A 56,494-nucleotide genomic window follows, 5' to 3' on the forward strand; every position below is an offset into this window, starting at 1 on the left:
CGTGCTCAGCCCCATGGCATCCGCATTGGGCGATGCTCCTTGCCCGGCGGGGGCCGCCGGTCGCAGCCGGGCGTGGGGCGTACCCGTCGTGAGGGGGCGCGGGGAACTGCGTGCTCAGCCCCATGGCATCCGCATTGGGCGATGCTCCTTGCCCGGCGGGGGCCGCCGGTCGCAGCCGGGCGTGGGGCGTACCCGTCGTGAGGGGCACGGGGAACTGCGCGCTCAACCCCGTGGCACCCGCACCGTACGACGCTCCCCGCCCGGCAGGGCTACCGCTCGCGGCCAAGGGCGCCCCGCACCCGCCCGGAAGCGGCGCGGGGAACCGCGCACCAAGCCCCACCCCACCCGCGCCCGCCACCGAACCCCCCTCCACAACGGCCCACCTCCGCCAACCCCCCGGAGGGCATGGCAGGCTTGGCCCCATGCCCGCCCAGATCAGCCCCAGCATCCTGTCCGCCGACTTCGCCCGCCTCGCCGACGAGGCCAGGGCCGTCGAGGGAGCCGACTGGCTCCACGTGGACGTCATGGACAACCACTTCGTCCCGAACCTCACCCTCGGCGTCCCCGTCGTGGAGTCCCTGGCCCGCGCGACGGACACGCCGCTCGACTGCCACCTCATGATCGAGGCCCCCGACCGCTGGGCGCCGCAGTACGTGGAGGCCGGCGCCGGCTCCGTCACCTTCCACGTCGAGGCGGCCGCCGCCCCCGTCCGGCTCGCCCGGGAGATCCGCGCCAAGGGCGCCCGCGCCTCGATGGCGCTGCGCCCCGCCACGCCCGTCGAGCCGTACGAGGACCTGCTCCCGGAACTCGACATGCTGCTGATCATGACCGTGGAGCCGGGCTTCGGCGGCCAGGCGTTCCTCGACATCATGCTGCCCAAGATCCGCCGCACCCGTGAGCTGATCAGCAAGCACGGGCTGGAGCTGTGGCTCCAGGTCGACGGCGGGGTCTCGGCCTCCACGATCGAGCGGTGCGCCGACGCGGGGGCCGACGTGTTCGTCGCCGGCTCCGCCGTGTACGGGGCCTCCGACCCCGCCGAGGCGGTGCGCGCGCTGCGCGAACAGGCCCGCGCGGCGACCGCCGGGGCGTCCTGGGCGTGCGGCCACTGAGCCACCGGAAAGTGAACGGCTCCCTTCAGAGCTGATCAACAGCGCCGGATCTGCGAGGATGAACGGCGAATCCAGAGTGTGAACAGCAGTGAGGAGAACGCCGTGTCGGGTATGTCGGCGGGCCGTTCAGCCATGCGGATGGGACCCGCTGAGCTGGTCCAGGCGGCGGCCATGGCCCGCCGCTTCTATCTCGAGGGCAAGTCCAAGATCCAGATCGCGGAGGAGTTCGGCGTCAGCCGCTTCAAGGTGGCCCGGGTCCTGGAGACCGCCCTCGAGCGTGACCTTGTACGAATCGAGATCCGGGTGCCGGCCGAGCTGGACGCCGAGCGTTCCGACGCCCTGCGCGCCCGCTACGGGCTCCGGCACGCCGTCGTGGTGGAGTCCCCGGCGGACGCGGAGGAGAACCCCGACCCCGAGAACCTGGGCGAGGTGGCCGCCGACCTGCTCGGCGAGCTGGTCGAGGAGGGCGACGTCCTGGGCCTGGCCTGGGGCCGCTCCACCATCCACATGGCGGCGGCCCTGGACCGGCTGCCGCCCTGCACGGTGGTGCAGCTCACCGGCGTGTACGACGCAGGGACCGCCGAACGCGGCTCCGTCGAGGCCGTGCGCCGCGCCGCCCAGGTGTCCGGCGGCGACGCCCACCCCATCTACGCGCCGATGCTGCTGCCCGACGAGGCCACCGCGGCGGCGCTGCGCCACCAGACCGGGATCGCCCGGGCCTTCGAGTACTTCGACAAGGTCACGGTCGCCTGCGTCTCCATCGGCTCCTGGGAGCCGGGCATCTCCACGGTGCACGACATGCTCAGCGACGAGGAGCGCGCGCACTACGCCTCGCTGGGCGTCGCCGCGGAGATGTCCGCGCACCTCTTCGACTCCGAGGGCCGCCGGGTGGGCCGGGACCTGGGGGAGCGCTGCATCACGGTCAAGGCCGACCAGCTCCGCCGCATCCCCGAGGTGGTGGCGATCGCCGGCGGCCAGCGCAAGGCGGCGGCCATCGACGCGGTGCTCCGCTCCGGGCTCGTCACCAGCCTGGTGACGGACACCTCGGCGGCGGACTACCTGATGACCGCGGGCGGCACGCCGAAGCCGACACTCAACCGGACCGACCCGGACGGCGTGTGACGGGCCGCGGACGAAGCGGAGGAGAACCATGACCGACGACCCCGCGGGCCGGCTCGTGGTCACGCTGGACCTGGACGGGGTCACGGACAAGGCGGGCCTGATGGACCGCTGCGTCCGCGACCTCGGCCTGCCCGACTGGTTCGGCCGCAACTGGGACGCGCTGGCGGACTCCCTCGCCGACCCCTCCGTCTGGCCCGAGGAGGCCGCCGAGCGGGGGCTGCTGCTCCTGGTCCGGGGCTGGCGGGCGTACGCCGAGGCGCGCCCGCAGGAGTGGGCCGTGGCGGAGGAGGTCTTCGCGGAGGCGACGGACCGGGGCCCCGGGCTGTTCGTCACGCTGGGCCCCCCGGGGCCCGGCGCCGGGGCCGCCCGCTAGGGCCTCTCGCGGCTTCCCGCGAAACCCCTGGTGGCGAGGGGTGTGGAGGTTTCTCCAAGGTCGGTCCCGATGGTCCTGGACGATCCGCCCGGGGCCGGACGGGACCGCTCCGTGGGACAATGAGGTACGTGCTCTTTCCCCCTGGCTGACCTGTCGGGGGGCCACCTCTGAACGACTGGGATGTGCAGCACGTGCGTTTCCTCAACGACATCCGGCCCTCGCACGACCTGACGTACGACGACGTCTTCATGGTGCCGAGCCGTTCCGCCGTCGGCTCGCGGCAGGCCGTGGACCTGAGTTCCCCGGACGGAACGGGCACCACCATCCCGCTGGTCGTGGCCAACATGACCGCCATAGCCGGCCGCCGCATGGCCGAGACGGTGGCCCGCCGCGGGGGGCTCGTGGTCATTCCGCAGGACATCCCGATCGAGGTCGTCACCGAGGTCGTCTCCTGGGTCAAGGGCCGCCACCACGTCCTGGACACCCCCATCGTGCTCGCCCCGCACCAGACCGTCGCCGACGCCCTGGCCCTGCTGCCCAAGCGGGCGCACAACGCCGGGGTCGTCGTCGACGACGACCACCGGCCGGTCGGCGTGGTCACCGACGCCGACCTGTCCGGAGTGGACCGCTTCACCCAGCTCGACGAGGTCATGTCCAAGGACCTGCTGCTCGTCGACGCCGCCCTGGACCCGCGCGAGGCGTTCAACACGCTCGACGGGGCCAACCGCCGCTACGCCCCCGCCGTCGACGCCGAGGGCCGCCTGGCCGGCATCCTCACCCGCACCGGGGCCCTGCGCGCCACCCTCTACACCCCGGCGACCGACGCCGACGGCCGCCTCCGCGTCGCCGCCGCCGTCGGCATCAACGGCGACGTGGCGGGCAAGGCGGCGCAACTGCTCGCCGCCGGTGTGGACACCCTGGTCATCGACACCGCGCACGGCCACCAGGAGTCGATGATCAGCGCCGTCAGGCTGGTGCGCGACCTCGACCCCGGGGTGCCGGTGGTGGCGGGCAACATCGTCTCCGCCGAGGGCGTGCGCGACCTGATCGAGGCGGGCGCCGACATCATCAAGGTCGGTGTCGGCCCCGGCGCCATGTGCACCACCCGGATGATGACCGGCGTCGGCCGGCCGCAGTTCTCCGCGGTGCTGGAGTGCGCCGCCGAGGCCGGGAAGCACGGCAAGCACGTGTGGGCCGACGGCGGTGTCCGCCACCCGCGCGACGTGGCCATGGCCCTGGCCGCCGGTGCCTCCAACGTGATGATCGGCTCCTGGTTCGCCGGGACCTACGAATCCCCCGGGGACCTCCAGCAGGACGCCGACGGCCGCCTCTACAAGGAGTCCTTCGGCATGGCCTCCGCGCGCGCCGTGCGCAACCGCACCTCGGAGGAGTCGTCGTACGACCGGGCCCGCAAGGCGCTGTTCGAGGAGGGCATCTCCACCTCGCGCATGTACCTGGACCCGGCCCGGCCGGGCGTCGAGGACCTGATCGACTCGATCATCGCGGGCGTCCGCTCCTCCTGCACCTACGCCGGGGCGGCCTCCCTGGCGGAGTTCACGGAGAAGGCCGTGGTCGGCCTCCAGAGCGCCGCCGGGTACGCCGAGGGCAAGCCGCTGCACGCGAGCTGGACCTGATCCCGCCGGGCCCGTCCGGGAGACCGGGCGGCCCGCAGCCTGCCGTCCCCACGCCCCCGTGGCGCGGCGCGTGCCGTCCCCACGCCCCGTGGCGCGGCGCGCGCCGGACCGGCCCCGGGGTCGTCCGGACGGCGCCCGCGCCCGTGGTCTACTTCCGGTAGGGCCGCTGCCCCCGCCCGGGCCGCGGGCCGATCCACGGACGTACCGGAAGCGAAGTGAACCACCCGCAGTGCTGAACGACCTCGACGAACGCATCGTGCGCGCCCTCGCCCAGGACGCCCGCCGCTCCTACGCGGACATCGGCCAGTCCGTGGGCCTGTCCGCGCCCGCCGTCAAGCGCCGGGTGGACCGGCTGCGGGCGACCGGGGCCATCACCGGTTTCACCGTCCGCGTCGACCCGGCGGCCCTCGGCTGGGAGACGGAGGGTTTCGTCGAGATCTTCTGCCGCCGCAACACCTCGCCGGGGACCATCCGGCGGGGCCTGGAGCGCTACCAGGAGGTCGTGGCCGCCTCCACCGTGACCGGGGAGGCGGACGCGGTGGCGCAGGTCTTCGCCTCCGACATGCGGCACTTCGAACGGGTCCTGGAGCGGATCGCCGGGGAGCCGTTCGTCGAGCGGACCAGGTCGGTGCTGGTGCTGTCGCCGCTGCTGCGCCGCTTCTCCTCGGGCTCACCCGCGTGACCGGCGGCCCGCCGCCCGGCCACCGGCTCCCGAGCGGGTCCGGCCGGAGGGGGCCCGGCCGGAGGGGGGCGGTGCGGACGGGGAAGGGCCCGGCGGGGAAGGGCCGAACGGCGGAGGTGCGGGCGGCGAGGGGCCGGGCGGGGACGGGCGGCGCAACGAATCGCCGCGCCCCGCGCCCGCGACGCAACGAAGTGGGCGCCGTCGCGCAACGGCTGGTTCTTGTCGCCGTCACGGGGCGCCCGTAGCGTCTTCGGTGCCCCCCGAAACCCCCGTGACCTGCGAGGACCACGCATGCGCACCGCCCTGCTCCAGAGCTCCGGACGCCCCGGCTCCGTCGCGGCCAACCTGGAGGTGCTCGACCGGGCGGCGGAGCGGGCCGCCGCCGCGGGCGCCGGGCTGCTCGTCACCTCCGAGCTGTTCCTGACGGGCTACGCCATCGGCGACGACCTGGCCCGGCTGGCGGAGGGCGCCGACGGCCCCGCCGCCGAGGCGGTCGCCCGGATCGCCGCGCGGCACCGGATCGCCGTCGCCCACGGCTACCCGGAGCGCGCCGGGGACGCCGTGCACAACGCGCTCCGGCTCGTCTCCGCCGACGGCACCCACCTCGCCGACTACCGCAAGACCCACCTCTTCGGCGCCTTCGAGGAGGAGCACTTCACCCCCGGCGACCGGCCCGTCGTCCAGGCGCGGCTGAACGGGCTCACCGTCGGGCTGCTGATCTGCTACGACGTGGAGTTCCCGGAGAACGTCCGCGCCCACGCCCTGGCCGGGACCGACCTGCTGCTGGTGCCGACGGCCCTGATGCACCCCTTCCCCTTCGTCGCCCGCTCCCTCGTCCCGGTCCGCGCCTTCGAGAACCAGATGTACATCGCCTACGTCAACCGGGCGGGCCGCGAGGGGGAGTTCGACTTCCTCGGGCTGTCCGTCCTCGCCGGTCCCGACGGCATCGCCCGTGCCCGCGCCGGGTCCGGCGAGGAGCTGCTGCTCGCCGAGGCGGACCCGGAGCTGCTCGCCGCGTCCCGCGCGGCCAACCCGTACCTCCGCGACCGCCGCCCCGGCCTCTACGGCGCCCTCTCCCGGACCGGCGCCTGACCCGCCCACAGCCCCCGCACCTCCCGTTCCACCCGCAAGGAGTCCGCACCCCCATGACGTCCACGGTGCCCCGCGCGATCGAGCCCGCCGCCGGTCAGCAGCCCCCGATCACCATGTTCGGCCCGGACTTCCCGTACGCCTACGACGACTTCCTCGCCCACCCCGCGGGCCTCGGCCAGGTGCCCGCCACCGAGCACGGCACCGAGGTCGCGGTCATCGGCGGCGGCCTGTCCGGCATCGTGACCGCCTACGAGCTGATGCGGATGGGCCTGCGGCCGGTGGTCTACGAGGCCGACCGGATCGGCGGCCGGCTGCGCACCGTCGGCTTCGAGGGCTGCGACCCCGCGCTGACCGCCGAGATGGGCGCGATGCGCTTCCCGCCCTCCTCCACCGCGCTCCAGCACTACATCGACCTCGTCGGGCTGGAGACCCGGCCCTTCCCCAACCCGCTCGCCGAGACGACCCCGTCCACCGTCGTCGACCTGAAGGGCGAGTCCCACTACGCGAGGACCCTCGACGACCTGCCCCGGGTCTACCGCGACGTGGCCGACGCCTGGGCCCGCTGCCTCGCGGAGGACGCGGACTTCCCGGAGATGAACCGCGCCCTGCGCGAGCGGGACGTGCCGCGCATCCGCGCGATCTGGGCCCGGCTGGTCGAGAGGCTCGACGACCAGACCTTCTACGGCTTCCTCTGCGACTCCGAGGCGTTCTCCTCCTTCCGGCACCGCGAGATCTTCGGCCAGGTCGGCTTCGGCACCGGGGGCTGGGACACCGACTTCCCCAACTCGATCCTGGAGATCCTGCGCGTCGTCTACACCGAGGCCGACGACCACCACCGCGGCATCGTCGGCGGCTCCCAGCAGCTGCCGCTGCGCCTCTGGGAGCGCGAGCCGAAGAAGACCGTCCACTGGCCGCACGGCACCTCGCTGAGCGCTCTGCACCCGGGCGGCGCGCCCCGCCCCGCCGTGACCCGGCTCGGCCGCACCGCGGGCAACCGCGTCACCGTCACCGACGCGGGCGGCGACATCCGCACCTACCGCGCCGCGGTGTTCACCGCGCAGTCCTGGATGCTGCTCTCCAAGATCGCCTGCGACGACGGGCTGTTCCCGATCGACCACTGGACGGCCGTCGAGCGCACCCACTACATGGAGTCCAGCAAGCTGTTCGTCCCCGTCGACCGGCCGTTCTGGCGGGACACGGACCCGGCCACCGGGCGGGACGTGATGTCGATGACGCTCACCGACCGCATGACCCGGGGCACCTACCTCCTCGACGACGGGCCCGGCCGGCCCGCCGTCATCTGCCTCTCCTACACCTGGTGCGACGACAGCCTGAAGTGGCTGCCGCTGTCCCCGAACGAGCGGATGGAGGTGATGCTGGCCTCGCTCGGGGAGATCTATCCGGGCGTCGACATCCGCGGGCACATCATCGGCAACCCGGTGACCGTCTCCTGGGAGAACGAGCCCTACTTCATGGGCGCGTTCAAGGCCAACCTGCCCGGCCACTACCGCTACCAGCGGCGGCTGTTCACCCACTTCATGCAGGACCGGCTGCCCGAGGACAAGCGGGGCGTCTTCCTCGCCGGTGACGACATCTCGTGGACGGCCGGATGGGCCGAGGGCGCGGTGCAGACCGCCCTGAACGCCGTCTGGGGGGTCATGCACCACCTCGGCGGCCGGACGGACCCCACCAACCCCGGGCCGGGCGACCTCTACGACGAGATCGCTCCGGTCGAACTCCCCGAGAACTGACCCCCGTCCCCGTCACACCCCCCTCACACCCCGGCCGCGCGCGCCGCCTCGTAGAGGGCGGCGGCCAGGTCCGTCAGCTCCGCGGCGTCGCGCGCGCTGCCCTGCACGTCGATGAGGATCTCCTCCATCCCGGTCGCCGCGTGCGCGGCCAGGTCCTCGGCGATCTGGCCGGTGCTGCCGTGGAACGGGGGCCGCTCCGGGGTGCCCAGCGGGGCCGGGTACCAGCGGGCGTTGGCGCGCAGCACCGTGCGCAGCGGCCGGGTGCGGCCCCGTTCGGCGGCCAGCTCGCGCAGCGACCGCCACTCCCCGGCCAGGGCGTCGGCGCCCGCGCTCACCGGCATCCAGCCGTCGGCGTGGTCGACCAGGCGGCGCCGGGCCCGGGGGCCGGCCGCGGCCAGCAGCACGGGGATCGGCCGGGCGGGCTTGGGGCCGACCGCGGACGGGACGATCCGGGTGGTCGGCCCCTCGTGGGCCACCGGGTCCGGTCCCCACACCGCCCGGCACACCTCCAGCAGTTCGTCCAGCACCGCGCCGCGCTCGGCGAACGGGCGGACGGCCGCCGCCGCGTACTCGTCGTGGGACCAGCCGGTGCCGAATCCGGCGACGACCCGGCCCCCGGCCGCGGCGTCCAGGGTGGCCAGCGTCCGCGCGAGCTGGAACGGCACGTGCAGCGGGGCGACCAGCACGCTCGTGCCCAGCTCCGCCCGTTCGGTGGCCGCGGCGGCGAGGGTGAGGGTGACCAGCGGCTCGGCCACCCCGCGGTAGGAGTCGGGCCAGGGCAGGCCCTCGATGCCGTAGAGGCCCTGGGTGGCCGGTTCCGGGAACAGGGCCCGTTCGAAGACCCACAGGCTGTCGTACCCCGTCCGTTCCGCGGCGCGAGCCACGTCCGGGACGTCCCTGCCCAGGTTGAACTGCCGTGTCTGGGGCAGTCCGAGTCCGAGTCGTGTCGCCATGTCCGTCGCTCCTGTTCGCCGTGGGGGTACCCATGTGTGTCCGAGGGTCAACAAGCAGTGAGCGTACGGGAGTTGACGATCAGTGGGGGAGCGGGGGCCGGGGGACCGGGGCGAGCGGCGTCCGGCTGCCGGTACCACCGTCCTCGGGGCCGGCGGTTCGTGAAGCACCCCGATCGGCCACGACGTCCGGGGGAGGCACCCGGAGCGCGGTGCGCCGCCCGGGGTGTGTCACGGGTGCACTCCCGGTCGGGAAGCGGTGGGGAGGGGGCGGCGGGTCGGCCGGCCGAGGGGAGGACGGGACCCGGCGGCGGCTCCTCGCGGACGCGTCCGGCGACGGCGGGGCACCCACGGGTGAGAGTGGTGACCCTTCCCCGGCGGGCAGCGCAGCCACGGGGGCGTGCTTCCGGCCCGGGACCGTGCCGACGCTCCGGCCGTGGGCCGTGGGCCGTGGGCCGGGGACGGAGGGCCGGAGTGATCGCCGGGCGTGGCCCCCGGCCCGGCCGGCCGTCGGGACGTGCTCGTGGTGCGCCATGGCGGCCAGGGTGGCAGCTCCGGAGCGGCACGCGGGGCGTCGGGGCCGGGATTGCCCGGAACGGGGGAACGCGGCCCGGAGGGGCGGGGAGGGGCGGGGACCGCGGGTGACGGTCCGACGACGCGGCGGCCCGCTCCCGGAGACCCGGCGGTGCGGTGGTCCGGGCCACTGTGCGGCCGGGCCACGGCACCACCGAGTCACGGCGCCGTCGCGCCTCCGGGCCGTGGCGCCGCCGTGCCTGCCGGACCGCGCGTCACCCGGTGGTCGCGCCGCTGCGGCACCCGGACGCCCGCACCGCCGGGTCGTGCGACTGCCGGGCGGCTACTTCCCGGCCCGCGTCCCGTCGGTGCCCGTGCCGCCCGCCGTGCCGACCGTGCCGTCGTCCGCCGCGCTGCCCGTCGCGTCGTAGGAGGACGTGCCCTCGTCCAGCAGCGGCTGCTGCGTCTTGAGGTGGGGCGGGGCGAAGGCCCGCAGCACGTGGTAGCCCGTGATGACCACCAGCGTGCCCAGGGCGATGCCGCTGAGCTGGAAGGTGTCGCTGAACTCCATGCTGACGTTCCCGACGCCGATGATGATGCCCGCGGCGGCCGGGACCAGGTTGAGCGGATTGCGCAGGTCCACCTTGGCGTTGATCCAGATCTGCGCGCCGAGCAGGCCGATCATGCCGTAGAGGATGACGGTGATGCCGCCGAGCACCCCGCCGGGGATCGCGGCGACGACCGCGCCGAACTTCGGGCAGAGTCCGAAGAGCAGGGCGAATCCGGCGGCGGCCCAGTAGGCGGCCGTCGAGTAGACGCGGGTCGCGGCCATCACGCCGATGTTCTCGGAGTACGTGGTGTTGGGCGGGCCGCCGACCGCGGTGGACAGCATCGAGCCCACGCCGTCGGCGGAGAGGGCGGTGCCCAGCTTGTCGTCGAGGGAGTCGCCGGTCATCTCGCCGACGGCCTTGACGTGCCCCGCGTTCTCCGCGATCAGCGCGATCACCACGGGCAGGGCGACCAGGATCGCGGACCACTCGAAGGACGGCCCGTGGAAGGAGGGCAGCCCGATCCAGTCGGCCCGGCCCACGGCGGAGAAGTCCAGCCGCCAGTGGTCGGTGACCTTCCCGCTGCCGTCGGCCGAGTGGATCATGCCGAAGGCGCGGTCCAGGCCCCAGGACAGCACGTAGCCGAAGACCAGCCCGAGGAAGATCGCGATGCGCGACCAGAAGCCGCGCAGGCAGACCACGGCGAGGCCGGTGAACAGCATCACCAGCAGGGCCGTCCACTGGTCCTGCGGCCAGTAGGTCGAGGCGGTGACCGGGGCCAGGTTGAAGCCGATCAGCATGACCACCGCGCCGGTGACGACCGGAGGCATCGCGGCGTGGATGATCCGCGCCCCGAACCGCCGTACCGCCAGCCCGACCAGGAACAGCGCGGCACCGACCACGAGGACCGCGCCCGTGACCGTGGCGCTGGTGCCGCCCTGTGCCCGGATCACCGCGGCCACGCCCACGAAGGAGAGCGAGCAGCCGAGGTAGCTCGGCACCCGGCCGCGTGTGGCGAGCAGGAAGATGACGGTCGCCACGCCCGACATCATGATCGCGAGGTTGGGGTCCAGGCCCATCAGGACCGGAGCCACGAAGGACGCCCCGAACATGGCCACCACGTGCTGGGCGCCGAGCCCGGCCGTGCGGGGCCATGTGAGCCGTTCGTCGGGGCGGACCACCGCACCGGGCGCGGGGACTTTTCCGTCACCGTGCAGCTTCCAGCGCACGCCGAGGTCCATGGTGGTTTCGCTTTCTCTGTACGTGAGGTGTCCGGAACATTGTCGGGGTGGCCGGTAAGCGACCGTCCCCCGCCCCCTCCGGCGGACCGGCCGGCCCCGTCCGCGGCCGTCGCCGCGGCTCCCGGGGCCGCCCCGGTCGCCCCCGCGACCCCTCCCCGAGGAACCGGCTGAGCGTCCGCTTAGGATGACCCGGACCCGCCGGGCGCGGCCACCACCCCGCCCGGCCACCACCGTGCGGCGCCCCGTACTCCCGGCGCCGCACCCGCCCCGGCCGTCCGTGCCCCCGCCGCGCGCGAGGGGCCGTGCGCCCGCCGATCCGCACCAGGAGCCCCCGTGACCGCCGAAGCCCCCGCTCACCCCGCCCCGTCCTTCGGCCGGCTCGTCCCGGTCACCGTCCACTTCGACGACCTGGACGCCCTCGGCCTGCTGCACAACGCCCGCTACCCGGTGCTGGTCGAGCGCGCCTGGGCCGCGCTCTGGGAGGGCCGGGGCTTCCGGTTCGAGGGCGACTGGGCGGCGGCCGGGGACGCCTGCAACGCGGTCAGGGAGCTGACGGTCGGCTACGAGGTGCCGGTCACCCGGACCGGCGAGTACGCCGTCCACCTGTGGCTGGACCGGCTCGGCACCACCGGGCTCACCTACGGCTTCCGGTTCTGCTCGGCGGACGGCGCGGTGACCCACGCCCGCGGCACCCGGGTGCTGGTCCGGCTGGACCCCGCGACGCTGCGCCCGGCGCCGTGGAGCGAGGACTTCAGGAGCGCCGGTCGGGAACTGCTGCGTCCCGCCGAGTGATCACCGGGCGGTCGCGGTCGCCCGCCCGCAGCACCCCGGCGAAGGCCGCGAGGCCGGCGGCGAGCACCGTCACCAGGCCGAAGGAGACCACCAGGCTGGTGAGCTGGGCCAGACCGCCGATCGCGCCCGGGGCGATCAGGCCCGAGGTGTAGGTGATGGTCGCGACCCCGGCGATGGCCAGGCTCGGGTTGGAGCCGCTGCGGCCCGCCGCCGCGAAGCACAGCGGGACGACCACGGCGATCCCGAGGCCCATCAGGGCGAAGCCGCCCATGGCCACCGCCGGGTGGCCGCCCAGGACGATCAGCAGGCCGCCGAGGGTGGCCAGCACCCCGCTCACCCGCACGGTGCGCACCGCCCCGAACCGGTCCACGACCCGGTCGCCGGCCAGCCGGACCACCGCCATGGTGAGGGTGAAGCCCGTGGTGCAGGCCGCGGCGAGCCCGGCCGAGGTCTCCAGCTGGTCCCGCAGGTAGACCGCCGACCAGTCCAGGCTGGCGCCCTCCGCGAAGACCGCGCAGAACCCGACCGCGCCGATCAGCAGCGCGGACCTGGGCGGCAGCGCGAACCGCGGCGGGGGCTCCTCGTCGACCGCGGGCCGGAGGTCGAGCACCCAGGCGCAGGCGACCAGGCCCGCTGCGGTCAGCACGGCGGCGGCCAGCAGATGGTGCACCCGGGCGTCCGCGCCCAGATGGGCGGCGAGCGTCCCGGCCGCCGAGCCGATCAGGGCGCCCACGCTCCACATGCCGTGCAGCCCGGACATGATCGACTTGTCGAGCCGGTTCTCCACCTCGACGCCGAGCGCGTTCATCGCCACGTCCGACATGCCCGCCGTGGCGCCGTAGACGAACAGGGCGAGGCACAGGGTGAGCAGGTTCGGGGCGAGGGCGGGCAGGGCCAGGGCCAGCGTCCAGAGCGCCAGCAGGCCGCGCAGCGCGGTGCGGGTGCCGAAGCGGTGGGTGATCCGGCCGGCCAGCGGCATGGCGAGCGAGGCGCCGAGCGCGGGGAAGGCGAGCGCCAGCCCCAACTGGCCCGCGCCGACCCCGGCGTGGTCCTGGATCCACGGGACGCGGGTCGCGAACGACCCGGTGACGGCGCCGTGCACGGCGAAGACGGCCGCCACGGCGTACCGGGCGCGCCTCACCTCTTCCGGTGCGCGGCTCTCGGTGGTCATGGCAGGGTCCTCCCCGTGGGATCGGCACCACTCTCGCAGACTGGCCGGCGTAAACTATCAGGAACCTTGCCTGATAGATAGCGACCCGGTGACGGGCCGCCGCGCCCGACGGTCTGGAAGGATTCCGGCATGCGCGCATCGCCGAGCACCGCTCGGGCCATCAACGACCGGCTCGCCCTCCGTCTGCTCCAGAGCGAGGGCCCGCTGACGGCCACCCAGCTCAAGCAGCTCACCGGGCTCTCCCGGCCGACCGTGGCCGACCTCGTCGAGCGCCTCGCCGCCGCCGGCCTGATCGAGAGCGCCGGGGAGTCGCGCGCCCAGCGCCGGGGCCCCAACGCCAGGCTGTACGGCATTGTCGCGGGCCGGGCCCACCTGGCCGCCCTCGACGTGCGCACCGAGGGCGTCGCGGTGGCCGTCGCCGACCTGCTGGGCCGGGTGCTCGCGGAGGGGTCGGTCCCCATCGGCCCCGACACCGCCACCGGACCGGCCGTGGAGCGTACGGTCGCCCTGGTCGAGCGGACGGTCGAGGAGGCGGGGGCGGAGCGGCCGCACACCGTCACCATCGGCGCGCCCGGCCTGATCGACCCGGCGACCGGCGACCTCCACCACAGCACGGGCCTGCCCGAGTGGCACCGCCGTCTGGTGGCGGCCCTCCAGGAGCGGTTCCCGGCGGCGCGGGTCGGCGTGGAGAACGAGACCAACCTCGCCGCCCTGGCCGAGCAGCGCGACGGCGCGGCCCGGGACCGGGACTCCTTCGTCCTGCTCTGGCTGGGCCTCGGCATCGGCGCCGCCCTCGTCCTCGACGGCACCCTGCGCCGGGGCGCCTCGGGAGGCGCGGGCGAGCTGGGCTTCCTGCCCGTGCCGGGCACGGCGGGGCTGCCGTCGGCCACCGACTGCGGGGGCGGCTTCCACGGGCTGGCCGGGGCGTCGGCGGTGACCGCCCTCGCCGCGGAGCACGGGCTGACCGCGCCGGACGCCGGGCGGGAGGTCCGGGCGGCGGCGCTGGTGCGGGAGGCGGTGCGCGCGCGGGGCGACGGTCCGGCCGGGGATCCGGCGCCGGGCCGCTTCCTGGACGCGCTGGCCGACCGGATCACCGTGGGCGCCGCCGCCGTGGCGTCCGTCCTCGACCCCGGCTGCGTGGTGCTGGCGGGGGAGATCGGCCGGGCGGGCGGCGACGCGCTGGCCGACCGGGTCCGGCACCGCCTGGCGGAGATGTCCCCGCTGGCCACCGAGGTCCGCCCGACCGCGCTGGGCGGCGACGCGGTGCTGCGGGGCGCCCTGCTGACCGCGCGCGACCGGGCCCAGGACGAGGTGTTCGCCCCGAGGGGCGGCTGACGGACCGCGCGCCCGGCCGCCGGTCGGGGCCGCGCGGTGCCGAGCGGCGACCCGTGACGCCGAGCGGCCCGGACACGTCCCGCGCGCGGCCGTGCGGGCCGGGGAGGTCCGGGCGGCCCGCACGAACGGGGCCGGGAGCCCCGTGAACCCGGCCGGACCGGTTCCGGCGCGCCGCGCGGGCCGGAGGGGCGATGTGCGCCCGCGCGACCGGGCCGGAGACGGTGGGGACCGCCGGGGCGGCCGGGCCGGCACCGGAGCCCGTGACGGCCGGCGCAGGCCCGCGCCGACCGGTGGGAAGCCGGGCCGGGGCCGGTCGGCCCGGCGGGCGCGGAGCGCGCCGCCCGGGCCCGGACGGGCGCACCGTCGGCTCGGGGCGCCGCCGGGTCCGTCCGCCCCGGGCTACCGCCGCCCGGGGTCCCCGAACCGTGCCGCGAGATGGTCCTCGAAGGTGGGGGTGCCCGGGGCGCGTCCCCGGGCGAGGTGACCGCCCGCGCGGAAGGCGCGGTAGGCCCGGCCCGGCAGGGGCACGCCCAGCACGGGGCGGCGGCGGCCGGTGGCGGCCAGATAGGCGCGGGCCAGGGAGGACAGGGAGCGGACCTCGGGGCCGCCCAGGTCCTCGACGCGGCCGGCGGGCGGGCCCGCGGCCAGCCGGGCGAGCCGCAGGGCGACCTCCGAGGCCGCGACGGGCTGGACCGGCACCCCGGCCGGGAGCAGCATCACCGGCGGTCTCGCCAGCGCCCCGAACAGGGCGACCAGCAGTTCGTGGAACTGGGTGGCGCGCAGCAGGGTCCAGTCCGGACCCGACTCCGCCACCAGCCGCTCCACCGCGAGCTTGGACCGGTAATAGCCGAACGGCACCCGGTCCACGCCGACGATCGAGACGTGGACCAGGTGCCGTACCCGGGCTCGACGGGCCGCCGCGACCAGGTGGGCGGCGGCCCGTTCGTCGCCACCGCGGGGTGTGGTGGCGCAGTGCACGACGACCTCTGTGCCGTCGAGGGCGGCGTCTAGTACGGGGCCGCCCTCGCGCAGGTCGACGGCGTAGGGCGGGGAGCGCCGGCTGAGTACTCGTACCTCGTGGCCGTCCGTGTGCAGCCGTTCGGTGACGAGCCGCCCGAGTGTGCCGGTCCCGCCGGTCACCAGGATGGTGGTCATGGGTTCCGTCCCCTTCCGTGAGGCGCGCTCCCCGGGGGGAGTGCCCCGCGCGGGCGGGGGCGGAACGGATGGCGCGCTCTGGATGGCCCGGCGGCGGGCAAGGGCCGTCGTCACCGCCGCCGGGCCGGTCTGGTGGCGGGATCAGCAGGCGCCGAGGTCCTGCCAGACACCCCATTCACCGGTGGTGCCGGGCTTCTCGCCCTTCGTCCACCACTTGGCCTTCCAGTTGTGGCCGTCCTGGGAGACCGTGCTGCCGCTGCCGTACTCGGTGGCCGTGTTCCACGCCGGGTTGGTGCAGTTGCCGCCCGTGCCGCCGGTGCCACCCGTGCCGCCCGTGCCGCCGGTCTCGGTCGGGTCGGGCGTCGGGGTCGTGCCCGGCTCCACCGTGGTGGTGCCGCGGGCCAGGTCGCCCGCCAGGGCGTAGGACTTGCCGCCGAAGGTGACCGTCCAGTTCGACGGCGTGGACACCGGCAGGTAGTACACGAAGTCGACGGTGGTGGAGGCGCCCGGGGCGAGCGACTGCCAGGCCGGCAGCTTCAGCGAGACCCGGTGGTAGTCGCCCTTCAGGCCGCCCACGTTGCCGCCGGTGTGGTCGCTGCGGACCACGGAGGTGCCCCAGCCGGACTGGTCCTTGGCGTTGCCGGGCGCGGAGGTGGCGTAGTCGAACTGGAACTCCGTGCCGCCGGGCAGCGTGGTCTTGGTGTTGTTGGTGATCTTGAGCTTCGGGCCGATCGGGTAGTTGGAGTCGCCGAGCGGGAACTGCCCGAACTCCACGTCCACGTTCAGCGCCTCGGTCGGCAGGGTGGTCGTGGCGCGCTTGGCGCCGTACGGGGCCGCCGACTTGAAGGTCTGGTACATGGTGTCGGTCAGCGTCGTGCCCGGACCGTACTGGCCCTTGGACGCGTTCCAGGCGTAGTCGCCCGCCAGCTCCCAGATCATCGTGCCGCCGATGCCGCGGTCGACCACGTAGTCGGCCTTGGTCTTCACCGACTGCTCGTCCTCGGTGGAGAGGAAGACCTTCTTCTCGGCGTTCCACAGCCACGGCGCGACCAGGGTCGAGCTGTAGTTGCGGGCGTAGGTGCCGGTCAGCGCGGTGTTCGCCGGGAAGCCGTAGTCGGTGACGTAGTCGCCGACGATGCCCTTCTCCAGGTTCTTGGCGTGCCACATCGGGTTGGAGCCCGCCGGGGACTCCTTGCCGTTGTCGTCCAGGTCGTGCCAGAGGTTGTCGATGCCGACGGCACCGTCACCGCACTTGGTCAGGCCGGAACCGGCCGGGCAGGTCGTCGCGGCGGCCTTGCCCCAGAGGCCGTTGGTGCCGCCGGTGACGTTCTTGAAGCCGCGCGTGTAGTACGGCAGGCCGATGTTGATGCGCCCGGAGGGCATCGAGCCGCGGAAGTAGTGGTACGCCCAGTCGGTGTTGAGGTACCCGATGCCGCCGTACTGCGAGGTGGTGTACACGCCCGCGCCGGCCAGCTCCGAGTCCTTGCCGTCGTCGAACAGCGAGGCGTTCGGGCCGACGTGCTCGTTCCAGGCGCCGTGGAGGTCGTACGACATGATGTTGACGTAGTCCAGGTACTTCTGGACCTGGAAGGTCTCCATGCCGCGCAGCAGGTAGCCGGAGGACGGGGCGGCGACGGAGAGGAGGTAGTGCTTGCCGTCGGCGGCGCCCGCGCGGTCGAGCTTCTCGCGCAGCGTCTTCATGAGCACCGCGTAGCCCTTGACCAGACCGGCCCGGCGGGCATTGGCGAAGGACCAGTCGAGCGGGTTGCCCGTGTCCTTCATCGAGGTCGGGTACTCGTAGTCGATGTCGACGCCGCTGAAGCCGTACTTGCGGATGAAGTCGACCGACGAGTTGGCGAAGGTCTCGATGCCGGCCGTGTTGACCGAGCCGTCGGCGTTGGTGGCCATCGAGTAGAAGCCGCCGGAGTTCACCCGGGAGCCGTCGTCGGCGAAGTAGCCGCCCGTCTCGGCCCAGCCGCCCACCGAGATCATGGTCTTGACGTTCGGGTGCTGCTTCTTGAACTTGGTGAGCTGGTTGAAGTGGCCCTTGTAGGGGAGCTGCGGGTCCATCTCGGCGCCGCTGACGCCCGGCCAGGTCATGCCCGTCGCGGGGTTGTTGGGGCCGTCGCCGCCCACGGAGAGCTTGTTGGAGCCGTCGACGTGGGCGAAGGCGTAGTTGATGTGGGTGATCTTGTCCCACGGGATGTCGGAGGCGAGGTAGGCGGGCTTCCCGTCCTTGCCGGTGCGCCATCCGGTGAAGTAGCCGATCACGCGGCGGGGATGGTCGGCGCCCATCTTCTCGCGGCCGTCGGCGTCGTAGACCGAGCAGTAGGGGACGTCGACGCCCGGCGTCTGGTAGAGCCCGTCGGGGCGACAGGAGGTCTGGTCGGCGGCCTGGGAGGTCGCCGGGAGGCCCGCGAGGAGCAGTCCGGCGACGGCGGCGGCTCCGGCGAACAGCGCAGGTCCCGCGCGGTGCCGGGATCTTGAGGGCGAGGGGGAAGGCACAGGTGGTTCCTCTCCACGGAAGTTGGCCAGACAGTAGAGAGGACTAGACCAGTGAGTCAATAGGTATGGACCAATATCAAGGCGGCGTGAACGCGGGGGAGTTGGGGGCGATACCGCACGAATGGGACGCCCCCTCGTCCGGGTGCGCCCCGGTCGGTCGCGTTCTGTGAGCCAGCCCACACGGTGCGCCCGCATGGACGCCCCGCGGTCGTGGCACACTGGCCCTACCAGAAGCAGCGCACTCCGGGGTCGGTGAAAGTCCGAACCGGCGGTTACAGTCCGCGACCCGGTCGCCTCCAGCGACCGGTTGACCAGGTGAAATTCCTGGACCGACGGTTAAAGTCCGGATGGGAGGCAGTGCGCGGCGGGCGAGCACTCGTGCGCGCCGCCGACCAGTGGGACGTCCTTCGCGGGCGGCCCCTCTCCGGCGTCGCCCCCGGTGTCCTCCCGCGGTTCCTGCCCTCTCGGGCGGCCCCGGAGTCCGTGCCCCACGAGGCAGGAGGACCCGGGAAGTGTTCACCGGAATCGTCGAAGAGCTGGGCGAGATCACCGCCGTCGAGAACCTCGGCGACGCCTGTCGCTTCCGACTGCGCGGCCCCGTCGTCACCGGGGACGCCGCCCACGGCGACTCCATCGCCGTCAACGGGGTGTGCCTCACCGTCGTCGACCACGAGGGCGACGAGTTCACCGCCGACGTGATGGCCGAGACCCTGAACCGCTCCAGCCTGGGCGCCCTCGCCGTGGGCTCCCGCGTCAACCTGGAGCGCCCCACCGCCGTCGGCGCCCGGCTCGGCGGCCACATCGTCCAGGGCCACGTCGACGGCACCGGCGAGATCCTCGCCCGCGAACCCTCCGAGCACTGGGAGGTGGTGCGGATCTCCCTGCCCGGCGGCCTCTCCCGCTACGTCGTCGAGAAGGGCTCCATCACCGTCGACGGCATCAGCCTCACGGTCGTCGAGGCGGGCCCCGACTTCTTCACCGTCAGCCTCATCCCCACCACCCTCGCCCTGACCACGCTCGGCATCAAGCAGCCCGGCGCCCCGGTCAACCTGGAGGTGGACGTCATCGCCAAGTACGTCGAGCGGCTGCTCGGCGCCGGGCCCGCCGGACAGGGGGACCCCCGGTGAACTGGCTGAACTCCGAGGCGTTCGCCCTCCTCGGCCAGCGCATCATGTGGTCGGACATGATCGGCAACGTGATCGGGCTGCTCGGCCTCGCCCTCGGCTGGCGGCGCTCCATCTGGACCTGGCCCGCCCAGTTCCTCTCCGGCCTGATCCTCTTCACCGCCTTCGCCACCGCCCACCTCTCCGGCAGCGCCGGCAAGCAGATCGTCGTCATGGCCGTCGCCGCCTGGGGCTTCGCGCAGTGGAGCCGCGGCGGCCGGCAGGGCGGGGACGGCTCCATCGACGTCCGCTTCGCCACCTGGCGCGAGCGCGGCGCCCTGCTGGGCCTCGCCGCCGCCGGCACCCTCGCGGTCGGCGGCCTGTTCACCGCCTTCCCGACCCTGTCCTGGGACCCCTGGCCGGACGCCTACATCTTCGTCGGCACCGTCGTCGCCATGTACGCCCAGGCCCGCGGCATGGTCGAGTTCTGGTTCGCCTGGCTCCTCGTCGACCTCGTCGGCGTCCCGCTGAACTTCGCCAACGGCTTCGCCTTCTCCGGCTTCGTCTACGTCCTCTACGGCGCGCTCGTCCTCTGGGGCCTGCGCGACTGGTGGCTGCGCTCCCGTACCGCGGCCCGTCCCGCCCCGGAAGGAGCGCCCGCATGACCATCGCACCCCTCCTCGGCACCACCGACGGCCTCGACCGGCTCGACCGGCTCGACGACCCCGACGGCCTCACCCTGGACCCGGTCGTCCGGGCCATCGACGACATCGCCGCCGGACGCCCCGTCGTGGTCGTCGACGACGAGGACCGGGAGAACGAGGGCGACCTCGTGATCGCCGCCGAGAAGGCGACCGAGGAGATCGTCGCCTTCATGATGAGCGAGTGCCGCGGCCTGATCTGCGCCCCCATGGAGGGCGCGGAGCTGGACCGGCTGCGCCTGCCGCAGATGGTCGACGACAACACCGAGTCGATGAAGACCGCCTTCACCGTCTCCGTCGACGCCACCGCTGCCCACGGCGTCACCACCGGCATCTCCGCCGCCGACCGCGCCACCACCCTCCGCCTCCTGGCGGGCGGCACCGCCGAGCCCTCCGACCTGGTCCGGCCCGGCCACGTCTTCCCGCTGCGCGCCCGCCCCGGCGGCGTCCTCGTCCGCGACGGCCACACCGAGGCCGCCGTCGACCTCGCCCGCCTCGCCGGACTGCGCCCCGCCGGGGCCATCGTCGAGATCGCCGGCGAGGACGGGCGCATGCTGCGGCTGCCCGAGCTGATCCCCTTCGCCCGCAAGCACGGCCTAACGATCATCTCCATCGAGGCCCTGATCGCCCACCGCCGCGCCACCGAGCCCGCCCCCCGCGAGGAGGACGCCCCCGCCCCCCTCGACGCGCCGGCGCCCGTCGTCCACCGGGAGGCCGAGGTCCGCCTGCCCACCCGCCGCGGCGACTTCACCGCCTTCGGCTACCGGGCCGCCGCCGACGGCGCCGAGCACGTCGCCCTCGTCCACGGCGACCTCGGCGACGGCGAGGACGTCCTGGTCCGCCTGCACTCCGAGTGCCTCACCGGCGACGTCTTCGGCTCCCGGCGCTGCGACTGCGGCCCCCAACTCGACGCCGCCCTCGACCGCGTCCGGGCCGAGGGCCGGGGCGTCGTCGTCTACCTGCGCGGCCACGAGGGACGCGGCATCGGCCTGCTCTCCAAGCTGCGCGCCTACGAGCTCCAGGAACGGGGCCGGGACACCCTCGACGCCAACCTCGAACTCGGCCTGCCCGCCGACGCCCGCGACTACGGCGCCGGGGCCCGTATCCTCGCGGACCTCGGGGTGCGCACCGCACGGCTGATGACCAACAACCCCGACAAGACCGACGCCCTCCTGCGGCACGGCATCCCGGTCACCGGCCGGGAGCCCATGCCCGTCCGGGCGGGCGAGCACAACCTCCGCTACCTGCGCACCAAGCGGGACCGGATGGGGCACGACCTGCCCTGGCTGGACACGGTCGCCGTGTCCGGCCTCGGCGACCAGTAGCAGCGGTTCAGGCACGGCATCCAAGGAGACATGGTGAGCGGGAACGGCGCACCGGAACTGTCCGTACGCAACGTGGGGGACCTCAGGGTCGCCGTCGTCGCGGCGCAGTGGCACGACCGGGTGATGGACGGACTGACGGACGGCGCCCTGCGCGCCCTGCGCGACCTCGGCATCGACGAGCCGACGGTGCTGCGGGTCCCCGGCAGCTTCGAGCTCCCGGTGGTGGCCAAGGTCCTCGCGGGCCGGGGCTACGACGCGGTCGTCGCCCTCGGTGTCGTGATCCGCGGCGGCACCCCGCACTTCGACTACGTCTGCCAGGGGGTGACCCAGGGCCTCGTCCAGGTCTCCGTCGAGACCGGTGTCCCCATCGGCTTCGGGGTGCTCACCTGCGACACCGAGGAGCAGGCCCTGGACCGGGCGGGCCTGCCGGGCTCCAGCGAGGACAAGGGGCACGAGGCGGTGACCGCGGCGGTCGCCACCGCGGCCACGCTCCGCTCAGTATCCGAACCGTGGCGCTAGCCCGGCCGGCACTACGCGTAAAGTGGGCGCCACCATGTCCAAGAAGACGTTCGAGGAGCTGTTCACCGAGCTCCAGCACAAGGCCGCACACGGCGATCCCGCCACCTCCCGCACCGCCGAACTGGTGGACAAGGGCGTCCATGCCATCGGCAAGAAGGTCGTCGAGGAGGCCGCCGAGGTCTGGATGGCCGCCGAGTACGAGGGCAAGGAGGCGGCGGCCGAGGAGATCTCCCAACTGCTGTACCACGTCCAGGTGATGATGGTCGCCCGCGGGATCTCCCTGGACGACGTCTACGCCCATCTGTGAAGTCCGACTGAGTCCGACCGTCCCTCCCGCACCCCACCACGCAAAGGAAGCCGACCTCATGCTGCGCATCGCCGTCCCCAACAAGGGTTCCCTCTCCGGCCCTGCGGCGGACATGCTGCATGAGGCCGGCTACCAGCAGCGCCGCGAGTCCAAGGAACTGCGGATCGTCGACCCGGTGAACGAGGTGGAGTTCTTCTACCTCCGCCCCCGGGACATCGCGATCTACGTCTCCTCCGGCCGGCTCGACATCGGCATCACCGGCCGCGACCTGCTGGTCGACTCGGGCGCCCACGCGGAGGAGATCCTCCCGCTCGGCTTCGCCCGCTCGACCTTCCGCTTCGCCGCCAAGCCGGGCACCGCCGCCGGCGACGAGGACCTCAAGGGCCGCACCGTCGCCACCTCCTACGAGGGCATCGTCGCCCGCCACCTCACCGACCGGGGCATCGACGCCTCCGTCGTCCACCTCGACGGCGCCGTCGAGACCGCCATCGAGCTGGGCGTCGCGGAGGTCATCGCGGACGTCGTCGAGACCGGCACCTCGCTGCGCAACGCGGGCCTGGAGGTCTTCGGCGAGCCGATCATGAAGTCCGAGGCCGTCGTCATCCGCCGCTCGGGCGCGGCCTCCGACGAGTCCGCCGAGCCCAAGGTGCAGCAGTTCCTGCGGCGCCTCCAGGGCGTCCTGGTTGCCCGGACCTACGTGATGATGGACTACGACTGCCGGGTCGAGCAGCTGGAGAAGGCCGTCGCCCTCACCCCCGGCCTGGAGTCCCCGACCGTCTCCCCGCTGCACAACGAGGGCTGGGTCGCCGTCCGCGCCATGGTCCCGGCCAAGGAGGCCCAGCGGATCATGGACGACCTCTACGACATCGGCGCGAGGGCCATCCTGACCACGGCCATCCACGCCTGCCGCCTCTGAGCACCACCCGGAGCACCACCATGCCCGACAGCACCCCGGACACCGCACCGGCCCTGCCCGCCCTGCCCGTCACCTTCCAGCCGGGCCGCACCCGTGCCGTCCTGCTCGGCGCCGCCGTCGCCGTCCTCCTGACCATCACGGCGGTCGCCGTGCTGCTGCCGGGGCTCAGCACGGGGGAGCGGCTCAGCTTCGTGGTGACGGCCCTGCTCCTCGACTGGGTCCTGTGGGTGCTGGCCCGGCCCAAGGTCGTCGCGGAGGAGTCCGGCGTCACCGTCGTCAACCTGATGAGCCGCCGTCGCCTGGAATGGGCGGAGATCGTCCAGGTCACCCTGCGCGCCGGTGACCCGTGGGTGTTCCTCAACCTCAGCGACGGCACCAGCCTGCCCGCGCTGGGCATCCAGCCGGGCATCGCCAGGGAGCGCGCCCTCGCGGACGCGCGGGCCCTGCGGGCCCTGGTCGAGAGCCGCAGCGCGGCCGACCCGGGTCCGGCACGGGGCTGACCCGGGACCGTCCCGCGGCTGCCCCGGGGGCCGGCACGGGGTTGACCCGGGCCGCACGGGGTTGATCCGGTTCCGGCGCGGGGCTGGGCCCGCTCGGGCCCCAGGGCCGACCGGGAACCCGGGCCGACCGGGAAACGCGGGGTCCGCGCCCACCCGGGGTCCGGCCCGAGACCGGGATCCGTACCGACCTGAACCCGGGGCCGGGAGCGAGCCGGACCAGACCGGTCCGGAGCGGGCCTTCCCCGGGCCGGGATTCATCCTCTGCCCGGGCCGACCGCACCCGGCTCGGATGGGCCGCCAGGCCCCCTCGGGCCGAGTCGCCCCACAGCCTTCGGACGCCCCACTCCTCCTGGTGCCCTCAGTTCCTCCCTTTCCTCACCCCGGTCGCGCAACAGCCCCGCCGCCCTCCGCGTCCCCCGCCGCTCAACCGGCCCGGACCGCCTCGTGACCCAGGGGCTCCACGGCCCGGACCCACCGGTGCGGTCCCCGCTCCTCCGGTCCGGTCCAGGCCGGTCCACGTGCCGTGCCCGGCCGGTGTCGGGACGGGCGTCGGCACGCGGGCCGGAACCGCACCCGCCCCCGCGCCCGCACCGCGAGCTCCGCAGGGCCGGAGCCCGCGCGGATGCCGTAGGGGGCGTGTCCGGGTTCCCGCCCGGGATGCCCACGGGCCTCCGCCCAGGCCGACCACGAGGGGCGCACCCGCCGCACCCGCGCACCGCCGGGAGACCCCCGTGTCCCCGTCGGGAGGCCCCGTCGCCGGGACGGCCGTGCCCCGGACCCGGGGTCCCGTCCGGGGCGGGTCCCGTTGCCCCGGGGACGGCACCCGTCCCCGCCGAGGACTCCGCCGGGGTCCGGCCGGGGTGAATCAGGGCCGGATCGGGGGCATCCACCCTGCCGCGGTCACCCTTTTCGTGATTAATCTGGGAACGGAGCCGCGGCCGTCGCGGCACCGCCCCCGTCGCTCCGCCCGGACCACGGGGGTTCCAGCTAACCGAGGAGTGACTCCCTCCGGCGATGGACGGACCGTCCTGTAGTACCTGCGCCGCCCCCTCCCGACACCGCACGGAACGCATCCGTGCGCTCCGCGACCGTACGGAGGCGGCGGCATCATGACCACCCCCCTGCTGCTCCTCGCAGCCGCGCTCCTGCTCATCCTCGCCAACGGCTTCTTCGTCGCGGCCGAGTTCGGCCTCGTCACGGTCGAGCGCCCGGAGGCCGAGCGGGCCGCCGCCGACGGGGACCGCCGCGCCCGCCGGGTCGTGGCCTCGCTGAGGGAGCTGTCCTTCCAGCTCTCCGGCACCCAGCTCGGCATCACCCTCACCTCGCTCGTCGTCGGCATGCTCGCGGAACCGGCCCTCGCCCGGCTCCTGCGGGGCCCGTTCACCGCGCTCGGCATACCCCGCGCGGCCGTGCCCGGGGTCGGCGTCGTCGTCGGCATGCTGCTGGCCTCCGCCGTCCAGATGGTGATCGGCGAGCTGGTCCCCAAGAACTGGGCGGTCTCCCGGCCCCTCCAGGTGGCCCGTTTCGTCGCCGGTCCGCAGAACGCCTTCGCCCGGCTGTTCCGCCCGGTCATCGCCGGGCTCAACACGGTCGCCAACCGACTGGTGCGCCTGCTCGGCATCGAGCCCGCCGACGAACTGGCCTCCGCCCGCACCCCCGGTGAACTGGTCTCCCTGGCCCGCCACTCGGCCCGGGCCGGAACCCTGGAGCAGGACACCGCCGACCTCTTCGTGCGCACCCTCTCGCTCGGCGAGCTGACCGCCCAGCACGTCATGACCCCCCGCGTACGGGTCAGCGCCCTGCAGACCTCCGCCACCGCCGAGGACGTGGTCAACCTGACCCGCGCCACCGGACTGTCCCGCTTCCCCGTCTACCGGGAGCGGATCGACGAGATCACCGGCATGGTGCACCTCAAGGACGCCCTCGCCGTCCCCGCCCGCCACCGGCTGCGCACCACCGTCGGCGGCATCGCCCGCCCGCCCCTGCTCGTCCCCCGCACCCTCCCGGTACGGCCCCTGCTCACCCGGCTGCGCAGCGAGCAGCCCATCGCGGTCGTCGTCGACGAGTACGGCGGCACCGCCGGGGTCGTCACCCTGGAGGACATCGTCGAGGAGATCGTCGGCGAGGTGCGCGACGAGCACGACGGGCTGGACGCCCCCGAGCTGGCCGCCGCGCCCCCGGAGGACGGCCGCCCCGCCTGGGACGCCGACGGGAGCTGCCGCGTCGACGCCCTGCGCCGCATCGGCCTCGCCGCCCCCGACGGGCCGTACGAGACGGTCGCCGGCCTGGTCGCGGACCTGCTGGGACGCATCCCCGCCGTCGGGGACCGGGCGGAGCTGCCCGGCTGGCGGCTCTCCGTGCGCCGGGTCGGGCACTACCGGGCCGAGTGCGTCCGGCTGGTGCGCACGGTGCCCGTGCCCGCCCTGGAGGCCGCCCGGTGAGCGTCCTCCAACTCCTCTTCGCCGCCCTGCTGGTGCTCGCCAACGGCTTCTTCGTGGGCGCCGAGTTCGCGCTGGTCTCCGTGCGGCGCAGCCAGATCGAGCCGCTCGGCACCGCCCGGTCCCGGCAGGTGCTCCACGGGCTGGAGCGGCTGCCGCAGATGATGGCCGCGGCCCAGTTCGGCATCACCGTGTGCTCGCTGACGCTCGGCGCGGTGGCCGAACCCACCGTCGCCCGGCTGCTGGAGCCGGTCTTCGAGTGGATCAGGCTGCCGCACGGGATGATCCACCCCCTCGGCTATGTGATCGCCCTGGCCGTGGTGGTCTTCTTCCACCTCGTCATCGGCGAGATGGTCCCGAAGAACCTCGCGATGGCCGCCCCCGAGCGCACCGCGCTCTGGCTCGCTCCCGGGCTGGTGGCCTTCGCCCGCCTGTGCAGGCCGGTCACCCTGGCCCTCGGCGCCTGCGCCCGGGGCATCCTGCGGATCTTCCGGGTCGAGCCCAAGGACGAGGTCGAGGCCGTCTTCACCAGCGAGCAGCTCAACCGGCTGGTGGAGGACGCGGGGCAGGCCGGACTCCTCGACCCCGAGGAGCAGGAACGGCTGGAGGACGCCCTGGAGCTGGGCTCCCGCCCGGTCACCGACGTCCTGCTGGACCGCGAGTCCCTGGTGACGGTCGCGCCCTCGGCCACCGCGGGCGAGATCGTCGGTCTGACCGCCCGCACCGGGTACTCCCGCTTCCCGGTGGCCGCGGGCGAGGGCGCCTTCCTGGGCTACCTCCACGTCAAGGACGTGCTGGACCTGGAGGACTCCGGGCGGGCGGTGCCGCAGCACCTCTGGCGGCCCATGACGACGCTCCGGCCCGAACTGCCCCTCGACGACGCCCTCACCGTGATGCGCCGCGCCGCGACCCATCTCGCCCAGGTGGCCGACTCCTCCGGCCGGGTCCTCGGCCTCGTCGCCCTGGAGGACGTCCTCGAACTCCTGGTGGGCGAGGTCCGCGACCCCGCCCACCGCGGGGTGAGCCTGAACCGCCCGCGGCCGAGCGGGGAGCCGGAGGAGGTCCCCGCCTGACCCGGCCCGTCGCGCCCCCGCCCCCGCCCGGCGGGACGAGGGGGCGCGGCGCGCCCGGATCAGGGGCCGGTCAGGTCCTGAGGCCCCCGTCCCGACAGGACCTCCCCGTACGCCTGCATCAGATCGGGCAGCCGCAGCGTCGCCAGATCGCCCCGGGTCAGCTCACCGGTGTACCCGGACAGCCGGAGGTCCCGGTAGGCGCAGCTCTTCTCGTACAGCGTCCGCAGGAACCGCCCGTTGCCCAGCTCGTCGATCCACCCCTGGTCCACCACGTGCCCGGCGATCGACCGCAGTTCGTCGAGCGCCTCCTCGTCCCAGGTGTCCCCGTTGCCGCCCGCCAGCACCTCGCCGATCGCGGTCAGCTCCGGCGGCCGGTACGAGGGGAAGTCGACACGGCTGGTGAAGCGCGAGGACAGCCCCGGGTTGGCGGACAGCAGCCGGTCCATGCCCTCCGGATAGCCGGCCAGAATCACCACCAGGTGGTCCCGGTTGTCCTCCGCGCGCTTCAGCAGCACCTGGAGCGCCTCGTCCCCGTACGCGTCGCCCTTGCCGTAGCCGGAGTTGGACAGGGAGTACGCCTCGTCGACGAAGAGCACGCCGCCCAGCGCCGAGTCGATCAGCTCGTTGGCCTTCACGGCGGTCTGCCCGAGGTACTCGCCGACCAGATCGGCCCGCTGCGCCTCCACGAGGTGGTCGCCGCCGAGCAGGCCGAGGGCGTAGAAGACCCTGCCCAGGATGCGGGCCACGGTGGTCTTCCCGGTGCCGGAGGGGCCGGAGAAGACGAAGTGCCGCTTGGGCGGCTGCACCGGAAGGCCCTGCCCGGCCCGCAGCCGTGCCATGTTCAGCTGCGCGGAGAGCGCCTTGACCTGGCGCTTCACCGGCTCCAGCCCGACCATGCGCTCCAGTTGGGCGAGGGCGTCCTCCAGCAGCGCCGGATCGGTCGGCCCGGTGGGCAGCGACGGATCGGGGCCGTCGTCCTTGGCGCGCACCGGCGGCCCGGCCGGAGGGGCCGCGGGCACGGGGGAGGGGCCGGTGCCGGAGAGCTTCAGATCGCGCTCCTCGGTGCCGAAGAGCGGGTCGAGCCCGTCCAGCCCGTCGAGGTCGCCCCCGAGGGAGGTCCCGATGGCCCCGAACTCGTCGCCCTCGTCATAGCCGTCGCCCTCGGCGATGGCCGCCAGCCGGGCCGAGGTGTCCATGAACGCGGGATCGACCCGGTGCACGGCCCGGTAGAGCGGCAGCGCGGCGGCACTGCGGCCGGTGCCCTCGTGGGCGCGGGCCAGCCAGTAGCGCAGCTCCTTGCGCTGCGGCTGCTCGCTGCGGCACCGCATCAGGGCCGCGGCCAGACGCGGTTCGGCCTGGCCGAACATCTCCAGCCGGACCCGGGCCATCCCGCCGAACAGTCCCGCCTCGATGCCCAGCAGCGGATCGCCGAGCAGGGGATCGGTGTGCCGGACCAGCTCCTCCCAGTCCTTGACGAGATAGGAGCGGCAGGCGTGCAGGAACCGGACCTGCGGATCGGTGTCCACCGGCGGGAGACCGGCCAGGGCCCGGTCCAGCTCGGGGACATGGCGGCCGTCCAGCCAGTGGGAGGCGTGCGCCAGCAGCAGGTCGCGGGGGCTCTCCAGCACCGGCTGCACCCACCAGCCCAGCCAGTACCAGGAGTTGAGGGCGCGGCGGTGCCGGGTGCGCTGCTCGCCGAAGCGGTCCCGGTGCCGGTACATCCTCAGCAGGGCGGTGCTGGTGTCGACGCGCAGCGCGTGCAGGCCCAGCCAGCCGTCGGCCATCGCCGGGTCGACGCGCACCGCGGCCCTGAACTCCTCCTCCGCCTGCGGATAGGCACCCATCGTGTAGGCGTCCACGCCGCGCAACCAGGCGAGTTCGGCCGGTGCCTGCCGCGCCCGTGGGCCGTGCGTGCCGAAATCCATCGCGTCCCCCACGAACCGTGCCCCCGTCGGTGTGCCGCCGGGCCCCGGCCCGCCGCCCGCCCCGGCTCATCAACAGCGTTGAGGCGGACCGGAGTTGCCAGGTGCCCATGGCCGCCGTCCACGGGTGGCACCGAGGGCATCGTACCCGCGGAGGGGGATCCCCCGAAGGGCGTCGGGGCATGCCGGACGACGGCGCGGGAGAGGGAGGGCGACCGGCCTGACGGTCACGGAGAGTGAGAAAGATCCGGCGGGCGGCGGCTCCGCGGAGTGTTCCGGACAGAACGAAGCCCCCGATCACGGGGGAACAACCGGGGGCTTCGTGTCCTGAGGTGCCCCCTGAGGGGCGTATTGAGAACGTAAGACCTGTACGCCCCCCGGGTCAAGCGAAGTTGCGGGCCTCAGGAAAGTTGTTGTGTCCCGACCTTCACAAAGTCACCACATCACGGGTGGGGCATCACTCCGGGTGATCGGTGGCCGTTGTTCCCCCTGTTCCACCGGGCCCCGGCAGCACCTCGTACCCCGGTCCGCGCTGCCGCACCAGAAGGTGCGCGTGGGGGCGCGAGGGGTCCTCCGCGAAGTGCCGGCGCTCCGCCGGGACCCACCCGTCCCAGAACTCCCGCTGCTCCGCCCCGTCGCGCGCCCGGCCGCGCGCCCACGCCCGGTCGGGCGCCAACTCCATCCACAGCAGGTGCGCCAGGTGCGGGCGCAGCGCCCGTCGGCCCGCGCCGACGCCCTCGACGAGGATCACCGGGGCGGGCGGCAGCGCGCGCGGCGGGCCGGGACGCCGGGCCCACCAGTCGTAGGGGGCGTAGTGCGCGACCTCGCCGCGGCCGAGCGGGTCCAGCACCTCGGCCCGCAGCCGTCCGGTCCAGTCGAACAGCTCGTCGTGCCGGGCGATGTCGTCGAGATGGAGCACCGGCGCCCCGTCCAGCTCCTCGGCCAGCCGTCCGGCGAAGGTGGACTTGCCGGACCCGGCGTGCCCGTCGACGCCGATCAGGCGGACGGGGCCGCAGGACGGGGGGAGGCGGCGGAGCAGGGCGGCGAGCTGGTGGATGGCGGGTTCCCGGCGGTACGAAGGGGCGGATGCGGTCCGCCCGCACTCTAACCGGCACCCTTGGCCGACCGCCGACCGCCGACCGCCGACCGCCGACCGCCGACCGCCGACCGCCGACCGCCGACCGCCGACCGCCGACCGCCGACCGCCGACCGCCGACCGCTTCGGTGCTGGTGCCGGGGGTGCGGCCTGCCGGTGGCCTCCCGTCCCATGGGGAGCCCGTCCCCCGTTCCGTACCAGGGGTGCGCCCGCCGGCGCTGGAGGTCGCTGTCGGCGCCGGCTCTCCGGGCGGGGACGGGCGGTCCCGGCCGGTCGCGCGTGGTCCGTCGCGCGCCGCCGGCGCTTCGCGGTCCCCGTGCCCGGCTCGCCGCACGGGGCCTCCCCGGAGAACCGGAGAACCGGAGAACCGGAAGCCCCGGGGTCCCGGGGGCGCACCGGGGATCGGCCCCGCGCCGGCCCCAGGTGGCCACGGATCGGCGGCCGCCGCCCCGGAACTCCCGTCCCCCCGCCCACCCGTGCCACCGGCGTCCCCGCCGTCCCCCTTCCGGCCGCGTCCGCCACTGGTCGACACCAATGTTCCTCGCGTGGCGTGCGCGCGCGTGCTGGTGGCGGGGCCGACGCGCGGTCATAGTGGGCGCACAGCCCGTGCAATGGACCAGCCCCGAACCGGATCACCTGGGGGTCTTCCGCCCATGAGCAGAGCAGAACCGCCCTCCCGCCGGACCGTCCTGGCCGCCGCGGTCGTCGCGGCCGTGGCGGGCGGCGCCGCACAGGCCGCCGCCCACGCCGCCCCGGGCACCGCCGGTGCCGCCCCGGGACCGGCCCCCGGCACTGGGGCCGCCCCGGGACCCGGAGCCGGGGGAGGCGCCCCCGCACCGGCCCGCCCGGTCGAATACCACGGATGGACCACCGTGCCCGACTGGCGCTCCGGTGCCGCCGAGGGGGTCCGCACCGTCGCCGGTGCCCGGCCCGGCATCGCGATCGGCACCCCCGTCGGCACCACCGAGTACACCAACCCCCACACCGGCACCACCGCGACCTGGGAGTACGCCACCTGGACCTCGCCCCTCCACCGGCTCACCGTCCCCGCGACCGAGGTGATCGCCTCCTGGAACGCCGACACCCCGGCCGGCACCTGGATCCAGGTCGAGCTGCGCGGCACCTACTCCGACGGCACCGGGACCCCCTGGTTCGTGATGGGCCGCTGGGCGTCGGGCGACGGGGACGTCCGGCGCACCTCCGTGGACGACCAGGGCGACGGCCGGGGGAGCGTGTGGACCGACACCTTCGCCGTCGACGACGCCTCCGGCGGACTGCGGCTGGTCTCCTACCGGCTCAGGGCCACGTTGTACCGCCGCCCCGGCAGCCGGGCCAGCCCGGCCGTGCGCCGGATCGGCGCGATGGGCTCCGACGTCCCCGACCGCTTCACCGTCCCCGCCTCCGCGCCGGGCCGTGCCGGGGAACTCCGCGTACCCCGCTACTCGCAGGAGATCCACGCCGGCCAGTACCCCGAGTACGACAACGGCGGCGAGGCGTGGTGCAGCCCCACCTCCTCGCAAATGATCATCGAGTACTGGGGCGGCGGGCCGACCGAGGAGGAGCTGTCCTGGGTCGACCCCTCGTACGCCGATCCGCAAGTCTGCCACGCGGCCCGGTACACCTACGACCACCAGTACGCGGGCTGCGGCAACTGGCCGTTCAACGCCGCCTACGCCGCCACCTTCCCCGGCCTCCAGAGCGTCGTCACCCGCCTCGGCTCGCTCACCGACGTGGAGACGCTGATCGCGGCCGGCATCCCGGTCATCACCTCCCAGTCCTTCCTGAAGGAGGAACTGACCGGCGCCGGGTACGGGACCGCGGGCCATCTGATGACGGTGATCGGCTTCACCTCCGGGGGCGACGTCATCGCCAACGACCCGGCCTCCCCGGACAACGCCTCCGTGCGCCGGGTCTACCGGCGCCGGGAGTGGGAGAACATCTGGCTGCGGACCAGGCGGTACAACACCACCGGGAAGGTCGTCTCCGGCACCGGCGGCGTCTGCTACCTCTACTTCCCCGTCCGTCCGACCCCGCGCCAGCGCGAGGCGCTCGCCGCCGTGGGCGTGTTCTGACCGGTGCCGGTGCCGGTGCGCGGGGGACGGCCCCGGCGGTGCCCCCCGCCGGGGCCGCCGCCTGTGAGCAACCTCTCCGCCGCGCGGGCGGCGCGGGGTGGCATGGTGGACTGCGTCCCCGGGGGGATCCGCCGCACCACGAGACCCAGCGAGCAGCCATGACCGCACACGCCACCGCCTCCGCCGTCGCCCGCCCCCGTACCGGCGGCCCCCGGGACGGCGACGGCCCGCGCCTCGCCGAGCACCTCCTCGGCTGGACCCTCGTCGTGGTCGTCGCGATGCTCGTGGTCCGGCTCGGCCTGCTCTGAGGGGGCGGTTCGCAGGGTGATGTCCGTTTCCGGCTGAGGTGGAGCACGACCGCTGGCGAGGGGCCCGTCGGCCATGGCCTCCCGGCGGAGCTGCCGGTGTCGGCCTCGGCGAGGATCGATCCCGAGTCCGACCGGGCGTTTCATCGTGGCGCGGGTGCCCCCGACGTTCTTCGTAGCGGTTCGTGGCCGAGGGCTTCGCGGATGTCCTTGGCCCGGAGCGGCCCGGTCGCGTGGTTGAAGACGGCAAGGATGCGGGGGTGGTCCGGGTGCCCGGGCAGGTCCGGCGCGAGGGCCGCGAATCGGTCGGCGAGGCCGGTGAAGGTCGTGCGGGTGGCGTTCATCGCACTCGACGTCGAGGCCGAGGCCGACGCCGTGTGCGACGGCCTGGTTCTCGAAGCCCCGGTCGACCAGGGCCTTGTGGACGGTTCCGTCGGCGTGCTCGGTGACCTGGTCCAGCAGGATGCCGCCGGCGGTGTTGTCGTGGGTGTTCGCGGCGAGGACGGCGACCGCGATGACCGGGCCGAGGACGTCCACGGCCCGGTCACGTGTGCGGCCGGGCACCCGCTCGGCCGGATCACGGCCGGTCGTGGCGGCGGGGACCCCGGCGGCCGCGTGGACACTCCGGGTGTCCAGGACCACCAGGGTCGGGTCCTCCCATGGGCAGGCGCGTTCGCGGATCCGGCAGCGCAGGAGTCCATGGATGACCTGGTGGGTTCCGTGGTCCCGCCAGGCGGCGGACCGCGCGACGGGGCCGGCACCGCGCGCCGTTCAGGGGATGTCGGGGAAGTTGTTGAGCTGTCGGAGGGTCCAGCTCTGGTTCCCCGTGTTCCACTCGTTGTCCTTGGAGATGCAGTCCCACTGCTGTAAGGGGGCCTGCTGGCCGGGCGTGCCGGACGGAGCCGCCGCGTCCAGGCACCTGCCGGTGGCCCGGTTCTTCAGGAGCATGGTCGTGGGGAAGCACTGTCCCGTACAGCTCGGCCGCGCCCAGGCGATGGTCCATTCGGCCGGCGCGTATCCGGCGTCGCAGTAGGGGTACTGGATGACGCGAGTGCCGTTCTCGTAGTACCCCGAACGCCAGTCGAGCATGAGGCATTGGCCGGAGTGCCGGGCCTTGATCCGGAAGTAGCCGTTTCCGCTGTCGAGCAGCTCGTACTCCTGGGAGGCGCTGGTGTTGTCCGGCCACAGGAAGACGCCGGTGTACGGATCCGCCGACGCCCAGATGACATCGGCGCGCAGCCCGGTCCGGGAGTTCACGAGCTCGTAGCGGGTGGGTTCCGCCGCGTGAGCGGGCGCAGGCGCGAGCGCCGCGAAGACGGCGAACGCCATGGCCGCTGCCATGGCCGCCGGAGTGAGTCGCGAGCGTCTGCGCCCGGGCGGCACCGACGGTGCGGTCGGTGTCGTGGCCCTGCTGGGACGGTGGGGCCACAGGGCGAGGGGTATCCGCATGGTGTTCTCCTCCGTGAGTTTCGAATGCCCGGCGTTCGTCGTCGCCGGAGCGGCGGAGCGGGACGGAGCGCGAGCGGCTCCATCCCCGGTACCGGTCTCCTCCCGCCGGATGCCGTTCGGATCCGACCGCGGGGACCGGACGGCGAAGCGTCTCCGCGGCGCTCGGGCCGAGCCGGTCGGCCCGGACGTCCCCACCCTGGCGTCGCGGCCTGTGCACCGACCTTGCGGTCACCTTGCGGGCCAGCCAGCATGGGATGTGGGGATGTCTTGCACGTGCTGTCGATCACACGGGGGGACGTGTGGACTTCCGGCTGTTGGGGGAGATCGAGGTGCGGTCGGCGGGCCGGCCGCTCGACGTGGGGACACCGCAGCAGCAGGTGGTGCTGGCCGCGCTGGCCGTCGACGCCCGAAACCCGATCGCGTTGGAGGCGCTCGTCGACCGGGTCTGGGACCACGACCCGCCCGCCAGCGCCCGGCCTGTGCTGTACGCGCACATGAGCAGGATCCGAGGGCTGCTGAGACAGGCGGCCGGCCCCGGGGGCGGGACGACGGCGCGGATAGAACGTCGGCACGCCGGCTACGTTCTGGACGTCGACCCTGAGCTGGTGGATCTCCACCGGTTTCGTCGGCTGGTCGAGCAGGGCGCCGACCTGCAGCGTGATGACGAGGCCCGGGCCGCGGCGCTCGCCGAGGCTCTGGGCCTGTGGCGTGGAGAACCCCTGGCCGGTCTCTCGGGCGAATGGGCCGCGCAGATCCGGGCAAGCTGCCATCGCCGGCGGTTGGACGCGGTGGTGTGGTGGGCGCAGGCGGAGTTCCGGCTCGGCCGTCCCACCGCGGTGATCTCCGCGGTGCCCGATCTCACCGCCGAGTATCCGCTGGCCGAGCCCCTGGAATGCGTGCTGATCCAGGCGCTGCACGCGGCCGGGCGGGGTGCGGAGGCTCTGGACCGCTACGGCGTCGTCCGACGACGGCTGGCCGAAGAACTGGGCGCCGACCCCGGTGAGGAGCTCCGAACCGTGTACCAGACCGTCCTGAGGGGGGATCCGCCCCCGCCGGGAGAGGCCGGCGCCGCCCTGCGTACCGTCAGGCCGGGTCCTCTCCGGTCGCGGGCCGCGGCCTCGACTCCCGCGGTGGCCCGTCGCCGGGCCGATCCGGCTTCGGCGGGCGGCGGTGCGTCCGTCGGTGCGCCGTCCGGGGTGGGCGCCCGGACGCCGGCCCGCACCACCGCTTCCCGTCCCGGTTCCACGGGGACGCCGTCGTCGCCCCAGATGCCGCCCGGGCACCTCGACGCGGCCGTCATCGGCACGTCGTCGAGCAGGCAGCGGGTGAGGACGGTCCGCCGACGCGCTTTGCTGGCCGTCCTGGCCCTGCCTGCGGCGGCGGGGTCGGCGCACGTCCTCCGGCGGGACGAGAGCGACGGCTCGCAGGCGGCGTCGGTTGAACTCGCGCGGGGACTCTTCGCCGCCGCCGAGGCATTCGACCAGGAGGGGAGGGCATGTGACGCGCGGGCGACCGTCAGGGACGCGGTGCGGCTGTGGGACGAGCTCGTCGGGCTGGACCCGGACCGCAACGGGCCGCCTCTCGCTCCCGCCGTCCTGCGGGCGCTGGGCAGGGCCGGTGTGGACTTCAGTGTCCTGCGGACCGCGCTCCTCGGCTGGCTCGGCGATCCGGTCCACACGCCCTATCCGGCGATCTCCCACGTGATCCTGCTGCGGGGATGGCGGTTCACGGCACCGGTCCTCCTCGACGCCGTCGTCCGGAACTACGAGCACACGCCCGAGGTCACGTCTCCCCGGGACGTCGCCGACGTGCACACCGATGTCCTGAAGGCGGCCGTCCTGGAGAACACGAGAACGCGCCACGGCACGCGGGTGACGGAGTTCGACCAACTCCTCAGGCCCTGAGGGCGGCGACCGCCCTCTCCGCGGTAGGCCCCGCCCCACCCGATTCGCCCCGCCCCGCCCGCCCGGCGCGGCGCCGGGCGCGGCTCGGGCACCCCGGCGCGTGCCCCGGGAGTCCCGCCGCGCCCCCGGGTCCCGTCCCGCCCGTGACGCGGCGTCCGCCGCCCCGCCCGTACCCCGGTTCCGCCGCCCCGCCCGGAACCCGGGCTCGGGCCGTCCGCCGGCGACCCCGGCCGCCGTCGCCCGGCGATCGCCCGGAATCCGCCGTCCGGACCCCGGAACCCCGTACACCGCTCCCCGCCGGCCTCCCCGGGGAAGCCCCCACGGCCACCCCGTGCGCGCCCCGCCGCCCCGCCAGGCCGCCCCGCCCCGGGGCCCGGCCCGTCGGCCGGGGCGCCGCGCCCGGCCCCGCGCCCTCGCCGCCCGGCCCTGCCACCGGCCGGACACCCCACTCCGCCTCCGCCCGCCCGGTCCGTCGGCGGATTTCTTGAAGTAAGCGGTCGTTAACTGGTGACTCCATGCCTCCCATCGGGCATACTCACAGCGCACAGCCGCTGGTCAGCAGCTTCCGTGACCCGGGAGTGCGAGTATCGGCCAGGCAGTCCGAAGACCCGGCGGAACCGCCTCCACCCAAGGCGCACGACCGCCCAGGTGCCCGACAGGGAGGAGAGCGTCGCCATGTCCGACCGCGCCCCGCAGCCGGTGGCCCGGCAACTGCCCACGGACGAGGCGAGGGAGCTGATCTCCCTCGTCCGCGAGATCGCCCAGCGCGAGATCGCCCCGAGCGCCGCCGAGGAGGAGGACGCCGGGCGCTTCCCGCGCGAGGTCTTCACCCTGCTCTCCGGCTCCGGCCTGCTCGGCCTGCCCTACGACGACCAGTACGGCGGCGGGGAGCAGCCGTACGAGGTCTACCTCCAGGTCCTGGAGGAGCTGGCCGCCGTCCGGCTCACCGTCGGCCTCGGCGTCAGCGTGCACACCCTCGCGGCCTACGCGCTCGCCGCCTACGGCACCAAGGAGCAGTGCGCCGAGCACCTGCCCGCGATGCTGGGCGGCGGACTGCTGGGCGCCTACTGCCTCTCCGAGCCGGCCTCCGGTTCCGACGCCGCCTCGCTGCGGACCAGGGCGGTGCGCGACGGCGGTGACTGGGTGCTCGACGGGACCAAGGCCTGGATCACCCACGGCGGCATCGCGGACTTCTACACCGTCATGGCGCGCACCGGCCAGGAGGGCCCGCGCGGCGTCACCGCCTTCCTGGTGCCGGGCGACGCCGAGGGGCTGAGTGCCGCGGCGCCCGAGAGGAAGATGGGGCTCAAGGGTTCGCCCACCGCGCAGATCCACCTCGACGGCGTGCGCGTGTCCGACGCCCGGCGGCTCGGCGAGGAGGGCCAGGGCTTCACCATCGCCCTGTCCGCGCTCGACTCCGGGCGGCTCGGCATCGCGGCCTGCGCGATCGGCGTGGCCCAGGCGGCGCTGGACGCCGCGGTCTCCTACGCGGCGGAGCGGCGCCAGTTCGGTCGGCCGATCGCCGACTTCCAGGGCCTGCGCTTCATGCTGGCCGACATGGCGACCGGGATCGAGGCGGGCCGTGCCCTCTACCTGGCGGCGGCGCGGCTGCGCGACGCCGGACTGCCGTTCTCCAAGCAGGCGGCCATGGCCAAGCTGCACTGCACCGACACCGTGATGCGGGTGACCACCGACGCCGTGCAGATCCTCGGCGGATACGGCTACACGGCGGACTTCCCGGCCGAGCGGTACCTGCGCGAGGCCAAGGTCCTGCAGATCGTCGAGGGCACCAACCAGATTCAGCGCATGGTCATCGGCCGCCACCTCCTGGGGCCCGAGGAGCGCTGACCCGTCGGCACCCCGGGGGCCGTGGGAGCCGCCGGGGTCCCGGCCCGCCCCGGTGCCGTCCGGGGAGCCGCGCCGCGTCCACCCGGCGGTCGTAGGGTCCGGTGGTCCGCGGGGCGCTCGCGGGGCCGGGCGCGTCGGTCGGGCGCGTCGGTCGGGCGCGCCCGCCGCGCGCGACGGCGGTCATTTTCCGGGGATCCCGGCCCGGACCGCGTCGCGAGTGCCGGGAGTGCCGGAAACCGGCCACCGGCCCGCGATCCGCGGCACGCCGTCGCGTGTGCCGCCGCACCGGCCGATGACGGGAAACGGACGGGGGAACGGACCGTCAGGCGGCCTCGTGCCGCATCATCGGCACGCGCATCGGGCGCGAGCCCGGGCCGCCGACGTGGGAGAAGGGCTGCGTCCGCCAGTCGAGGCTCTGGGGGAGGGTCAGCAGCAGGGCGGTGTCCTGCTCCTGGGGCCGGGACTTCTCGTCCGCCGGGCGGGCGTCGGCGGCGCGGCGGCCGGTGCCGGGGCAGACCGTGAGGCCGAACGGGTTCCACGGCGAGGCGCACAGCGCGTGCTCCGGCAGCACCTCCTCGTCCGCCAGCAGGGCGATCGGCTGCGCGCAGTCCGGGCAGACCACCCGGAACATCTCGAAGGTGTCGTAGGCGCCGAGTTCCTCGTCGTCGTAGGCGTCGGGTTCGACGCCCTCCGGAACGGACTCGGCGGCCGGCTGCTGGCGCTTGGGCACGGAGCGACCAGGGCGCTTAAGACTCTGCATGGGATTCTCCCCCTCGGGCTGGGCCGTGAAGGCGACTGCGGCCTCGACCACACCAAGCACTTCCCGTCCCCCCACGCGGGTAATCACGAGAGCATCACGGAGACGTCCCGGAGAGTGTGGTGTTCGTCACACAGTGCTCGCGGGCGCCCCGTGCGGCTGAATTTGTCCCCCCTGGAACACCGGTCGACGTCCGCCACATCACGAACCGGCCATGACCCGCCGCTCCGAGGTATCCCCGGAGATCAAGCGCACTGTAGGTTCTGCGCATGGAGGAGCTGGACCGACAGATCGTGGAGCTGCTCGTCAAGGACGGGCGGATGAGCTACACAGACCTGGGCAAGGCCACGGGGCTGTCCACGTCGGCCGTGCACCAGCGGGTGCGGCGGCTGGAGCAGCGCGGCGTCATCCGCGGCTACGCCGCGGTCGTGGACGCCGAGGCGGTGGGGCTGCCGATGACCGCGTTCATCTCCGTGAAGCCGTTCGACCCCAGTGCCCCCGACGACATCGCCGAGCGGCTCGCCGGGGTCCCCGAGATCGAGGCGTGCCACAGCGTGGCCGGCGACGAGAACTACATCCTCAAGGTGCGCGTCGCCACCCCCCACGAGCTGGAGGAACTCCTCGCGCGGCTGCGGTCGCTCGCCGGCGTCTCCACCCGCACCACCGTGGTCCTCTCCACCCCCTACGAGGCCCGGCCGCCCCGGATCTGACCCCGCCCCGGCCGCCCGGCGCGGGCTCCCGGCACGCCCCGCGGCCCTGGGTGCGGCGCGGGCCGCCCGAGGGGCGAGACTGGGGGCATGAGCGAGCCATCCACCGCGTCCACCACCACCGTCCTGCTGCGCCGGGGCGAGGTGCACAGTCCCGCCGACCCCTTCGCCACCGCCATGGTCGTCGAGCGCGGCCGGGTCGCCTGGGTCGGCTCCGAAGGGGCCGCCGACGCCTTCGCGGACGGCGTGGACGAGGTGGTCGACCTGGACGGCGCCCTTGTCACCCCGGCGTTCACCGACGCACATGTGCACACCACGGCCACCGGCCTCGCCCTGACCGGCCTGGACCTGTCCGGGGCCGCCTCCCGCGAGGCCGCCCTGGCCCTCGTCCGCGACTTCGCCGCCGCCCGCCCCGACGACCGCGTCCTGCTGGGCCACGGCTGGGACGCCGCCCGCTGGACCGACGGCCGGCCCCCGACCCGCGCCGAACTGGACGGGGCCACCGGCGGCCGCCCCCTCTACCTCAGCCGCATCGACGTCCACTCGGCGGTCGTCACCACCGCCCTGCTCGACCTGGTCCCCGGCTCGCCCCGCCCCGCCGACGCCCCCCTCACCGGCGACGACCACCACGCCGCGCGCGCCACCGCCCTCGGCGCCATCACCCCCGCCCAGCGCGCCGGGGCCCAGCGCGCCGCCCTCGCCCACGCCGCCTCCCTGGGCATCGGAACCGTTCACGAATGCGCAGGCCCGGAGATCTCCTCCGAGGACGACCTGACCTCGCTGCTGCGCCTGGCGGCCGCCTCGGACGGGCCGCGGGTGGTCGGCTACTGGGCCGAGCAGAACGTCGAGCGGGCGCGGGAGCTGGGCGCGGCCGGCGCCGCCGGGGACCTCTTCGTGGACGGCTCCCTGGGCTCCCACACCGCCTGCCTCCACCACCCCTACGCCGACGCCCCGCACACCGGCACCGCCCACCTGGACACCGCCGCCGTCACCGCCCACGTCGTCGCCTGCACCGAGGCCGGGCTCCAGGCGGGCTTCCACGCCATCGGCGACGCCGCCGTGACCACCGTCGTCGAGGGTGTCCGCGCCGCCGCCGAGAAGGTCGGCCTCGCCCGCGTCCGCGCCGCCCGGCACCGCGTCGAGCACGCCGAGATGCTCACCCCCGAGACCGTCGCGGCCTTCGCCGAACTCGGCCTGACCGCCTCCGTCCAGCCCGCCTTCGACGCCCTCTGGGGCGGCGACGAGGGCATGTACGCCCAGCGCCTCGGCGTCGACCGGGCCCGCACCCTCAACCCGTACGCCGCCCTGCTCCGGGCCGGCGTGCCGCTCGCCCTCGGCTCCGACAGCCCGGTCACCCCCCTCGACCCCTGGGGCACCGTCCGGGCCGCGGCCTTCCACCGGACCCCGGAGCACCGCGTCTCGGTGCGCGCGGCGTTCACCGCGCACACCCGGGGCGGCTGGCGGGCCGTCGGCCGCGACGACGCCGGCGCCCTGGTGCCGGGCGCGCCCGCCGACTACGCCGTCTGGCGCGCCGGCGAACTGGTCGTCCAGGCCCCCGACGACCGGGTGGCCCGCTGGTCGACCGACCCGCGCTCCGGCACCCCCGGCCTGCCCGACCTGCGTCCCGGCGGCCCGCTCCCGGTCTGCCTGCGCACCGTGGTGGGCGGCCGGACGGTGTACGTACGGCCGGGCGAGTGATCTCCGCCGCCGGGGCCGCGACGGCCCCCGGCCGCGCCACGCCGGGAGATCTCCGGGCCTGACCAGGGGCTTGCCGTGAACGCCCCAGGGGGCGCGGATGTTGACAGGCAGCGGCGGGTGGCGGGTAGGTTCGGCCGGGTCCACCACCGGACGCCCGACCGGGGAAACCTCCGCGCACTCGCCGCGGCGCCGCTGCGTCAGGGACGGTGCCCCGTACGGGAGCACCTCCACTGGGAGCCAGGCTCAGCGCCCGCGCCGCGGCAGGGGGACGTTCCGGCCGGTCGGGAGGTGCGACCCGGGTGGGGCCCGGACGCTCAGTAGACAACGGCTTTCGGTCGACCCGCAGCCAGCGGATCCCGGGCCGGCCCGAAGGGCGCCGGGCTCCCATCCGCAGTGACACCGCCGTAAACGCGCATCCATACCCCGGTTTGCGCCGTACGACACCGCCGTACCGATGTGCCGTCACGTCGCCGCAGGCCGCGGCCATTATGGTGGTGCCCTGCGTACGGACGAGAAGGGGCAGCGGTGAACGACGGCGACGGGGCGCTCGCGACAGCGGGCCGGGGGAGGCGGTTCGGTCCCCTGGGCACGACCCTGGTGATCATCCCGACCTACAACGAGGCGGAGAACATCCAGGCGATCGTCGGGCGGGTGCGCGAGGCGGTTCCCGAGGCGCACGTGCTCGTGGCCGACGACAACAGCCCCGACGGCACCGGCAAGCTCGCCGACGAACTGGCGGCCGGGGACGAGCACGTCCGGGTACTGCACCGCAAGGGCAAGGAGGGCCTGGGCGCCGCCTATCTGGCGGGCTTCCGCTGGGGCCTGGAGAACGGTTACGGCGTCCTCGTCGAGATGGACGCCGACGGCTCCCACCAGCCCGAGGAACTGCCCCGGCTGCTCACCGCGCTCAAGGGCGCCGACCTGGTGCTCGGCTCCCGCTGGGTGCCCGGCGGCCGGGTGGTGAACTGGCCCAAGTCCCGCGAGTTCATCTCCCGGGGCGGCAGCATGTACTCCCGCCTCGCCCTGGACCTGCCGCTGCGCGACATCACCGGCGGCTACCGGGCCTTCCGGCGCGAGACGCTGGAGGGGCTCGGCCTGGAGGAGGTCGCCTCCCAGGGCTACTGCTTCCAGGTCGACCTGGCGCGAAGGGCGATCAAGGCCGGGTACCACGTCGTGGAGGTGCCCATCACCTTCGTGGAGCGCGAGCTGGGCGACTCCAAGATGAGCCGCGACATCCTCGTGGAGGCCCTCTGGCGGGTCACCACCTGGGGCGTGGGGGAGCGGGTCGGCAAGGTGCTGGGCCGCGACCGCGTCCCGCAGCCGGCGGTCCCCCGGCCGGTGACCCCGGCACCGGGCGGCGGGACGGGCGCGGAGCCCCCCGCCGGCCCGGCGCCGGAGGGGACCGCGGCCGGGCGGCCCGCGGGGGACGCCGTGGCCGACGCCCCGGACGCCCCGGACGGCGCGACGGCCGGGGCGTCGGCTCCGGACCGGGTGGCGACCGGAGCCGGGACCCCGGACGAGGCCGCGCCCGCCGCGGCGGACGGGACGCCCGCGGAAGCCTCCCGCACCGCCCCCGACAGCCCCGCCGCCGGGACGGGCACGGCCGAAGGGTCCCGCACCCCGTCCGGGACCCCCGAGGAGGCCCCGGCCGCCCCGGACGGGACCCCGTCGGGGGAGGAGCCGAGGGCCCCGGGGACATCGGCGGAGCCGGACGGGGAAGCGGACGCGGCGGCCTCCGGAAGCACCGGCGCCGGGGGCGCCCCGGCACCGGACGGGGGTCGGAGCGCGGATGGGGCGGGCGATTCCGCGCCGGACCCGAAGCCCTGATCACCCCCTCGTCCCGGACCGGGCCGGGCCCAGGCACACTGGGGGTATGACGACTGGCGCTCAGCCCCCCAGGTCCCCCGCCCGGTCCCCGCGCTCCCGGGCGCGGACCTTCGTGCCGCTGGGCATCGCGGCCTGGATCGTGCTGGAGATCTGGCTGCTGACCGTGGTCGCCGGGGCGACCGGCGGCTTCGTCGTCCTGCTGATCCTGCTGGCCGGAGTGGTGCTCGGCGCCGCCGTCGTGAAGGCGGCCGGCCGCCGGGCCTTCCGGAACCTCACGGAGACCCTGCAGCGGCAGCAGCAAGGCGGCGCGGAGGAGGCGCGGCCCAACAGCGAGGGCAACGGCCTGATGATGCTGGGCGGACTGCTCCTCGTCCTGCCCGGACTGCTCTCCGACGCCCTGGGCCTGCTGCTCCTGCTGCCCCCGGTGCAGAAGGCCGTGAGCCGCACCGCGCAGCGCACCGTGGAGCGCAGGCTCCGCGAGGCCCCTCCCGGCACCCTCGGGGACGCCTTCCGCCAGGCCCGGATGCACCGCCCGGACGGCAAGGTGGTCCAGGGTGAGGTCATCCACGACGACGACCACCGGCCCGACAACCCGCAGGGCCCGCGCCCGCCGCTCGCCCGCTGACGCCGGGGGCGGTCCGTACCGGGGAGGGCGCGGAGCGGTTCGGGGAGGGCGGACAGCCGCCTTCCGGTTCCGCGCGAGCGGGGTCCCTCCCCGGCGCCCGTGATCCCGCGATCCGGCGCTCCCGCCCACCGGCCTCCGCCGAGCCGCGCTGCCGCCGCCCTGGTGTGCGGCGCCCGGCCCGGCCCTTCCGTCCGCACCGCGCGGTACCGGTCGGGCGGCACCGGTGACCGCCGTACCGGCAGGGGACGGCACCCGGGGGCGGGGCGGGCCGCCATCGCGCCCGGCTCTCCGCGCCCCGTACCCGTCGCGCCCCGAACCCGCCATGTGCCGTACCCGTCATGTGCCGACCCGCCCCGGACACAGCACGACGACCGGGGGCGCCGTACAGGATGTGTACGGCGCCCCCGGTCGTCGGTGTGCGCTCGTTGCCGCGCCGGTGACCCTCGGGGGTCAGGCGCTCTTGCGGCTGTCGCGCGGATGGACCGCGATGTTCATCGCGCCGGACCGCAGAACGGCGAGCCGCTCCTCCAGGACCTCTTCGAGCTCCTCACGGGTCCGCCGCTCCATCAGCATGTCCCAGTGCGTACGCGCCGGCTTGGCCTTCTTCTCCTCCGGGCCGTCGCCGTCCACGAGAAGCGCCTGGGCCCCGCAGACCTTGCACTCCCACTCCGGCGGAATCTCCGCCTCGACCGAGAAGGGCATCTCGAAACGATGCCCCTTCTCGCATGCGTACTCCACGGCCTGGCGCGGGGCCAGGTCGATGCCGCGGTCCGTCTCGTAGCTGGTCACCACGAGGCGCGTGCCGCGAAGAGCTCGCTCACTCATGAATCGTGCCTCCCGGGCTTGTCGCCCACAGGACAGGTGTCGCTGTCGTCGTCATCCGGTCAACGTCCGGGCGGCGGTAAAGATTCCCGTCCCGAATCCCCGTTCCGGGCCATGCGTCGCCGTCGCAGTCGCAGCCTTGTCAACCAGTGCAGTACCCGCCGACGTCCGGTTTGTCACCTCTGTCGCCAGATGTGACATAGCGTTTCGGCACCTTTGACGCGCAGTAACGGTACGCCTGGCAGGCCAAACGCGTACACTACAGCCCTTTCGTGCCGAGTGCTAAATCCTCTCCGGCACGGGGTTGCCCGCGTCGCGGATCGCCCGCGCCACCGGCACCCGGGCGAGCAGCGCGAAGCCGATCACGAAGAACGCCACCAGCGAGATGATGGCGTCCCGGTAGCTCCCCGTGAGCTGGTAGGTGAGGCCGAACAGCAGCGGTCCCAGCCAGCTCATGCCCCGGTCGCTCATCTCGTACGCAGAAAAGTACTCGGCTTCCTTGCCCGGCGGTACCAGATGCGAGAAGAGCGAGCGGGACAGCGCCTGGCTGCCCCCGAGGACCAGTCCGATCCCGGCGGCCAGCACGAAGAACCAGAACGGCGCCCCGGCGGGCAGGAAGTACGCCGCGGCCAGGGTGAGCGTCCAGGCGGCCAGCGAGCCGAGGATCGTCCGCTTGGCCCCGTGCCGCCGGGCCAGCGCGCCCAGTGCGAGGGCGCCCGCCACCGCCAGCACCTGGACCAGCAGGACCGCCGTGATCAGCGTGGACTGCCCGAGCCCCAGCTCCCGGGAGCCGTAGACGGACGCCTGGGAGATCACCGTCTGGATGCCGTCGTTGTAGATGAGGTACGCCAGCAGGAACGCGAGGGTCAGCGGGCGGCGCCGCATGTCGCGGACGGTGGCCGCGAGCTGACGGAACCCCGGCGCCGACGCCTTCCGCGCCGGTGTGCGGCGGTCGCGCAGCCGCCGCAGCGGGATGAGGGCGAAGGCGCCCCACCACAGGCCGGCCGAGGCCAGGCAGACCCGCACCGCCTCGCCCTCGGAGAGCCCGAAGGAGTCGTGGGCGGTGTACAGCACCAGGTTCGCGACCAGGACCAGCGAACCGGAGGCGTAGCCGAAGGCCCAGCCGCGGGAGGAGACCGCGTCCCGTTCCTCCGGCGGGGCTATCTGCGGCAGGTAGGAGTTGTAGAGCATCATCGCCACGGACTGCGCCGCGTTGGCGACGACCAGCAGCGCCCCGCCGAGCAGATAGCGGTCGCCGCCGAGGAAGAACATGGCGGTGGTCGCCGCCGCCCCGGTGTACGCGGCGGCGCCCAGCAGGGGCTTCTTGCGGCCCGAACGGTCCGCCGCGGCGCCCACCAGGGGCATCACCAGCACCGCCACGATCACCGACAGGGAGACCGAGTACGCGAAGAACGACCCGGCGCGCACCGGGACGCCCAGCGGGTGCACGTATCCCCGCCCGTCCGCCGCCGACTCGGCGACCGAGGTCAGATAGGGCCCCAGGAACACGGTGAGCACGCTGGTCGAGTAGACCGAGCAGGCCCAGTCGTAGAAGTACCAGCCCCGCTGCTCGCGCCGCCGGTCACCGGACCCGTCGGCGGCGTCGGCCGCGTCCTCGCACACGGCGTCCATGCCCACCCGTGTCCCCGCCTCCCCGTCCGCGCGTCCCACCCCGCCGGGGCCTCAGGCCCAGACGCCGCGCTCGGTCATGACCGAGCGCAGGGTGCCGATGTGATCGGTCATGATGCCATCCACCCCCAGGTCCAGGAGCCGGTGCATCCGGGCCGGATCGTTCACCGTCCACACGTGCACCCGGAGCCCGCGCGCGTGGGCGGCGCGCACGAAGCGCCGGTCCACCACCGGGACGCCCGACTGCGACTCGGGCACCTGCGCGGCCACCGCCGAGCGGCGCGGCCCCACCGGGAACCCCCAGGAGCGCAGCCGCAGCCCGAGGACGCCCCGGACGCCGTAGGAGGTGGCCAGACGGGGACCGGCCAGCCGCTGGGCGCGCGCCACCCGCGCCTCGGAGAACGAGCCGACGCAGACCCGGTCCCAGGCGCCGGTCCGCCCGATCAGCTCCAGCAGCGGGCGCAGTGCCGGCTCCGCCTTCACGTCGATGTTCCAGCGCGCCCCGGGGAGGGCCTCCAGGAGGTCGTCGAGGAGCGGGACGGGCTCCCGGCCCGCCACCCGCGCCTCCCGCACCCGCTCCCAGGGCAGTTCCGCGATCCGCCCGGTGCCGTCCGTGACCCGGTCCAGGGTCGCGTCGTGGAAGGCGGCCAGCCGCCCGTCCCGGGTGGCGTGCACATCGGTCTCCAGGTACCGGTAGCCCGCCTCGACCGCCCGGCGGAACTGCCGCAGCGTGTTCTCCAGGCCGTCCGCCGCCCCGCCCCGGTGGGCGAAGGGGATGGGGCCGGGGTGGTCGAGGTACGGATGGCGCGTCGCGGTGCTCACGGACGCAGTATCGCGCCCTCCGGTTTCCCGTCGGCGACGGGCGGGGTGCCGCCGGATGCCGCGGGGACGGCGAACACGCGCAGGAACACCTGGGCGAGGGGTCCGATGGCGACGGCGTAGAGCACGGTGCCCACGCCGATGGTGCCGCCGAGCAGGAAGCCCGACACCACGACGGTGACCTCCAGGACGGTGCGCACCAGGCGCACCGACAGCCCGGTGCGCGCGTTGAGCCCCGTCATCAGCCCGTCGCGCGGCCCCGGGCCGAACCGGGCCGCGATGTAGAGGCCGGTGGCCACGCCGTTCAGCACGGTCCCGGCCACCATGAAGGCGATCCGCGCCGCCATGGCGCGGGCGTCCGGCACCACCGCCAGGGTGGCGTCCATGGCCGCGCCGATGACCAGCACGTTGGAGACGGTGCCGAGGCCGGGGCGCTGGCGCAGCGGTATCCACAGCAGCAGCACCAGTGCGCCGGTGAGGGTCACCACGAGGCCCATGGAGAGCCCGGTGTGCTCGGAGAGCCCCTGGTGGAGCACGTTCCACGGTTCCAGGCCGAGCCCGGACCGGACCAGCAGCGCCGAACTGGCTCCGTAGAGCACGAGGCCGCCGTAGAGCTGGATCAGCCGTCGTGACAGGTGCCGATGCCTGTGGCCGGACAAAACGCGCCCCCTGCGAGGATGGTGGTGGCCTGGTGCATGACACCATGTGGCGTGAGAAGCGATGTCAACCATGGCCAATTCAAAGAAGGTGGACTGATTATCGTGGCTCAGTGGACCTCGGCCGTGGGGGCGGCCCAGCTCGCCCGACTGCTCGGCTCCCAGCAGGAGCGGCCCGCCGGCCCCGGCGCCCGGCGCCCGCCCGCCTACCGGGCCCTCGCCGACGGCGTCCGGGTGCTGGTGCTCGAAGGGCGGGTGCCGGTCGCCGCCCGGCTGCCCGCCGAGCGCGAACTGGCCCTCGCGCTCACCGTCAGCCGCACCACCGTCGCCGCCGCCTACGAGGCGCTGCGCGCCGAGGGGTTCCTGGAGTCCCGGCGCGGCGCCGGGAGCTGGACCGCCGTCCCGGCCGGGAACCCGCTGCCCGCGCGGGGCCTGGAGCCGCTGCCGCCGGAGGCGCTCGGCTCGATGATCGACCTCGGCTGCGCGGCCCTGCCCGCGCCCGAGCCCTGGCTCACCCGCGCCGTCCGGGGAGCCCTGGAGGAGCTGCCGCCCTACGCCCACACCCACGGCGACTACCCGGCCGGGGTGCCCGCGCTGCGCGCCATGATCGCCGAGCGGTACTCGGCCCGGGGCATCCCCACCATGCCCGAGCAGATCATGGTGACCACGGGGGCCATGGGGGCCATCGACGCCATCTGCCAGCTCTTCGGCGGGCGCGGCGAGCGGATCGCCGTGGAGTCGCCGTCGTACGCCAACATCCTCCAGCTCATGCGCGAGGCCGGGGCGCGGCTGGTGCCCGTGGCCATGGCCGAGGGGCTGACCGGCTGGGACATGGACCACTGGCGCCAGGTGCTCCGCGACGCGGCGCCCCGCATCGCGTACGTCGTCGCGGACTTCCACAACCCCACCGGCGCCCTGGCCGGCGACGACCAGCGGCGGCAGTTGGTGGAGGCGGCCCGGTCGGCGGGCACCGTCCTGGTGGCCGACGAGACCATGACCGAGCTGTGGCTGGAGGACGACATCGCGATGCCGCGCCCGGTGTGCGCCTTCGATCCCGCCGGGTCCACCGTCATCACGGTCGGCTCGGCGAGCAAGGCGTTCTGGGCCGGGCTGCGCATCGGCTGGGTGCGGGCCGCGCCCGAGGTGGTCCGCAGCCTGGTCGCCGCCCGCGCCTACGCCGACCTGGGCACGCCGGTGCTGGAGCAGCTCGCCGTGAACTGGCTGTTCAGCACGGGCGGCTGGGAGCAGGCGGTGCGGGTGCGCCGGGAGCAGGCCCGGGAGAACCGGGACGCGCTGATCACCACGGTGCGGCGGGAGCTGCCGGACTGGGAGTTCGAGGTACCGCGCGGCGGGCTCACCCTGTGGGTGCGCACCGGGGGCCTGTCCGGCTCGCGGCTGGCCGAGGCGGGGGAGCGGGTCGGGGTGCGGGTGCCGTCCGGGCCGCGGTTCGGCGTCGACGGCGCCTTCGAGGGCTATGTCCGCCTGCCGTTCACCGTGGGCGGGGCGGTGGCCGAGGAGGCCGCGCTCCGGCTGGCCGCCGCCGCCCGGCTGGTGCGCAGCGGCGCCTCCGGTGCCGGGGCGGGCCCCCGCAGCATCGTGGCGTGACGGCCGGGGGCCGCCGGGGGCCCGCCCGGGCCGACCCGGCGTCCGGGAGGTTCCGGCCTCAGTGGGTCTCGGCGGCCACGGCCCCGGGCGCGGCCTCCGACGGGACGGCCCCGACGGCACCGACGGGGAGGGGGCTCGCGGAGAGGGCGCCGACGGGGGCCGTTCCCTCGTCGTCCGCCGGGGGCCGGTCCACCGGGGACACCGGTTCCGCCGGGGCCGTCCGCGCCCCGGCGAGCGACTTCGCCGGCACCACCCGCACCGCGACCGGGACCGGCCCGGTCGCCGCCGTCCCGGCCTCCTGTGCCCCGGTGTCCGCCGTTCCCCTCCGGGCCGGGAGGGCACCGGCCGCCGTGCCGACGGCCGCCGTCCCTTCCGCCCCGGCCCCGCCGTCCTCCGTCCGCTGCGTTCTCCCCGTCTCCGTCTCCAGCTCCGTCTCCGTCTCCAGCTCCGTCCCCGTCCCGGGGGAGGGCTCCTCGGGCGCGGCCGGCGCGCCCTCCCCGTCCGCCGGAGCGGTGCGGGGCGGCAGCAGGTCCAGTACCGCCTGCCGGTGGGCGTCGCTGGTCGCGTCGTCGTACGGGTCCGGGGTGGCCGGGACCTGGAGGCGGAGCACCGGGCCCGTGCCCAGGCGGGCGTAGCCGCGCCCCGGCGGGACGTGGTCGACGGGGGTGGTCCGCGGCGGCGCCCCCAGGACGGCGGTCAGCTCCTCGGCGGTGGCCGGGCCGAGCACGACCCGGGCGCGGGTGTGCTGCCGTACGGCCTCGCCGAGCGCCCCGTAGCCGTCGAGCTGGTCGGCGACGACCACGGTCACGTTGGCGGCGCGCCCGTGCCGCAGCGGCAGTTCGAGCAGGGTCTGGGGATCGGGGCGCCCGTCGGCCGCGGCCAGGTGCGCGAAGGCGCCCGGCCGGTCCACCAGGACCCACAGCGGACGCCGGGTGTCCTCCGGCGGGGGCTCGCCCTCCTGACGGGCCCGGTTGACGGCGACCAGCCGCCGCTCGGTCTCGTGGGCCGCCCATTCGAGGCCGGTCAGCGCCCCGGCGAGGCCGCACTCGACGGCGAGGACCCCGTCGCGCCCGGTCAGGCAGGCGTACTCGCCGGTGCCGCCCCCGTCGACGATCAGCAGGTCGCCGTGGCGCACGGCCTGGAGCGCGACGGAGCGCAGCAGGGTGGAGGTGCCGGTGCCCGGGCGGCCCAGCACCAGGAGGTGCGGCTCGGTGGAGCGGATGCCGGTCCGCCACACGACCGGCGGCACGTCGCGCCGCTCCTTCCCGTGGGTGAGGGGGAGGGTGCGCCGCACCCCGGTCGGGTCGGTGAGGCCGAGGACCGTCTCGCCGGGCGTGGTGACGAAGGGCTGCGCGGCGACGTCGGTCGGCAGGGGCGCGAGGGCGGTGACCGAGAGGTGGTTGGCCTCCTCGTCCCAGGCGAAGTGGTACTCGCGGGAGCGCCCGGCCTTGGCCGTGAGCAGGTGCTCGATCCGGGCCCGGGAGCCCGGCTCGCCGTCGGTGAAGTAGGCGGGGTAGCGGATCACCAGACGGGCGAGGCGGCCCGAGTCGTCGAACTCGTGCTCCGGGAACGCCTCCCGCCAGGCGCCCCCGTGGGCGTACAGCGGCTCGGGGTCCTCGGGGACGGTGAAGTAGGGGACCAGCGCCTCGTAGAGCGACTGGAGGCGCCGCCGCTGCCCGTCGTCGGGGCCCTCGGGCGCGGGCGGGGTGCGGTTCCGGCCCTGCCAGGCCGCCGCCGCCATCAGCACGGCACCGGCGAGCAGCGGGCCGTACGGCATCAGCGCCACGACCATGACCACCGAGGCGGCCAGGAACAGCAGCGCGCCGCGCCGGTCCCTGGGGGTCCCGGTCCAGCGGCGCCCCGCCGCCGAGGCGAGCCGGCGCAGACCGCGGGCGATGGTGATCAGCGGCTGGAGGACGTCGGTGGCGCCGTCGGCCGCCGTCCGGGCCAGCTCCCGGCTCCGGGCGAGCTGTGCGCCGCCGTTGCTCAGAATGCGGGGGAGGGGCCGCCGGGCCACTGCTGCCTCCTGGAAGTGCGTGTGTGCGGGGGGTCGGGCGGGGGTGCCGGGCGGGTCGCCGGCCGGGCGCGCGGGGTCAGAACCTGAGCCCGCCGAGCAGGCCCGCCAGGCTCTCGCCGCCCGCCTTGATGCTGGGGGCGATGGCGGTGCTCGCGAGATAGAAGCCGAACAGGACCGCGACCAGCGCGTGCGACGGCTTGAGCCCGTCCTTGCGGAAGAAGATGAAGACGACGATGCCGAGCAGGACCACGCCTGAGATCGAGAGGATCATGTGAGTTCTCCTGGTTCGCGGGGACAGTCACCATGAGTACTTCCAGGATCACAGGATGTATCCATACGATTAAAGGTGCAAATGGGGGAATTTCGCCGGAAATGACACGGGTGGCGGAGTCCTTCCCGTGCCGGTCGGGTGGCGCCCGCCGCCCGGCCCCCGCAGGTGCCGATCCTTGCGCGGCGGGTGTCCCTTCCGGTGCCCGCCGAGCCAGTACCCTGGCGATTCACTCGCACGGCCGCACCGCTCGCGGCCGTGCGCACAGTCCCCGACGGTCGTCCGGCCGTGAGCGAGAGGTGGTCCGGCCACATGAGTGATGCCCCCGACCCCGAGGTCGTGGAACTGGCGACCAGGATCTTCGACCTGGCCCGGCAGGGCCGCACCGAGGAACTGGTGGCCTACGTCGACGCCGGGGTGCCCGCCGACCTCACCAACGACCGCGGCGACTCCCTCGTCATGCTCGCCGCCTACCACGGTCACGCCGGCGCGGTCCGCGCCCTGCTGGCCCGCGGCGCCCAGGCCGACCGCGTCAACGACCGCGGCCAGACCCCGATCGCCGGCGCCGCCTTCAAGGGCGAGACGGAGGTCGTCAAGGCCCTCCTCGAAGGCGGAGCCGATCCTTCCGCCGGTACCCCCTCGGCCGTCGAGACGGCCCGGATGTTCGCCCGCGCCGAACTCCTGGAGCTGTTCGAGGCGCGCTGATCCGGCACTGGTCCGGCCGGGGTGACACCCCGCTGACCAGCGGGAACACGGAAAACGGGGCGGGCGGTGCCAGGCCGCCGAAATATCGGTCGCGGCGCGTGTGACCGCCGGGTCATCATGACGACGTGATTCACGGACGTGATGGCTGGGCAGGAGTTGCCGCACCGCGCGGACCGTGACACGGCCCGTGCGGGCCATCGACGAGAGGCAGAGGAACATGGTCTACAGCAAGCAAGAGACGGCGGGCTCACCGACGTGTTGTCGCGCGTCCAGGTAACGCGTTTCCCCGGTTGCGTCGACGCTTGATGTGAGGCTGTTTCCCATGTTCGATCCGGTCATAGCGCCCAGCGGTACGCTGCTCGGCCTGCTCCAGCGGGGTCGCGGCGACGGCACGCTGCACGCGCTCACCGCCCCGCGCCCCGAGGCGCTGGCGGCCCTCAACCACTGTGTGCTGCGCGATCCCCGCCACGACTGGCAGGTGGAGAACCGCTCCCTCTACTACGCCCGTCTCTACCTCGACCTGAACGGCGAGCTGGACGAGATCGAGGCCCACCTCTTCGGCGCCGAGGACATCCTCGACGACGACGAGTCCCGTACCGGACTGGCCCTCGCGGTCCTCGGCCACCTCGCCTCCTACGGCAGGCGGGACGCCCTCGGGCTGCTGCGGGCGTACGCGGAGCGCGGCGCCAACTGGGCGTGGGCCCTGGACGAGCTGGCGCTGCGCGACGACGACGCCGGGCTGCGCGCCCTCGCCGCCCCCGTCCTGGCGCGCTTTCCCGAGACCCCGCAGGGCGACGCCGAACTGGCCCTCGTCGTGCGCGACGCCTTCGAACCCCGGCCCTGGCGACTGTGGGCCGAGGACCCGCGCGCGCCGGTCGCCGCACGGGTGCGCGCCGCCCACGAGACCGGCTGCTTCGACCGCTGGCAGCGCCAGATGAGCCCCACCGGCCCCCGCCCCGGCTGGAGCGTCGGCGCCGTCCTCGACTGGGCCCAGCAGGGCGTGGACCGGGGCGCCGCCCTGCACGTGCCCGCCGCCCGCTGCCTGACCGCCGTCGCCGGCCCGGAGGACCGGGCCGAGATCCTGGCCGCCGCCAGCACCGGTACCGAGGGCGCCCGCTGCACCGCCCTGCGCTACCTCGCCGACGGCGACGACCCCACCGCCCTCGACCTGATCGAGGACGCCGTGGCCGACGGCACCGCGCCGGTCGCGGAGGCCGCCGTCGACGCCTTCGAACGCATGGGCTCCGCCGGCGCCGTCACCCGCGCCCGCGCCTGGGCCCACCGGCCCGGCCTCCTGGGCGCGGCCGCCGGACGGGTGCTCGCCTGCCGGGGCGACGCCCGCGACCGCGGCCCCGTCCTCACCGCCCTGCGCGAGGCGGTGCGCGCCGAGGGCCCGGACGCCCCCACCCTCTGGACACTCGTCGACGGCACCGGACGGCTCGGCATCGGCTGCGCCGCCCCCGTGCTGCGCCATGTCTACCGCGAGACCGCCTCCTCCCATCTGCGCGGCCGGGCCGCCCGTGCCCTGGCCGCCACCGACCCCTCCTTCGCCGCGGGATTCGCCGTCGAATGCCTGTGGGACTGCGAGGAGACCACCCGCGAACTCGCCGCCCGCTACGCGGAGACCGGCGACGCCCGGGTCGTGGAGCGGCTGCGGCGGCTGGCCGCCGACCCCGCCGAGGAGGACGAGGTCCAGACGGCGGTGCGGAGCCGGTTCGGACCGGACGCCCCCGCCGTGTGAGCCCCGCCGGGCGCGTCCCCGGGTGCCGGGCAACCGGGCGCGGCGCCTCGCGCCAACGGGGTTCCGGAGCGCCGGGGATGTGGAGCACCTCAGCTGTGGAGCGCCGGGGTCCGGCACCCGGGCGCCCGGGACCCGCGCAGTGCGGAGGACGGGCGCCGGGACCGGGAGTGCCTTCCCGGGGGACGGGTGGGGGAGGGCGTACGGCCGGGGCGCGCGCCGGTACGGCCTGTCTCCGTACGACAGTCCGCTCGTACGACGGTGTATCGGTACGACTGTGTGCCTGTGTGCCTGTGTGCCTGTGTGTAGAGGTGTCTGCGCGCCGGGGTGCGCGGGTTGCCTGCGCGCGGCGGAGCGTCAACCGCGAGCGCCGGTTCGTCCGCCCCGTCCGTGTGACCGTCCGTTCGTACGGCCGGGGGCTCGTACGGGCCGGGTGTCCGTCAGCGGCGCCGGACCGGCACGAAGCGCACCGGGGTACCCGGGACCGCCTGGGCGGCCGCGGCGAGGTCGGCGGCGCGCACCACGCCGATCACCGGATAGCCGCCGGTCGTCGGATGGTCCGCCAGGAACACCACCGGGCGCCCGTCCGGCGGCACCTGCACCGCGCCCAGCACCATGCCCTCGCTGGCCAGTTCACCGGTACGGCACCGGGCCAGCGGCGGGCCGTCGCAGCGCAGCCCGACCCGGTTGCTCGCCGGGGACACCCGGTACGGGCGGGACGAGAACGTCCGTACCGCCGCCGGCGTGAACCAGTCGGCGCGCGGCCCCGGCGTCACCCTCAGCACCAGTTCCGCCGGGGGCCCCGGCCGGGGGGCGACGTCGACGTGCGCGGCGGGAGCCCCCGGCGGCCCCAGGGGCAGCAGGGCGCCGTCGGCCAGGGGCGGCGGACCGAGGCCGGACAGCAGATCCGTGGAGCGGCTGCCCAGCACCGGCTCGACGGCGACGCCCCCCGAGACGCCCACATAGGAACGCACCCCGCTCCGGGCCGCCCCCACCTCCAGGAGCGCTCCCGCCGGGACCCGGACCGGTGCCCCCCACGGAACGGGCCGACCGTCCACCGCCACCGGGCAGGGCGCCCCGCCGACCGCCACCGTCACCGGCGTGCGCGGGCGCAGGGCGCAGCCGTCCAGCGTCGTCTCCAGGACGGCGGCCCCGGACGGATTGCCGACCAGCCGGTTCACCAGCGCCGCGGCGGGCGGGTCCAGCGCACCGGAGCGCGGCACCCCCAGATGGGCGTGGCCCGGCCGGCCGCGGTCCTGCACGGTGGTCAGGGCGCCGGCCCGCACCACCGCGAGCGCGCGGTCCGTCATGCCGTTCCCTCCCCGTCCCGGGGCACGAACCGCACCCGGGTGCCCGGCGACAGCAGCGCGGCCGGGACCCGAGCCGGGTCCCACAGCACCGTGTCCGTGCTCCCCACCACCTGCCAGCCACCCGGCGAGACCCGCGGATACACCCCCGTGTACGGGCCGGCCAGCGCCACCGAGCCCGCCGGGACGGCCGTGCGCGGGGTGGCCCGGCGCGGCACCCCGTCGTACCCGGGCGGCAGCCCCGTCAGATAGCCGAAGCCCGGTGCGAAGCCGCAGAACGCCACCCGGAACTCGGCCGCCGCGTGGATCCGGACCGCCCCGGCGCGGGACACCCCCCAATGGGCGGCGACCCCGTCCAGGTCGGGGCCGTCGTAGCGGACCGGTATCTCCACCACGGCCCCCGCGGGCACCGGCGCCGGGGGAACGTCGGCCGCCGTCAGCCCGGCCGCCACCCGCGCCGGGTCGTCCAGGCCGTCGAGCAGCACGGTGCGGGCCGCCGGGACGATCTCCCGGACCACGAGCGCGCCCCGCGCGCGGCGCCGCAGCAACTCCTCGTGGAGCGCCCGCGCCTCCTCGCCCGAGTCGGTCTCGACGAGCAGGGCGTCGTCCCCGACCGGCAGCACCCTCACGCGAACGCCTCCACCCGGACGCCGGACGCCGCCAGCCGCTCCCGTATCCGGCGGGCCAGCCCCACCGCCCCGGGCGTGTCCCCGTGCACGCACAGCGAACGCGCCCGCACGGCTATCCGCGCCCCCGAGCGGGCCAGGACCGTACCGGTGCGGGCCAGCTCCACCGAGCGCTCCACCACGGAGTCCGCGTCGGTGACCACCGCGCCCTCCGCACCGCGCGGCACCAGCGTGGCGTCGTCCGCGTAGGCCCGGTCCGCGAACGCCTCCTCGACGGCGGGGAGCCCGGCCCGGCCCGCGGCCTCCAGCACCCGGGAACCGGGCAGCCCCAGCACGGGCAGCGCCCCGCCCGCGAGCAGCACCCCCTCGACGACCGCTGCGGCCTGCTCCGCGTCCCGCACCACCCGGTTGTAGAGGGCGCCGTGCGGCTTCACGTAGGCCACCCGCGTACCGGCCGCCCGCGCGAACACCTCCAGGGCGCCCACCTGGTAAGCCACCTCGGCGGCCAGCTCCGCGCGCGGCACCTCCATGGCGCGCCGGCCGAATCCGGCCAGGTCCCGGTAGGAGACCTGGGCGCCGATCGTCACGCCCCGCTCGGCGGCCAGTTCGCACACCCGCCGCATGGTGACCGGGTCCCCGGCGTGGAAGCCGCAGGCCACGTTGGCGCTGGTGACGACCGACAGCAGGCCCTCGTCGTCGGTGAGCCGCCAGCGCCCGAATCCCTCGCCGAGATCGGCGTTGAGGTCGATCGAGGTCATGTCCTCTGCTTCTCCGCTCCGTCGTCCGTGTTGCCTGCGTTGTCCGCGTTGTCCGTTGTCCGTCGGGGGCGCGTGGCGCCGTCCACCGTGCCGACGCGCGTGCTGTCCGCTCCGTCCTCGTACCGCCGGTCCGTTTGCGCTCCGGGGCGGGGCCGGGGGAACGGGCAGGGGGGTGAGGGGTGAGGGGGCTGGTCGGTGAGGGCGGGGAGGCCCCGAGAGGGCCCACCGGGCGCCCGCCGGGGGTGGAGCGGTGTGCCGGACCGGTCCGTCGTCCTCGCACCGTAGAGGATCGTTCAACGATCCTTCAATACCCTTGTTGCCCCGTCCCGTTGTCCACGGTTGAATTCCGGGCATGGCAGAGCCGCTGACCTCCCTGGCCGACGACCGCGCCCTCCTCGGGCGGACCAGCACCGCCGAGCGGGTCGCGGACATCCTGCGCGACCGGATCGCGGAGGGGTACTTCCCGCCCGGGGCACGGC

The 56,494-nt window shown here is 74.9% G+C and carries 48 protein-coding genes, 2 pseudogenes and 1 riboswitch (1 of these 51 cut by a window edge); of the genes and pseudogenes, 30 read left to right on the forward strand and 20 right to left on the reverse strand.

The annotated features are described in order from the left end of the window. Positions 1-422 precede the first annotated feature (422 nt). The 7 genes from rpe to ACZ7LB_RS28185 all read left to right on the forward strand — a co-directional run bounded on the left by rpe (position 423) and on the right by ACZ7LB_RS28185 (position 7,763). Positions 423-1,109, forward strand: a complete 687-nt coding sequence (gene rpe, locus ACZ7LB_RS28155) for a ribulose-phosphate 3-epimerase (protein WP_265295936.1) — start codon at positions 423-425, stop codon at positions 1,107-1,109. A gap of 78 nt (positions 1,110-1,187) precedes the next feature. Beyond that, positions 1,188-2,231 carry a sugar-binding transcriptional regulator gene (locus tag ACZ7LB_RS28160; protein ID WP_471472025.1) on the forward strand — a complete coding sequence of 348 codons (1,044 nt, stop codon included), beginning with the start codon at positions 1,188-1,190 and terminating at the stop codon, positions 2,229-2,231. 28 nt (positions 2,232-2,259) lie between these two features. Continuing rightward, entirely contained in the window at positions 2,260-2,604 is a 345-nt protein-coding gene (locus tag ACZ7LB_RS28165; RefSeq protein WP_161229163.1) for a barstar family protein, read from the forward strand. Positions 2,605-2,795: 191 nt separating this feature from the next. Beyond that, complete coding sequence (locus ACZ7LB_RS28170) at positions 2,796-4,238, forward strand: GuaB1 family IMP dehydrogenase-related protein (RefSeq protein ID WP_471472080.1); 1,443 nt, start codon at positions 2,796-2,798, stop codon at positions 4,236-4,238. A gap of 229 nt (positions 4,239-4,467) precedes the next feature. Next, positions 4,468-4,920 (forward strand): Lrp/AsnC family transcriptional regulator, encoded by a 453-nt coding sequence (locus ACZ7LB_RS28175; protein ID WP_471472026.1) that lies wholly within the window; start codon positions 4,468-4,470, stop codon positions 4,918-4,920. A 291-nt stretch (positions 4,921-5,211) separates the two neighbouring features. Then, complete coding sequence (locus ACZ7LB_RS28180) at positions 5,212-6,012, forward strand: carbon-nitrogen hydrolase family protein (RefSeq protein ID WP_471472027.1); 801 nt, start codon at positions 5,212-5,214, stop codon at positions 6,010-6,012. A gap of 53 nt (positions 6,013-6,065) precedes the next feature. Beyond that, the gene (locus tag ACZ7LB_RS28185) at positions 6,066-7,763 is read left to right on the forward strand and encodes a flavin monoamine oxidase family protein (RefSeq protein ID WP_471472028.1); all 1,698 of its coding nucleotides are present in this window, start codon (positions 6,066-6,068) and stop codon (positions 7,761-7,763) included. A 23-nt stretch (positions 7,764-7,786) separates the two neighbouring features. Here the strand turns inward: ACZ7LB_RS28185 and ACZ7LB_RS28190 are convergent, their stop codons facing one another. Further along, positions 7,787-8,716, reverse strand: a complete 930-nt coding sequence (locus ACZ7LB_RS28190; protein ID WP_471472029.1) for a TIGR03619 family F420-dependent LLM class oxidoreductase — start codon at positions 8,714-8,716, stop codon at positions 7,787-7,789. A gap of 853 nt (positions 8,717-9,569) precedes the next feature. Further along, complete coding sequence (locus ACZ7LB_RS28195) at positions 9,570-11,015, reverse strand: uracil-xanthine permease family protein (protein WP_471472030.1); 1,446 nt, start codon at positions 11,013-11,015, stop codon at positions 9,570-9,572. Positions 11,016-11,348: 333 nt separating this feature from the next. Between ACZ7LB_RS28195 and ACZ7LB_RS28200 the strand changes: the two genes are divergently transcribed. Continuing rightward, positions 11,349-11,807 (forward strand): acyl-CoA thioesterase, encoded by a 459-nt coding sequence (locus ACZ7LB_RS28200; protein WP_471472031.1) that lies wholly within the window; start codon positions 11,349-11,351, stop codon positions 11,805-11,807. Here ACZ7LB_RS28200 and ACZ7LB_RS28205 read toward each other — a convergent pair. Beyond that, entirely contained in the window at positions 11,767-12,978 is a 1,212-nt protein-coding gene (locus ACZ7LB_RS28205) for an MFS transporter (protein WP_471472032.1), read from the reverse strand. The genes ACZ7LB_RS28200 and ACZ7LB_RS28205 overlap by 41 nt on opposite strands. Positions 12,979-13,107: 129 nt before the next feature. Between ACZ7LB_RS28205 and ACZ7LB_RS28210 the strand changes: the two genes are divergently transcribed. After that, on the forward strand, positions 13,108-14,313 hold the full coding sequence (locus ACZ7LB_RS28210; protein WP_471472033.1) for an ROK family transcriptional regulator: 1,206 nt from the start codon (positions 13,108-13,110) through the stop codon (positions 14,311-14,313). 399 nt (positions 14,314-14,712) lie between these two features. On the opposite strand, the gene ACZ7LB_RS28215 is transcribed toward ACZ7LB_RS28210, so the two are convergent. Continuing rightward, entirely contained in the window at positions 14,713-15,468 is a 756-nt protein-coding gene (locus tag ACZ7LB_RS28215; protein WP_471472034.1) for an SDR family oxidoreductase, read from the reverse strand. A gap of 141 nt (positions 15,469-15,609) precedes the next feature. Continuing rightward, entirely contained in the window at positions 15,610-17,973 is a 2,364-nt protein-coding gene (locus tag ACZ7LB_RS28220; RefSeq protein ID WP_471472035.1) for a chitinase C-terminal domain-containing protein, read from the reverse strand. A gap of 234 nt (positions 17,974-18,207) precedes the next feature. Continuing rightward, a riboswitch (FMN riboswitch) is annotated at positions 18,208-18,338 on the forward strand. A 147-nt stretch (positions 18,339-18,485) separates the two neighbouring features. Here ACZ7LB_RS28220 and ACZ7LB_RS28225 point away from each other — a divergent pair. From ACZ7LB_RS28225 to ACZ7LB_RS28265, 9 genes are all read left to right on the forward strand, one after another. Then, positions 18,486-19,100 (forward strand): riboflavin synthase, encoded by a 615-nt coding sequence (locus ACZ7LB_RS28225; protein WP_471472036.1) that lies wholly within the window; start codon positions 18,486-18,488, stop codon positions 19,098-19,100. After that, positions 19,097-19,741: a nicotinamide mononucleotide transporter family protein gene (locus ACZ7LB_RS28230; protein ID WP_471472037.1), complete on the forward strand. Its 645-nt coding sequence runs from the start codon at positions 19,097-19,099 to the stop codon at positions 19,739-19,741. Before ACZ7LB_RS28225 ends, ACZ7LB_RS28230 begins: the two co-directional genes overlap by 4 nt. After that, on the forward strand, positions 19,738-21,102 hold the full coding sequence (locus tag ACZ7LB_RS28235; protein ID WP_471472038.1) for a bifunctional 3,4-dihydroxy-2-butanone-4-phosphate synthase/GTP cyclohydrolase II: 1,365 nt from the start codon (positions 19,738-19,740) through the stop codon (positions 21,100-21,102). The genes ACZ7LB_RS28230 and ACZ7LB_RS28235 overlap by 4 nt, the downstream gene beginning before the upstream one ends. Before the next feature lie 33 nt (positions 21,103-21,135). Then, positions 21,136-21,621, forward strand: coding sequence for a 6,7-dimethyl-8-ribityllumazine synthase (ribH, locus tag ACZ7LB_RS28240; protein WP_471472081.1), 486 nt, complete (start codon positions 21,136-21,138; stop codon positions 21,619-21,621). A 34-nt stretch (positions 21,622-21,655) separates the two neighbouring features. Further along, positions 21,656-21,928: a phosphoribosyl-ATP diphosphatase gene (locus ACZ7LB_RS28245; RefSeq protein ID WP_004990764.1), complete on the forward strand. Its 273-nt coding sequence runs from the start codon at positions 21,656-21,658 to the stop codon at positions 21,926-21,928. A 58-nt stretch (positions 21,929-21,986) separates the two neighbouring features. Next, the gene (gene hisG, locus ACZ7LB_RS28250; protein WP_471472039.1) at positions 21,987-22,844 is read left to right on the forward strand and encodes an ATP phosphoribosyltransferase; all 858 of its coding nucleotides are present in this window, start codon (positions 21,987-21,989) and stop codon (positions 22,842-22,844) included. 20 nt (positions 22,845-22,864) lie between these two features. Then, positions 22,865-23,344, forward strand: a complete 480-nt coding sequence (locus ACZ7LB_RS28255; RefSeq protein ID WP_471472040.1) for a PH domain-containing protein — start codon at positions 22,865-22,867, stop codon at positions 23,342-23,344. Between the two features lie 1,109 nt (positions 23,345-24,453). Next, positions 24,454-25,785, forward strand: coding sequence for a hemolysin family protein (locus tag ACZ7LB_RS28260; RefSeq protein WP_471472041.1), 1,332 nt, complete (start codon positions 24,454-24,456; stop codon positions 25,783-25,785). After that, entirely contained in the window at positions 25,782-26,855 is a 1,074-nt protein-coding gene (locus ACZ7LB_RS28265) for a hemolysin family protein (protein ID WP_471472042.1), read from the forward strand. Before ACZ7LB_RS28260 ends, ACZ7LB_RS28265 begins: the two co-directional genes overlap by 4 nt. A gap of 59 nt (positions 26,856-26,914) precedes the next feature. Here the strand turns inward: ACZ7LB_RS28265 and ACZ7LB_RS28270 are convergent, their stop codons facing one another. Both ACZ7LB_RS28270 and ACZ7LB_RS28275 read right to left on the reverse strand, forming a co-directional pair. Next, positions 26,915-28,780 carry an AAA family ATPase gene (locus ACZ7LB_RS28270; RefSeq protein ID WP_471472043.1) on the reverse strand — a complete coding sequence of 622 codons (1,866 nt, stop codon included), beginning with the start codon at positions 28,778-28,780 and terminating at the stop codon, positions 26,915-26,917. 454 nt (positions 28,781-29,234) lie between these two features. Then, positions 29,235-29,696, reverse strand: coding sequence for a hypothetical protein (locus tag ACZ7LB_RS28275; protein WP_471472044.1), 462 nt, complete (start codon positions 29,694-29,696; stop codon positions 29,235-29,237). Positions 29,697-30,526: 830 nt separating this feature from the next. On the opposite strand from ACZ7LB_RS28275, the gene ACZ7LB_RS28280 reads away from it, so the two are divergent. Both ACZ7LB_RS28280 and ACZ7LB_RS28285 read left to right on the forward strand, forming a co-directional pair. Then, entirely contained in the window at positions 30,527-31,945 is a 1,419-nt protein-coding gene (locus tag ACZ7LB_RS28280) for a peptidase C39 family protein (RefSeq protein WP_471472045.1), read from the forward strand. Between the two features lie 158 nt (positions 31,946-32,103). After that, on the forward strand, positions 32,104-32,253 hold the full coding sequence (locus ACZ7LB_RS28285; RefSeq protein ID WP_471472046.1) for an SCO1431 family membrane protein: 150 nt from the start codon (positions 32,104-32,106) through the stop codon (positions 32,251-32,253). A 140-nt stretch (positions 32,254-32,393) separates the two neighbouring features. Here the strand turns inward: ACZ7LB_RS28285 and ACZ7LB_RS28290 are convergent, their stop codons facing one another. The 3 genes and pseudogenes from ACZ7LB_RS28290 to ACZ7LB_RS28300 all read right to left on the reverse strand — a co-directional run bounded on the left by ACZ7LB_RS28290 (position 32,394) and on the right by ACZ7LB_RS28300 (position 33,591). After that, positions 32,394-32,594, reverse strand: a complete 201-nt coding sequence (locus ACZ7LB_RS28290; RefSeq protein WP_471472047.1) for a hypothetical protein — start codon at positions 32,592-32,594, stop codon at positions 32,394-32,396. Then, positions 32,575-32,988, reverse strand: a pseudogene (locus tag ACZ7LB_RS28295) (transposase); the annotation flags it as partial. The pseudogene ACZ7LB_RS28295 and the gene ACZ7LB_RS28290, both read right to left, overlap by 20 nt. 33 nt (positions 32,989-33,021) lie before the next feature. Then, positions 33,022-33,591, reverse strand: coding sequence for an RICIN domain-containing protein (locus tag ACZ7LB_RS28300; RefSeq protein ID WP_471472048.1), 570 nt, complete (start codon positions 33,589-33,591; stop codon positions 33,022-33,024). Between the two features lie 407 nt (positions 33,592-33,998). Between ACZ7LB_RS28300 and ACZ7LB_RS28305 the strand changes: the two genes are divergently transcribed. Together ACZ7LB_RS28305 and ACZ7LB_RS28310 are read left to right on the forward strand one after the other, a co-directional pair. Next, positions 33,999-35,603: an AfsR/SARP family transcriptional regulator gene (locus tag ACZ7LB_RS28305; protein WP_471472049.1), complete on the forward strand. Its 1,605-nt coding sequence runs from the start codon at positions 33,999-34,001 to the stop codon at positions 35,601-35,603. 675 nt (positions 35,604-36,278) lie between these two features. Then, complete coding sequence (locus tag ACZ7LB_RS28310) at positions 36,279-37,451, forward strand: acyl-CoA dehydrogenase family protein (RefSeq protein WP_471472050.1); 1,173 nt, start codon at positions 36,279-36,281, stop codon at positions 37,449-37,451. A 322-nt stretch (positions 37,452-37,773) separates the two neighbouring features. On the opposite strand, the gene ACZ7LB_RS28315 is transcribed toward ACZ7LB_RS28310, so the two are convergent. After that, on the reverse strand, positions 37,774-38,211 hold the full coding sequence (locus ACZ7LB_RS28315) for a hypothetical protein (protein WP_161229184.1): 438 nt from the start codon (positions 38,209-38,211) through the stop codon (positions 37,774-37,776). Between the two features lie 266 nt (positions 38,212-38,477). On the opposite strand from ACZ7LB_RS28315, the gene ACZ7LB_RS28320 reads away from it, so the two are divergent. The 4 genes and pseudogenes from ACZ7LB_RS28320 (at position 38,478) to fxsA (ending at position 43,065) form a co-directional block, all read left to right on the forward strand. Then, complete coding sequence (locus tag ACZ7LB_RS28320; protein WP_161229185.1) at positions 38,478-38,918, forward strand: Lrp/AsnC family transcriptional regulator; 441 nt, start codon at positions 38,478-38,480, stop codon at positions 38,916-38,918. An 87-nt stretch (positions 38,919-39,005) separates the two neighbouring features. Further along, entirely contained in the window at positions 39,006-40,613 is a 1,608-nt protein-coding gene (locus ACZ7LB_RS28325) for an amidohydrolase (protein WP_471472051.1), read from the forward strand. 525 nt (positions 40,614-41,138) lie between these two features. Next, positions 41,139-41,924, forward strand: a pseudogene (locus ACZ7LB_RS28330) (polyprenol monophosphomannose synthase); the annotation flags it as partial. 562 nt (positions 41,925-42,486) lie between these two features. Beyond that, a complete protein-coding gene (gene fxsA / locus ACZ7LB_RS28335) occupies positions 42,487-43,065 on the forward strand; it encodes an FxsA family membrane protein (protein ID WP_471472052.1) in 579 nt (192 codons plus the stop codon). 450 nt (positions 43,066-43,515) lie between these two features. On the opposite strand, the gene ACZ7LB_RS28340 is transcribed toward fxsA, so the two are convergent. From ACZ7LB_RS28340 to yczE, 4 genes are all read right to left on the reverse strand, one after another. After that, positions 43,516-43,890, reverse strand: coding sequence for an RNA polymerase-binding protein RbpA (locus tag ACZ7LB_RS28340; RefSeq protein ID WP_003977404.1), 375 nt, complete (start codon positions 43,888-43,890; stop codon positions 43,516-43,518). Positions 43,891-44,169: 279 nt separating this feature from the next. Beyond that, complete coding sequence (locus tag ACZ7LB_RS28345; protein WP_471472053.1) at positions 44,170-45,519, reverse strand: MFS transporter; 1,350 nt, start codon at positions 45,517-45,519, stop codon at positions 44,170-44,172. Positions 45,520-45,570: 51 nt separating this feature from the next. After that, positions 45,571-46,338 (reverse strand): glycerophosphodiester phosphodiesterase, encoded by a 768-nt coding sequence (locus ACZ7LB_RS28350; RefSeq protein ID WP_471472054.1) that lies wholly within the window; start codon positions 46,336-46,338, stop codon positions 45,571-45,573. Continuing rightward, complete coding sequence (gene yczE, locus ACZ7LB_RS28355; protein WP_471472055.1) at positions 46,335-46,994, reverse strand: membrane protein YczE; 660 nt, start codon at positions 46,992-46,994, stop codon at positions 46,335-46,337. Before yczE ends, ACZ7LB_RS28350 begins: the two co-directional genes overlap by 4 nt. 102 nt (positions 46,995-47,096) lie before the next feature. On the opposite strand from yczE, the gene ACZ7LB_RS28360 reads away from it, so the two are divergent. After that, positions 47,097-48,596, forward strand: coding sequence for an SCO1417 family PLP biosynthesis transcription factor (locus tag ACZ7LB_RS28360; protein ID WP_471472056.1), 1,500 nt, complete (start codon positions 47,097-47,099; stop codon positions 48,594-48,596). A 58-nt stretch (positions 48,597-48,654) separates the two neighbouring features. Here ACZ7LB_RS28360 and ACZ7LB_RS28365 read toward each other — a convergent pair whose 3' ends face one another. Both ACZ7LB_RS28365 and ACZ7LB_RS28370 read right to left on the reverse strand, forming a co-directional pair. Beyond that, the gene (locus ACZ7LB_RS28365; protein ID WP_471472057.1) at positions 48,655-50,613 is read right to left on the reverse strand and encodes a hypothetical protein; all 1,959 of its coding nucleotides are present in this window, start codon (positions 50,611-50,613) and stop codon (positions 48,655-48,657) included. Between the two features lie 76 nt (positions 50,614-50,689). Then, positions 50,690-50,884, reverse strand: coding sequence for a hypothetical protein (locus tag ACZ7LB_RS28370; protein WP_471472058.1), 195 nt, complete (start codon positions 50,882-50,884; stop codon positions 50,690-50,692). A gap of 309 nt (positions 50,885-51,193) precedes the next feature. On the opposite strand from ACZ7LB_RS28370, the gene ACZ7LB_RS28375 reads away from it, so the two are divergent. Beyond that, positions 51,194-51,586 carry an ankyrin repeat domain-containing protein gene (locus tag ACZ7LB_RS28375; protein WP_471472059.1) on the forward strand — a complete coding sequence of 131 codons (393 nt, stop codon included), beginning with the start codon at positions 51,194-51,196 and terminating at the stop codon, positions 51,584-51,586. A gap of 322 nt (positions 51,587-51,908) precedes the next feature. Then, a complete protein-coding gene (locus ACZ7LB_RS28380) occupies positions 51,909-53,327 on the forward strand; it encodes a HEAT repeat domain-containing protein (protein WP_471472060.1) in 1,419 nt (472 codons plus the stop codon). A 437-nt stretch (positions 53,328-53,764) separates the two neighbouring features. On the opposite strand, the gene ACZ7LB_RS28385 is transcribed toward ACZ7LB_RS28380, so the two are convergent. Genes ACZ7LB_RS28385 through ACZ7LB_RS28395 form a run of 3 tightly spaced genes read right to left on the reverse strand, consistent with a single transcriptional unit; the run spans position 53,765 to position 56,015 of the window. Next, the gene (locus ACZ7LB_RS28385; RefSeq protein WP_471472061.1) at positions 53,765-54,634 is read right to left on the reverse strand and encodes a 5-oxoprolinase subunit C family protein; all 870 of its coding nucleotides are present in this window, start codon (positions 54,632-54,634) and stop codon (positions 53,765-53,767) included. Continuing rightward, a complete protein-coding gene (locus ACZ7LB_RS28390) occupies positions 54,631-55,260 on the reverse strand; it encodes a 5-oxoprolinase subunit B family protein (protein WP_471472062.1) in 630 nt (209 codons plus the stop codon). The genes ACZ7LB_RS28385 and ACZ7LB_RS28390 overlap by 4 nt, the downstream gene beginning before the upstream one ends. Continuing rightward, positions 55,257-56,015: a LamB/YcsF family protein gene (locus ACZ7LB_RS28395; RefSeq protein ID WP_471472063.1), complete on the reverse strand. Its 759-nt coding sequence runs from the start codon at positions 56,013-56,015 to the stop codon at positions 55,257-55,259. The genes ACZ7LB_RS28390 and ACZ7LB_RS28395 overlap by 4 nt, the downstream gene beginning before the upstream one ends. 352 nt (positions 56,016-56,367) lie before the next feature. Between ACZ7LB_RS28395 and ACZ7LB_RS28400 the strand changes: the two genes are divergently transcribed. Then, on the forward strand, positions 56,368-56,494 hold the 5' portion of the coding sequence (locus ACZ7LB_RS28400) for a GntR family transcriptional regulator (protein WP_471472064.1). The gene runs 593 nt beyond the window's last position; only the first 127 of its 720 coding nucleotides appear in the window; the start codon lies at positions 56,368-56,370; its stop codon lies beyond the right edge, outside the window.

The sequence above is a fragment of the Streptomyces sp. NPDC107521 genome, from assembly GCF_055598485.1.

Bases quoted from the DNA above. Each gene is read 5' to 3' on its own strand.
- rpe (WP_265295936.1), top strand. From the start codon at position 423: ATGCCCGCCCAGATCAGCCCCAGCATCCTGTCCGCCGACTTCGCCCGC.
- ACZ7LB_RS28165 (WP_161229163.1), top strand. From the start codon at position 2,260: ATGACCGACGACCCCGCGGGCCGGCTCGTGGTCACGCTGGACCTGGAC.
- ACZ7LB_RS28180 (WP_471472027.1), top strand. From the start codon at position 5,212: ATGCGCACCGCCCTGCTCCAGAGCTCCGGACGCCCCGGCTCCGTCGCG.
- ACZ7LB_RS28185 (WP_471472028.1), top strand. From the start codon at position 6,066: ATGACGTCCACGGTGCCCCGCGCGATCGAGCCCGCCGCCGGTCAGCAG.
- ACZ7LB_RS28190 (WP_471472029.1), bottom strand. From the start codon at position 8,716: ATGGCGACACGACTCGGACTCGGACTGCCCCAGACACGGCAGTTCAAC.
- ACZ7LB_RS28195 (WP_471472030.1), bottom strand. From the start codon at position 11,015: ATGGACCTCGGCGTGCGCTGGAAGCTGCACGGTGACGGAAAAGTCCCC.
- ACZ7LB_RS28205 (WP_471472032.1), bottom strand. From the start codon at position 12,978: ATGACCACCGAGAGCCGCGCACCGGAAGAGGTGAGGCGCGCCCGGTAC.
- ACZ7LB_RS28210 (WP_471472033.1), top strand. From the start codon at position 13,108: ATGCGCGCATCGCCGAGCACCGCTCGGGCCATCAACGACCGGCTCGCC.
- ACZ7LB_RS28215 (WP_471472034.1), bottom strand. From the start codon at position 15,468: ATGACCACCATCCTGGTGACCGGCGGGACCGGCACACTCGGGCGGCTC.
- ACZ7LB_RS28235 (WP_471472038.1), top strand. From the start codon at position 19,738: ATGACCATCGCACCCCTCCTCGGCACCACCGACGGCCTCGACCGGCTC.
- ACZ7LB_RS28245 (WP_004990764.1), top strand. From the start codon at position 21,656: ATGTCCAAGAAGACGTTCGAGGAGCTGTTCACCGAGCTCCAGCACAAG.
- hisG (WP_471472039.1), top strand. From the start codon at position 21,987: ATGCTGCGCATCGCCGTCCCCAACAAGGGTTCCCTCTCCGGCCCTGCG.
- ACZ7LB_RS28255 (WP_471472040.1), top strand. From the start codon at position 22,865: ATGCCCGACAGCACCCCGGACACCGCACCGGCCCTGCCCGCCCTGCCC.
- ACZ7LB_RS28260 (WP_471472041.1), top strand. From the start codon at position 24,454: ATGACCACCCCCCTGCTGCTCCTCGCAGCCGCGCTCCTGCTCATCCTC.
- ACZ7LB_RS28270 (WP_471472043.1), bottom strand. From the start codon at position 28,780: ATGGATTTCGGCACGCACGGCCCACGGGCGCGGCAGGCACCGGCCGAA.
- ACZ7LB_RS28280 (WP_471472045.1), top strand. From the start codon at position 30,527: ATGAGCAGAGCAGAACCGCCCTCCCGCCGGACCGTCCTGGCCGCCGCG.
- ACZ7LB_RS28285 (WP_471472046.1), top strand. From the start codon at position 32,104: ATGACCGCACACGCCACCGCCTCCGCCGTCGCCCGCCCCCGTACCGGC.
- ACZ7LB_RS28290 (WP_471472047.1), bottom strand. From the start codon at position 32,594: ATGAACGCCACCCGCACGACCTTCACCGGCCTCGCCGACCGATTCGCG.
- ACZ7LB_RS28300 (WP_471472048.1), bottom strand. From the start codon at position 33,591: ATGGCAGCGGCCATGGCGTTCGCCGTCTTCGCGGCGCTCGCGCCTGCG.
- ACZ7LB_RS28310 (WP_471472050.1), top strand. From the start codon at position 36,279: ATGTCCGACCGCGCCCCGCAGCCGGTGGCCCGGCAACTGCCCACGGAC.
- ACZ7LB_RS28315 (WP_161229184.1), bottom strand. From the start codon at position 38,211: ATGCAGAGTCTTAAGCGCCCTGGTCGCTCCGTGCCCAAGCGCCAGCAG.
- ACZ7LB_RS28320 (WP_161229185.1), top strand. From the start codon at position 38,478: ATGGAGGAGCTGGACCGACAGATCGTGGAGCTGCTCGTCAAGGACGGG.
- ACZ7LB_RS28325 (WP_471472051.1), top strand. From the start codon at position 39,006: ATGAGCGAGCCATCCACCGCGTCCACCACCACCGTCCTGCTGCGCCGG.
- fxsA (WP_471472052.1), top strand. From the start codon at position 42,487: ATGACGACTGGCGCTCAGCCCCCCAGGTCCCCCGCCCGGTCCCCGCGC.
- ACZ7LB_RS28340 (WP_003977404.1), bottom strand. From the start codon at position 43,890: ATGAGTGAGCGAGCTCTTCGCGGCACGCGCCTCGTGGTGACCAGCTAC.
- ACZ7LB_RS28345 (WP_471472053.1), bottom strand. From the start codon at position 45,519: ATGGACGCCGTGTGCGAGGACGCGGCCGACGCCGCCGACGGGTCCGGT.
- ACZ7LB_RS28370 (WP_471472058.1), bottom strand. From the start codon at position 50,884: ATGATCCTCTCGATCTCAGGCGTGGTCCTGCTCGGCATCGTCGTCTTC.
- ACZ7LB_RS28375 (WP_471472059.1), top strand. From the start codon at position 51,194: ATGAGTGATGCCCCCGACCCCGAGGTCGTGGAACTGGCGACCAGGATC.
- ACZ7LB_RS28380 (WP_471472060.1), top strand. From the start codon at position 51,909: ATGTTCGATCCGGTCATAGCGCCCAGCGGTACGCTGCTCGGCCTGCTC.
- ACZ7LB_RS28385 (WP_471472061.1), bottom strand. From the start codon at position 54,634: ATGACGGACCGCGCGCTCGCGGTGGTGCGGGCCGGCGCCCTGACCACC.
- ACZ7LB_RS28395 (WP_471472063.1), bottom strand. From the start codon at position 56,015: ATGACCTCGATCGACCTCAACGCCGATCTCGGCGAGGGATTCGGGCGC.